The sequence below is a fragment of the Pseudomonas sp. WP18 genome (assembly GCF_036689585.1).
GTDB classification, from domain to species: Bacteria; Pseudomonadota; Gammaproteobacteria; order Pseudomonadales; family Pseudomonadaceae; genus Aquipseudomonas; species Aquipseudomonas chlororaphis_E.
Map to the genome: position 1 here is coordinate 3,475,894 of NZ_CP144758.1, position 57,671 is coordinate 3,533,564.

A 57,671-nucleotide genomic window follows, 5' to 3' on the forward strand; every position below is an offset into this window, starting at 1 on the left:
CCACCCCACAATGTTCCCAAGCCGATCACAATTGTGCACACCCGATCAAAATCCTGTTAGTCGCCACCCCCCGCCATGCATTAAAGTAACGCCCCCAGCCCCGACGTTATCCGAACGCCAGGGGCCACCCTTTCCAGGAACAGTCACCGATGGAACATCGTGAAGCGCTTTTGGCGCTGCGAACCTTTCTTTCAACGCAGATTCTCGGCCAGGAAAAACTCATCGAGCGCCTGCTCATCGCCCTGCTTGCCGACGGCCACATGCTGGTGGAAGGCGCGCCAGGGCTGGCGAAGACCAAGGCGATCAAGGAGCTGGCCGAAGGGATCGAAGCGCAGTTCCATCGCATCCAGTTCACCCCCGACCTGCTGCCTGCCGACATCACCGGCACGGAGATCTATCGCCCGGAAACCGGCAGTTTCGTCTTCCAGCAAGGACCGATCTTCCACAACCTGGTGCTGGCGGACGAGATCAACCGTGCCCCGGCCAAGGTCCAGTCCGCCTTGCTGGAAGCCATGGCCGAGCGCCAGGTAAGCGTTGGGCGCAGTACGTATGAACTGTCACCCCTGTTCCTGGTGATGGCCACGCAGAACCCCATCGAGCAGGAAGGCACCTATCCGTTGCCCGAGGCCCAACTCGACCGGTTCCTGATGCACGTCAAGATCGGTTTCCCGGATGCGACGGTGGAACGCCGGATCCTGCAACAGGCCCGGGGCGAGGCGCTCAATGGCGAGGCCAAGCCCGAGCGGCGGGTAAGCCAGCAGGCGATTTTCTCGGCGCGCAAGGAAATCCTCGGCCTGTACATGGCCGACGCCGTGGAGGAATACCTGGTGCAACTGATCATGGCTACCCGCAACCCGGCCAAGTTCGACCCGGAGATGGCCGAGTGGATCGCCTACGGTGCCAGCCCACGGGGTTCCATCGCCCTGGATCGCTGCGCCCGCGCCCACGCCTGGCTGGCCGGCCGAGACTTTGTCAGCCCGGAGGACATCCAGGCCGTGCTGTTCGACGTGCTGCGCCATCGCATCATCCTGTCGTTCGAGGCCGAGGCCGCCGGTATCGACCAGGACCGGGTCGTGCAGCGGATTCTCGACGTCGTCGCTGTCGCTTGAGCAGGCGTCATGACTAACCCACTGGCGCCCGCACCGGGCATCCGCGTCAGCCTTTCGGAGCTGATCGAGATGCGTCATCGCGTGCGCGAAGTGCAGTTGTTCTCGACCCCGGGCCAACGCAGCCCGTTGATCGGCCTGCACCACTCCAAGCTGCGCGGACGCGGCGTGGATTTCGACCAGGTGCGGGTCTACCAGGCCGGCGACGATGTGCGCACCATCGACTGGCGCGTCACCGCCCGCACACAGGAACCTCATACCAAGTTGTTCCACGAAGAGCGCGAGCGGCCGATCTTCATCATGATCGAGCAGAGCCACCGCCTGTTCTTTGGGTCGGGCCTGCTGTTCAAGTCGGTGCTCGCGGCCCAGGCCGCCAGCCTGATCGGCTGGGCCGCGCTGGGCCACAACGACCGTGTCGGCGGCCTGGTGTTCGGCAATAACACCCACTACGAGGTCAAACCCCGGCGCAGTAAACAAAGCCTGTTGCAATTGCTCAACCGCCTGGTGCGGGTCAACCAGTCGTTGCACCCCGAGGGCGAGCCGGACCGCGATTCATTCGGCATTGCCCTGCGTCGGGCCCGGGAAGTGCTGCGCCCGGGCAGCCTGGCGATCGTGATCTGCGACGAACGCGCGCTGTCCGACAGCGCCGAGCAACAACTGAGCCTGCTGTCACGTCATTGCGACCTGTTGCTGCTGCCGCTCTCGGACCCGCTGGACCACGCCCTGCCCGCCGCCGGTTTGCTGCGCTTCGCCCAGCGCGGTGCGCAACTGGAGCTCGACACCCTGAATGTCGAACTGCGCCAGGCCTATCGCGCCCAGGCCGAGGCGCGCCAGGAGCGCTGGGAGTTACTGGCGCAGAAACTGCGGATCCTGATGATGCCCCTGAGCACCCAGGGCGACATGGTCGAGCAGTTGCGCGAGTACCTGAACCCCAAGCGGGCCGGGATCAGCCGATGAACAGCCTGGACCAGTTGCAGCCACTGATGGCGCCGCCCCCCATTGGTTTCTGGCCACCCGCGCCGGGCTGGTGGTTGCTGCTGATATTGCTGCCACTGTTGGGCCTTGGGCTGTGGCAGTTGCGCCGTTTTCTACCCGCCAAGCGCGCCATCAGTCGCACCGAGCAACCCCTGGACCCGGTGCGGCTGGCCGCGCTGGCCGAACTGGCGCTATTGCCCAAGCCCTACGATGGCGCACCGGCCGGTGCCTGGTTGCAGCAGCTCAACGGCTTGCTCAAGCGCCTGTGTCGCAACCACTACCCCTACAGTCAGAGCCACACCCTGAACGGCCGCCAATGGCTGGCCTTCCTGGATAACCGCTGCCCGGCCGCCGGGCTGACCCGTTGGATGGTCCTGGTCGAAGGGGCCTACAAACCCGAATGCAAGCTGGACGACAAAGCCATTGCCGGCCTGACCCAGGCAGTCGACATCTGGATTCGCAAACATGTTTGAGTTCGCCTGGCCGTGGATCTTCGCGCTGTTGCCGCTGCCGTGGCTGATGCGCCTGCTGCTGCCCGCGGCCGACAGCGGCGAGCCGGCGCTCAAGGTCAGTTTCCTGGGGGAGCTCGAAGGCCTTGTCGGGCGTCGCGCCCGCACGCAACTGCCGAGCTGGCGCCAGCAAGCGCCTTTCATCCTGCTCTGGCTGCTGTTGTTGATCGCCGCCGCCCGTCCGCAATGGCTCGGCGAGCCGCTGCCCATCGCCGCCAGCGGCCGCGACCTGCTGGTGGCGGTGGACGTTTCCGGCTCCATGGACTTCCCTGACATGCAGTGGAAGGACGAAGAGGTCAGCCGTCTCGCGCTGGTCCAGCACATGCTCGGGGATTTTCTCGAAAGCCGCGAAGGTGACCGCGTCGGCCTGATCCTGTTCGGCAGCCAGGCTTATCTGCAAGCGCCCCTGACCTTCGACCGGCGCACCGTGCGCCGCTGGCTCGACGAAGCGCGCATCGGCATCGCCGGCAAGAACACCGCCATTGGCGATGCCATCGGCCTGGCCCTCAAGCGCCTGCGCCAGCGTCCGGCCCACAGCCGCGTGCTGATCCTGGTCACCGACGGCGCCAACAACGGTGGGGAAATCGACCCGCTGACCGCCGCCCGGCTGGCGGCCGACGAAGGAGTGAAGATTTACCCGATCGGCATCGGCGCTGACCCGGAGCAAAGCGGCACGGCGGGATTCCTCGGCGTCAACCCAAGCCTGGACCTCGACGAGGCGACGCTACGGGAAATTGCCCAGGCCACCGGCGGGCGTTATTTCCGCGCCCAGGATGGCGAACAGTTGCTGGCGATCAAGACCACCCTCGACCAGCTCGAACCGGTGACCCAGCAACCGACCCAGGCCCGCCCGGCCCAGGCGCTCTATCACTGGCCCCTGGCCGTGGCACTGCTGTTGAGCATGCTGCTGGTGGCCCGCGAGCGCTGGCCGGACAACCCCTTGCAACGCCTGTTCAACCAGCCGCTGTTCCAATCGACCCCTCATGCCGAGTGGCGCCAGCGGCTCAAGCGCCTGCGCTTGCGGAGGCGTCGATGACTGCGCTCTGGCCGCACTGGTTGCGCCCCGTCTTTATCCTGCTGCTGCCGCTATTGGGCTGGTTGCTCTGGCAACTGTGGCACCGCCAGCGTCGGGTGGGCCGCTGGCAGATGATCCTGCCGGCCGCGTTTCATTCGGTGCTGCTCAGCGGTGGCAAGGGTCGTGAAAGCCGACTGCCGTGGATTGCCCTCGGCCTGGGTTGGCTGTTGACGGTACTGGCGTTGCTGGGTCCAAGCTGGGCACGGGTCGAACAGACCAGCCAGAAGCCTGCCGACCCGCTGGTGGTGGTGCTGGAACTGACGCCGGAAATGCTCGCCACCGACGTGCCGCCCACGCGCCTGGAGCAGGCCCGACGCAAGGTGCTGGACCTGCTGCACAACCGCAGCGACGCCCAGACCGCGATCATCGTCTACGCCGGCAGCGCCCACGCGCTGGTGCCGCTGTCCGATGACCTGTCCACCAGCGCTAACCTGCTCGAGGCCCTCAAACCCTCGATCATGCCCCAGGGCGGCCATCGCGCCGACCTGGCGGTGATCAAGGCGATGGCCCTGCTGAACCAGGCCGAACTCGGCCACGGCCGGATCCTGCTGATCGCCTCGTCGCTGAACGAGCAGGAGCGCCAGGGTATCCACCAGGTCTTGGACGGTTCGCCCACGCAATGGCTGATGCTGGGCGTCGGCACCCGGGAAGGCGCGCCGGTGGCCCAGGAGGATGGCAGCTACCTCAAGGATGCCCAGGGCGCGATCCTGGTGCCACGCCTGGACAGCGCGGGGCTCAAGTCCTTCGCCAATGAACTGGACGGGCGTTATCGTCCGGCGCGCCTGGACGACAGTGACCTGCGCGGCCTGGGCCTGCTGGATGGCCCGCGTCATCTGCGCGAGGACGGCCAGATGCTGCGCCTGGACGCCTGGGCCGACCAGGGCTACTGGCTGCTCTTGCCGCTGTTGCTGCTGGCGGCCTGCGCGGGCCGGCGCGGCTGGCTGTTCTGCCTGCCGTTGCTGCTGGTGTTGCCGCAGACCGGCCAGGCCTTCGAATTCGAGGACTTGTGGCTGCGTCCCGACCAACAGGGCCAGCATTTGCTCAAGCAGAAACGCCCAGCCGAGGCCGCCGCGCATTTCGAGGACCGCCAATGGCAAGGCGTCGCCCTCTACGAAGCAGGCAACTACAGCGAAGCCGCCCGGCGCTTCGCTGAAGGCACCGACGCCCGCGCCCACTACAATCGGGGTAATGCCCTGGCCAAAAGCGGCGAGCTGGAAGCCGCGGTGGATGCCTACGAGCAGGCGCTGGAGTTGCAACCGGACCTGCGCCCCGCCCAGACCAACAAAACCCTGGTACAGAGCCTGTTGAACGAGCAGGCGGCGCCGGAGCAAACCCCGAAACCGACGCAAAACGAAGAACCGGGACCTGCCGAGCAAGCGCCGGACGCGGCGTCTTCCGCCCAGTCCTCGGAACCGGGCCAGCCCTCGACTGAAACGGCGACGCCGCAGGAGCAACCCCAGGCGCACCCGGCACCGCCCTCGGGCGCCCAGGACGTGCCCGGCAGCGAACTGCCCGACGAGCAGACCACCACACCGCCGTTGCGCCCCGCCGCCGGACAGCGCAATGAAGAAGAACAGCGCCAGGCGCTGGAGCAATGGCTGCGCCAGATCCCGGACAATCCAGGCGAACTGCTCAGGCGTAAATTCTGGTACGAACAACAAAGCCATCAGGCCCAGGGAAAAACCCCATGACCCGCTTCACCGCCTACCTTCTCGTCCTGCTGTTCTGGGTGTGCCCAACCCAGGCCGCACAGCTGACGGCCAGCGTGGACCGCAGTCGGCTGAACTCCGGCGAAACGGTGGAACTGACCCTGGAATCCAATGATGCCACGTTGTTCGGTAAGCCCGACCTGGCCCCGCTCCAGGCGCTGTTCGAGGTGCGCGGCACCCGGCAGGTCAACCAGTTGACCACCCTCGACGGAGAGAACCGCGCCACCACCCGCTGGATCGTGACCCTGCTGCCGCGCGAAAGCGGCACCGTGATCATTCCCCCGTTGCAACTGGGCGAAGTGACCAGCCAGCCCATCACCCTGCAAGTGATCGAAAGCGAGACCCGCAACGCGTCCGGCACCCTTGCCCCGGTGTTCATCGAGGCCAGCCTCGACCAGAACAAGGTGTATGTGCAGGCCCAGGCGATCCTGACCCTGCGCATCTACCATTCGGTGTCGCTGTACGACGACAGCAGCCTGACGCCGCTGCACATTCCCGACGCCCGCACCGAACAACTGGGCGAGTCGCGCACCTATGAAAAAGTCATCAACGACGTGCGCCACGGTGTCATTGAGCTGCGCTACGGCATCTACCCGCAACGCAGTGGCGAACTGACGATTCCGGCCCAGACCTTCAGCGCCACCCTGGTGGAACCGGTGGCCCAGGGCGCCGCGCCGGCGGGCCCGAAACCCGGCCAGTTGATGCACGTCAGCTCCGAGCAACTGGTGCTGACCGTCAACCCCAAGCCGGCCAGCTACCCGGCCGATGTGCCCTGGCTGCCGGCCCGCAGCCTGTCGTTGAGCGAGAGCTGGAGCCCGGAGCCGACCCACAGCCAGGTCGGCGACTCCCTGACCCGCAGCCTGACCCTCGAAGCCGAAGGCCTGGCCAGCGCCCAACTGCCACCGCTGCCGGCCACCGAGATCAACGGCCTGCGACGCTACCCCGACCAACCGGTGCTCAGCAGCCGCAGCAGCGAGCGTGGCCTGGTGGGCAGCCGCGAGGATCGCGAGGCGCTGGTGCCCAACCGCAGCGGCACCATCGAGTTGCCGCCGGTGGAAGTCGTCTGGTGGAACACCCTGGAAGACCACCTGGATCGCACCAGCCTCCCGGCGCGCACCCTGCAGGTGGCGAACAACCCGAGTCTGATGGTCGATACCCCGCCGGGAGCCCCGCAGGTGGTGACCACCGTCGACAGCGAAACGCTGTGGTACTGGCAACTGGGGACTTTTATCCTGGCCTGCACGACCCTGCTCGGTTTCGGCCTGTGGTGGCGGGCACGCTCGCAGCCGGCGGTCCTGCGCTCGGCCCAGGCCGGACCCAGCCCGCGCACGTTGCTGGACGACCTCAAGCGCACCTGCCTGGCCAACGACCCCCATGCCACCCGCCAGGCCCTGGATGCCTGGGCCCGCCAGCAACCGGAAACCCTGGCCGACATGGCCGCGCGCTTCGTGCCGCTGTCCGATGCCCTCGACGGCCTCAACGGCGCCCTCTACAGCGAAACTGGCCAACACTGGCAAGGCGACGACCTGTGGCGCGCCATCCGCACCATCCCCACCGCAGAACGCGCCCAGGACCTGCTGGGCGACAGCGGCTTGCCACCGCTTTATCCCAAATAATCCCCGACACTTGTGGCGAGGGGATTTATCCCCGCTGGGCTGCGAAGCGGCCCTAAATACTTACGCCTCGGTGTACCAGACAGATTGAGTCGCCTGTTCTGGGGCTGCTTTGCAGCCCAGCGGGGATAAATCCCCTCGCCACAGGATCGGTTCTTCCCAGTAAACTCTGCACTTTTCCAGCCGCCCTCTTCACCCGCGGCCATCACCTGTTTTTCTGGAGTTTGCCTTGCGTCTGTTCCACACCTCCGACTGGCACCTGGGGCAAAACCTGCACGGCCAAGAGCGCGATTTCGAGCACGCGTGTTTTCTTGAATGGCTGCTGCGCCAACTGGCCGCCGAGAAGCCCGATGCCCTGCTGGTCGCCGGCGACATTTTCGACACCGTCAACCCGCCGGTCAAAGCCCAGGAGCGCCTGTACGACTTCATCGTCAGCGCCCACGAACAAAACCCCAACCTGACCATCGTGATGATCGCCGGCAACCACGATTCCGGCTCGCGGATCGAACTGCCCGCGCCCCTGATGCGGCGCCTGCGCACCCATGCCTTGGGCCGGGTGCTGTGGCTGGACGACGGCCAGTTGGACGTCGAACGCCTGCTCCTGCCGCTGCCCGACGCCAAGGGCAAGGTCAAGGCGTGGTGCCTGGCCCTGCCCTTCCTGCGCCCCGCCGAAGTCACCGGCGCGCACTTGGGCGACGATTACCTGCGAGGCATCGGCCAGGTCCATGAGTGGCTGATCGCCGCCGCCAATGGCAAGCGCAAGAAAGGCCAGGCACTGATCGCCGTCAGCCATGCGCACATGGCCGGCGGCTCGGTGTCCGAGGACTCCGAGCGCAGCCTGATCATCGGCAATGCCGAAGCGCTGCCCGCCAGCCTGTTCGGCCCGAGCATCAGCTACGTTGCCCTTGGCCACCTGCACAAGCCGCAGAAGGTCAACGGTGAAGAACGCATTCGCTATAGCGGTTCGCCGATCCCGCTGTCATTCTCCGAGATCGGCTATCAGCACCAGATACTCGACATCACCCTGGACGGCGACACCCTGGCCAAGGTCGAGCCCCGGCTGATCCCCCGGGCCGTCAATCTGCAACGGCTGGGCCCGGCGCCGCTGGCCGACCTCCTGGTGCAACTCAAGGAACTGCCCGACGTCGACCTGCTGGCCGACGTCCAGCGTCAACCCTGGCTGGAGGTGCGGGTGCGCCTCGACGAGCCGCAACCGGACCTGCGCCATCAGGTGGAAACCGCGCTGCAAGGCAAGGCCGTGCGTCTGGTGCGCATCGCCGCCGAATACGCCGGCCAAGGCGACAGCGGGCGCACCGACGAGGACGCCGCGTTGATCGAACTGGATCAACTGAGCCCCGAGGAACTGTTCAGCCGCGCCTGGCAGGACACCTATGGCAACGAAGTGGACGAACAGACCCTCAAGGATTTCGCCGTGCTCTTGCAAGACGTGCAGTTGGAGGACGAGCAGCCATGAAGATCCTCGCGATCCGCCTCAAGAACCTGGCCTCCCTGGCCGGGCCTTTCGAAATCGATTTCACCGCCGAACCGCTGGCCAGCGCCGGCCTGTTCGCCATCACCGGCCCCACGGGCGCCGGCAAGAGCACCTTGCTCGACGCTTTGTGCCTGGCGCTGTTCGGCGCGGTGCCGCGCCTCAACAACACCGCACGCGATGCCAAGGTGCCGGACGCCGACGGCGAGATTGCCACGGGCGACCCGCGCACGCTGTTGCGCCGTGGCACCGGCGAGGGCTATGCCGAGGTGGACTTTCGCGGCATCGACGGTCGCCGCTATCGCGCCCGCTGGGAAGCCAATCGCGCCCGGGAAAAGGCCGGCGGCAAGTTGCAGGCCAGCCGCCAGAGCCTGCGGGACCTGGACAACGATCAATTGCTGGCCAGCCAGAAAGGCGAGTACAAGACGCGGCTCGAAGCCGTCCTGGGCCTGAACTTCGAGCAGTTCACCCGCGCCGTGTTGCTGGCCCAGAGCGAGTTCAGCGCGTTTCTCAAGGCCGATGACAACGACCGCAGCGAGCTGCTGGAAAAACTCACCGACACCGCCCTGTACACTCGCTTGGGACGTCGCGCCTTCGACAAGGCCAAGCAGGCCAAGGAAACTCACCGGCAGTTGCAAGACCAGGCCACCGGCGTCACCCCGCTGGCACCCGAGGCCCGGGCCGAGCTGGACCAGCGTTTCAACGACGCCCAGCAACAGCTCAAGGCCCAGCAGGCCCAACTCAAGCAACTGGAGTTGCAGCACACCTGGCTCAAGGACCTGCGCCAACTGCAGGATGAACACGCCCACGCCGCCGAGCAATTGCAACAGGCCCAGGCCGATGGGAATGCCCTGGCAGAGGAACGCCTGAAGCTGACGCGCCTGGAGCAACTGGCTCCCCAGCGCCATCAGTTCATCCGCCAGGCGGAATTGGCTCGGCAACTGGAGCCCCTGACGGCGCAGGTCCAGCAGCTCGGCCAGCAGCAAATCGACTTGCAGGCCCAACAGGTGGTGCTGGACAAAGGCCTGGAGGATGCACAGCAGGCCCTGGTCCTGGCCCGGCAACAAAGCAGCGACACGGCACCGTTGCTGCGCCAGGCCTTTGAAGAACAAAACACCCTGGCCCGCCTCGCAAAAGAGGCAAGCCAAGCCGCCGAGCGCCAGGAGCAGGCGCAACAGGCCTGCACCGAAGGCCAGAAAACCATCGATACGCTGCTCGACCAGCAAAAGCAGTTGGCCGAACGCCTGCAGCGCATCAGCGACGAGCTCGAACAGAGCAGCCACCTGGCGCCCCTCAGCGAGGCCTGGAATGCCTACCGCGATCGCCTCCAACAACTGATGCTGATCGGCAATCGCCTGAACCAGGGCCAGGCCGAACTCGCCACGCTGGAACAAAACGCCAGCGACGCGGCCCAGGCGCTGACGTCCCTGCGCCAGGCGCTCGACGTGCTCTACAAGGAAGCCGGCGCTGAACCGGAAGCGGTCGCCGAACAGATCCAGTTGCTTGGCAACCTGCTGCAGGACAACCGCAAGCAACTGCGCGCATTCGAAGCACTGACGCGACTGTGGGCCAGCCAACAAGACCTGGGCAAGCGCGGCGCCGACCTCGAACAGCGCCAGCAACAGGCGTTGCAGACCCGTGATCGCCTAGTGCGTGAAGGCGGCGAAGCCAAGGCCGAACTGGCGCTGGCCGAGCAGGCCCTGACCGTGACCCGCGAATTGCTGGAACGGCAGCGCCTGGCCCGCAGCGAGAGCGTCGAGCAACTGCGCGCGCAGTTGCAGGACGATCAACCGTGCCCGGTCTGCGGCAGCGTCGAGCATCCCTACCATCAACCCGAGGCCCTGCTGGAAAGCCTCGGGCGTCACGATGAAAGCGAGCAAGCCAACGCCCGCAAGGCCGTCGAAGCACTCAATGAAAAAGTCATCGACTTGCGCGCGCAGTACAGCGGCGTCATCGCCCAGCTCAAGGAACTCAAACAACAGCACGAACACCTGGCCAGTCAGCAGCAAAGCCTGGCCCCGAGCCTGGAGGCCCATCCCCTGTCGGCGCAACTGCTGGCCCAGGACCCCGACCGGCGCGACGCCTGGCTGACCCAACAAGACAGCCAGTTGAACCAACTCATCCAACAGGACGAGCAACGGCAAACCGCCCTGCTGACCTTGCAACAAGACGCCGCGCGCCTGGCGCAGCAGCTGCGCCAAGCCGAAACGGCGAACCAGCAGGCGGCCCAGCACCTGAGCAACCAGCAACAGGAACTGGCCCGTGATCGCCAGCGCCTGGACGACGAGCTGGGCCATTTCAGCGCATTGTTGCCGGCTGATACCTTGCAGGCCTTGCGCACCGAGCCCGCCGCGACGTTCCTGCAACTCGACCAGCAGATTGCCCAGCGCCTGGCGCAATTGGAGCAGCAGCGCGACGAACTCGCCGAACAGCTCAATCGCCAGCAGACCCTGGAAAAGGAACAGGACCGCCAGCAGACCCGCGTGCAGCAGTTGGAGTCGGCGCAACAGCAGTTCCAGGCCCTGGCCGAACAGCAGCAGGCCTGCCAGCAGAGGCTCGCGCAACTGCTGGGCGAACACGCCAGCGCTGAACACTGGCAGCAGCAACTTGACCAGGCCCTGGAGCAGGCGCGCACCGCCGAGGCCTCCGCCGGTCAACAGCTACAGGCACTGCGTAACGCCTTGGTGCAACGGGCAGCCGAGCTCAAGGCCCGGCAGGAACAGGTGCAAGCCTTGGAAGCCGAGCAGCAGGCATTGGTCGCCGGCATCGCCCAATGGCGCGCCTCCCATCCCGAGCTGGACGACGCGGCGCTGGAGGCCTTGCTGGCGCTGGACGAGGCAGGCGTCAGCCAGCTACGCCAGCGCTTGCTCAACAGCGAAAAGGCCATCGAACAGGCCCGCGTGCTGCTCACCGAGCGCGAGCAGCGTTTGCACAATCATCAGGCCCAGCACAATGGCAACCTGTTGCCCGAGCAGTTGGCCAACGCCCTTGCCGAGGTGCAGGGCCAATTCGCCGCCAGCGAACAACGCTGCGCCGAACTGCGCGCCGAACAGGCCGAAGACCAGCGCCGACAGAACGCCAACCAGGCCCTGGCGCAACAGATCGAGCAGGCCTATGCCGAGTATCAGCGCTGGGCGCGCCTGGATGCGCTGATCGGCTCGGCCACCGGCGACCGTTTCCGCAAGCTCGCCCAGGCCTACAACCTTGACCTTTTGGTGCACCACGCCAACGCCCAGCTCCGGCAACTGGTCCGTCGCTACCGGCTCAAGCGCGGCGGCAGCATGCTCGGGTTGCTGGTGATGGACACGGAAATGGGCGACGAACTGCGCTCGGTGCATTCGCTGTCGGGTGGCGAGACGTTCCTGGTGTCCCTGGCCCTCGCACTGGGCCTGGCCTCGATGGCGTCCAGCACGTTGCGGATCGAGTCGTTGTTCATCGACGAAGGTTTCGGCAGCCTCGACCCCGAGTCCCTGCAACTGGCGATGGACGCGCTCGACGGCTTGCAGGCCCAGGGCCGCAAGGTGGCGGTGATTTCCCATGTGCAGGAAATGCACGAACGGATCCCGGTGCAGATCCAGGTGCGTCGCCAGGGCAACGGCTTGAGCACGGTGGAGGTGAAATGAGCCACGCCACGCTTTATTCCTTCCGGCGCTGCCCTTACGCCATGCGGGCGCGCATGGCCCTGCGCTACGCCGCGGTGGAGCTGGAGATCGTCGAAGTCAGCCTGAAGGCCAAGCCGGCCGAGATGCTCGCGCTTTCCAGCAAAGGCACGGTGCCGGTGCTGTGGGCCGATGGCCGGGTAATCGATGAAAGCCTGGAGATCATGAACTGGGCCCTGGCCCAGCATGATCCGCAGGACTGGCGGTTGCTGGGCGATCCCGTTGGTCAAGCGGCGACGGCGGCGTTGATCGAGGAAAACGACCAGGGGTTCAAGCAGCACCTGAATCGCTACAAGTACCCCGAACGTCATCCGCAGCATCCGGTGGAATACTATCGAGCCGAGGGTGAGGGTTTTCTACGCACGTTAGAAGCGTTGCTTGAAACCCGGCCGTTTCTGGTCGCGCCTCACCAGAGCCTGGCCGACGTGGCCTTGATGCCCTTCATACGCCAGTTCGCCCACGTCGACCGTGAATGGTTCGCCCAGGCGCCCTACCCTCATCTGCAACGATGGCTGCAACGGTTTCTGGAGTCGGAGCTGTTCGTGGCGATCATGGCGAAGTGACTAACAGCCCGCACATCACCCCTGTGGCGAGGGGATTTATCCCCGCTCGGTTGCGCAGCGACCGCAAAAAGGACCGCTTCGCGCTCCAGCGGGGATAAATCCCCTCGCCACAACAGCGATCTCTTGCCCCTTCAGTCTTCAAGCAAACTGAGTAATCGCTCCCGCGCCACTTCCAGTTCGCCGGGAGCCGGCTGGGCTGCGGAGACGATCGGGGTGGAATAGAGGAACAGCAGCATCACTGCCAGACGCATCGCCATGGTGTCGATCCTTATCGGCAAAGGAGTCAATTTGTCAGCGTCAAATTTAAACACATGGCCAAGTGATATTACAGCAGGATTTCCGGCGAACCCCGAAAACAACGAAGCCTGCGATCTTTTCTCTTTTGGAAAGACGAAAAGATCGCAGGCTTCAGTTGCAGCAGGGTCGCTCAGTGTTGGGCCTTGTGGTCCAGCGCGGCGTAGAAATTGGCGCTTTGTTGCAAGTACTTCTGGGTGTAGCTCTGGGTGTGGTTTCTTTTCTCGCTGATTTCGACACTGGCACTGGCAGGCAGCGCGACAGTGGCCGAGATGGCGGAAGCGGCGATGACGGAGAAGAGATTGAAGTTCATGGCGGTAGTCCTCGGATTCAGTTGGCTTGTCTGCCCGGTTGGGCCGTGAAGCAAACTTACGCGCCGAGGCGTCCCGCTTTGAAATGCTTTGCGCTACTAGCGAATATCAGTCCCGTTGATACAACCACGCAGGCCCCGAAAATCGGGGCCTGCGGTCTATTGCCGCAAGATGAACTTCAGGTCGCTGGGGGCATCCATCGCCAGTTTCTGCACGGTTTTACCCAGCAGGCCGGTCTTGGGATCACGCTCGATCACGACTATCTGGTTGCTCTTCTGGTTGGCCACCAGCAAGAACTTCTCGCTCGGGTCGAGGCTGAACTCGCGAGGGTGATCGCCTTCCACGGAACGGCGTTGCAGCTCCTTGAGCGTCCCCGCCGCCGGGTCGATGGCGAACACCAGCACCTCGTTGGTGGTGCCGCGATTGCTGACGTAAAGGAACTTGCCGTCCCTGGACGCATGCAGCCCCGCCGCTGCTTTACCTGCCTGGGGCTTGCCGGCCGCCAGGTCCACCAGTTGTCGCTGGGCCAGGCGCCCGTCCTGATAGTCGAACACCGCCACTTGCGCGGTCATCTCCATGGTCAGCCAGGCGTGCTTGCCATCACCGCTGAACAACAGGTGCCGTGGCCCGCTGCCGGGTGGCAACTGCACAAACGCCGGATCCGCTGGCGTCAGTGGCAACTCAGGATTGGCCTTGGGGTCGTAGCGGTAGATGAACACCTTGTCCGCCCCCAGGTCGTTGGCGAACACATACTTGCCGTCAGGTGACGACACCGCCGAGTGAACGTGGGCCGACATCTGCCGCTCGGGGTTGACTCGACTCGGCTGATGGCTGCTCAACTGCACCACCGGCGCCAGCTTGCCATCGGCGCCGACCGGCAGCACCGCCAGGGTGCCGCCCGGATCCTCCACGACCGAATAGTTGCTCACCAGCAGATGCCGGCCATCGCCGCTGAGGCTGGAATGGGTCGGCTCATTGCCCAAGGATTGCACCTGGTTGATCAGGCTCAGCTCATGGCTCTTGGGATCGATGGCGTAGCTACTCACCTTGCCCACCGGGTCTTTCTGTCCCGGTCCGTTTTCGTTGACCGCGAACAGCCGGGTCATATCCGGCGACAGGGTCAGCCAGGAAGGGTTGTCGGTCTTGACCACTTGCAAGGGCTTGGGATCGAGCTGACCGGTGCGGCTGTCGAATTGCAGGCGATAGATGCCTTGGCTCTGGCCGGCGGTGTAGGAACCCACCAACAGCGGGTAATGCTCATCGGTTGCGGCCTGCACACCCATGGCTCCCACGCTGCCAGCCATCAACAGTGGCCAGAGACTACGCATCTTCATGTTCGTCGTCCTCATCGTCGTGGCCGCTGGTCGCTTCCACGCATTCCAAGTGGTGGTCACCCGAATCGCTGGTGATGATCCAGTGCTTGCGGGCCGGGTCGAAGGTCGCGGCCTGCATCTGCGCCGGGGTAAAGCGCCAATGTTCGAGGGTACGGCCGTTCATGCACTCGACGTGCAACTGGTCCTGCTCGTCGAGGGAGAAATCGAATGCATGCAGCCCGTCGATGATCAGCATGTCGCATTTGTGAAGGGCATCGAGCAGAGTGTCAGTTACGGCAGTCATGGGCATCAGTCATTCATTGGGGAAGTGGACATGATAGCCCAATGGGCGAGTGGGCCGTGGCCATCACTTCAGAAGCGACGTTGGCTGGGTCGGCCTCTTCGCGGGCAAGCCCGCTCCCACAGGGGATCTTTTTGAATACAGCGTTTGTGTTCGCTGGAAATCCAACTGTGGGAGCGGGCTTGCCCGCGAAGAGGCCGGCCCATTCAACATCAATGCCACGGCCCCACCGCGATCCTCAGAGCGCCTCGCGCCCCGGCACCCCGTCCACCAACCGCAGGATGCCCAGCGGGTTGGCGTTCTTCAACGGTTCCGGCAGCAGGCTGTCGGGGTAATTCTGGAAGCACACCGGCCGCAGGAAACGATCGATCGCCAGCGTGCCCACCGAAGTGCCGCGTGCATCGGACGTCGCCGGATACGGCCCGCCGTGGACCATCGAATCGCACACTTCCACCCCGGTCGGATAACCGTTGAGCAAGATGCGCCCGACCTTCTGCTCCAGCAATGGGGTCAATTCGCCGAACTGTTCGAAGTCCGTCGGCTCGCCAATGATCGTCGCGGTCAGTTGGCCGTGCAGGCCATTGAGCGCTGCGGTGAGTTGTGCCTGATCGGCCACTTCAACGAACACGGTCGTCGGGCCGAACACTTCTTCCTGCAACGCCTCGTCACCGTTGATCAGCAGGCTGGCGTCGGCCTTGAACAACTGCGGCTGGGCCTGGTTGCCCTGCTGCGCGCGCCCGGCCAAGTGCTCGATGCCTGGGTGGGCGAGCAACTTCTGCAAGCCTTTGCCATAGCTTTGCAGGGTCCCGGCGTTGAGCATGGTTTGCGGCGCCTGGTCACCGATCAGCGCCGCCACTTGCTGGGTGAACGCGGTGAATTGCTCTGAACGGATGCCGATTACCAGGCCCGGGTTGGTACAGAACTGACCGCAGCCCATCACCACCGAGGCCGTGAGGTCACGGGCCACGCTGTCGGCGCGGGTTGCCAAGGCCTGGGGCAGGACGATCACCGGGTTGATGCTCGACATTTCGGCAAACACCGGGATCGGCTGGGGCCGCGCCGCCGCCATGTCGCACAGCGCGCGTCCGCCCTTGAGAGAACCGGTGAAGCCCACTGCCTGGATGGCCGGGTGCTTGACCAGCCACTCACCGACGCCACCGCCGTAGATCATGTTGAACACACCCGCCGGCATGGCGGTTTTTTCCGCCGCGCGGATGATCGCGTCAGCCACCCATTCGGCCGTTGCCATGTGCCCGCTGTGGGCCTTGAACACCACCGGGCAACCGGCGGCCAGGGCAGCGGCGGTGTCGCCACCGGCAGTGGAAAACGCCAGGGGGAAATTGCTCGCGCCGAACACCGCCACCGGGCCGAGGCCGATGCGGTACTGACGCAGGTCCGGACGCGGCAGCGGCGTGCGCTCCGGCAACGCGCGGTCGATCCGCGCACCATAGAAATCGCCCCGGCGCAGGACCTTGGCGAACAGGCGCATCTGGCCGCTGGTGCGACCGCGTTCGCCCTGGATGCGGGCCGCGGGCAAGGCGGTTTCACGGCAGACCACGGCCACGAACTCATCGCCCAGGGCGTCCAGCTCATCGGCGATGGCGTCGAGAAATTCCGCGCGGCGCGCGGCGCTCAGGCTGCGGTACGCCGGATACGCAGCGGCCGCGGCCTTGGCGGCGGCGTCGACTTCTTCGGCCGTGGCCTGGACGAACTCACCCGGCAAGGCTTCGCCGCTGCTGGCATCGAAACTCTGCAAACGCGTCTGGCCGGCCGCGCTGCGCGCGCCACCGATGTAGTTGTGGCCAAGGATCTGGTTCATGCAAGTCTCCTTTTAGAGTGTGCCGATAGTGCCTGGGGTGAACACCGCGTCCACCGGGGCGATGCCATTGACCAGCGGCGCGCCGAATTCGGCCTGGCTGATCTCGAACACGTCCCCCGGCTGGGTGCGGATGCCATCGGCGAACGACAGGGTCGCGGTGCCGAAGAAATGAACGTGGACGTCCCCCGGACGCAGGAACTGACTGTACTTGAAATGGTGGAACTCCAGGTTTTCGAGGCTATGGCACATGTTCGCCTCGCCACTGAGGAACTCGTTCTGCCACAGCACTTCGCCATTGCGCAGGATACGACTGCTCCCGGACAGATGTTGAGGCAATTCACCAAGGCGAAGTTCCGGACCAAAACTGCAACTGCGCAATTTCGAATGGGCCAGGTACAGGTAATTCTTGCGTTCCATCACGTGGTCGGAGAATTCGTTGCCCACCGCGAAGCCCACCCGGTAAGGCTTGCCGTCGAAACCGATGACATACAGGCCGCTGATTTCCGGCTCCTCGCCGGCATCCTCGGCGAACGGTGGCAAGGGGAACGGCTGGCCCGGGCGGACCACGATGCTACCGTCGCCCTTGTAGAACCATTCCGGTTGCACGCCCGCCTGTCCCGAGGCGGGCTTACCGCCCTCCACGCCCCACTTGAAGATGCGCATGGTGTCGGTCATGGCCGCTTCGTCGCCGGCCTGCTGGTGCATCTTGTCCCGCGCCGACGCGCTGCCCAGGTGGGTCAGGCCGGTGCCGCTGACCAGCAGGTGCGCCGGGTCCGGGTGATCCAGTGGCGGCAGGATGCGCAGCTCGGCGAGCAACCGCGCGTAGTCGTGACCGGCCCCCAGGCCCAGGCCATTGACCTGTTGCTCAAGCTTCACGCCCGCCTTGATGGCCGCCAGCGCCAGCTCGCGCACGCTCGTCGCACTGGGCACTTCGCGCACCTGGTCGCCGTCGACCACACCGACGCGGCGCTCGCCGTTGGGCAATTCGAACTGAACTAAACGCATGGTTTTCTCCTGTAAACAAAAACTTTGAGTACGCCTGATCATCCTGTGGGAGCGGGCTTGCCCGCGAAGGCGGCGGTACATCCAGTATTGATGCAAGCTGATCCACCGCTTTCGCGAGCAAGCCCGCTCCCACAGGATGATCAGTGGTGAATCTCAGACTTATGTACGCGTCGCCCCCCGGGCACTGGCCGCGAACTGGTCCGCCGGCAGCACGTGCTTGCGTTCCAGCAGGCGATAGACCACGCCGGTCAGCACCAGGCCGAACACCATCACGCACGACAGGAAATACAACCCCGACGCCAGGCTGCCGGTGTACTCCTTCAGCGCACCGATCACGAACGGCCCGATGTAGCCGCCCAGGTTGCCCACCGAGTTGATCAACGCAATGCCCGCCGCCGCACTGGCGCCGGCGAAGAAGCGCCCCGGCAATGTCCAGAACACCGCCGTGCAGGAAAACAGCGCGAACGCCACCAAGCACAACGCCGCCAGTTGCAACACCGGAACCGACAGCCAGGCACTGAGGAACAGGCCCATGGCACCCAGGACATAGAGCACCGCCAGGTGACCGTAGCGATCATTCAGGCGGTCGGAGCTGCGCGGGATGATCAGCAAGCCGAGGATGCCGAAGATGTACGGCACCGACGACACGAAACCGGTCACCAGGTCACTGCCACCGAACTGCTTGATCAGCGTTGGCAGCCACAGACCCAAGCCGTAGATGCTCAGGGTCACCGGCAGGTAGAACAGCGCCAGCAGCAAGACCCGCTTGTCCTTCAGGGCGTGCAGCGGGTTGCCGTGACGGGTCTGGCCGTATGCCTGCAAATCCTTCTTCAGCTCGCCGGTCAGCCAGTCCTTCTCCGCCTGGTCCATCCACTTGACCTGTTGCGGGCCGTCGGGCAGGTAGCGCAGCACCGGCCAGGTCAACAGCACCGCCGGCAGACCGATGACGATGAACAACCACTGCCAGCCATGCAGGCCCAGGACCCCGTCCATGCCCAGCAAGCCGCCGGACACGGGGCCGGTGATCATCATGGCAATGGGTTGGGAAAGAATGAACAGGCCCAGGATCTTGCCGCGATGGCGCACCGGGAACCACTGGGTGATGTAGTACAGCACGCCGGGGAAGAAGCCAGCTTCGGCGGCCCCGAGCAGGAAGCGCATCACATAGAAGCTGTTGGGCCCCTGCACGAACGCCATGCCAATGGTGATGGCGCCCCAGGTAATCATGATCCGGGCGAACCAGCGGCGCGCGCCGAAGCGTTCGAGCATCAGGTTGCTCGGGATTTCCAGCAGGAAGTAGCCGATGAAAAACAGCCCCGCGCCCAGGCCGTAGGCGGCGTCGCCGATGCCCAGGTCGGCGCCCATGTGCAGCTTGGCAAAACCTACGGCGGAGCGGTCCACGTAGGCGATCAGGTACAGCAGGATCAGGAAGGGAATCAGTTTCAGCGTGATGCGACGAATAAGCCGCAGTTCCTGGCTCATGGGACCGTTCTCCAATTGTTGTTGTTATAGAACTCGGGGGATTTCTCTCGCGCACGACCGCCAGGACAATCCCTCCGTTGAACCGGACTATATAGTAATACTATTTACCCAACAACACTTCCAAACGGCGCAAATTGCGCTTATGTTACGCTTCAGTTCGAACAATATAGTCATACAATAAGAGAATCGATCATGTCTGATAAGAAACCCTCCCTGCGCTCGGCCCAATGGTTTGGCACCGCCGACAAAAACGGCTTCATGTACCGCAGCTGGATGAAAAATCAGGGCATCGCCGACCATCAGTTCCATGGCAAGCCGATCATCGGCATCTGCAACACCTGGTCGGAGCTGACACCGTGCAACGCGCACTTCCGGCAGATTGCCGAGCATGTCAAACGCGGCGTGATCGAGGCCGGGGGCTTCCCGGTGGAATTCCCGGTGTTCTCCAACGGCGAATCGAACCTGCGCCCCACCGCCATGCTGACCCGCAACCTGGCGAGCATGGACGTGGAAGAGGCGATCCGCGGCAACCCGATTGACGGCGTGGTGCTGCTCACCGGTTGCGACAAGACCACCCCCGCCCTGCTGATGGGCGCCGCCAGTTGCGATGTACCCGCCATCGTCGTCACCGGCGGACCGATGCTCAACGGCAAGCACAAGGGCCAGGACATCGGTTCGGGCACCGTGGTCTGGCAGTTGAGCGAACAGGTCAAGGCCGGCACCATCACCCTTGACGACTTCCTCGCGGCCGAGGGCGGCATGTCCCGCTCGGCCGGCACCTGCAACACCATGGGCACGGCTTCGACCATGGCCTGCATGGCCGAAGCCCTCGGCACCTCGCTGCCGCACAACGCCGCGATTCCGGCGGTGGACGCACGCCGCTACGTGCTGGCCCACATGTCCGGCATGCGCGCCGTGGAGATGGTCCGCGAAGATCTGCGGCTGTCGAAGATCCTGACCAAGGAAGCCTTTGAAAACGCCATCCGCGTCAACGCGGCCATCGGCGGTTCCACCAACGCGGTGATCCACCTCAAGGCCATCGCTGGGCGCATCGGCGTGCAACTGGAGCTGGACGACTGGACCCGCATCGGTCGCGGCATGCCGACTATCGTCGACCTGCAGCCATCCGGTCGCTTCCTGATGGAAGAGTTCTACTACGCCGGCGGCCTGCCCGCCGTGCTGCGCCGCCTCGGCGAAGCCAACCTGATCCCCCACCCCGACGCCCTGACGGTCAACGGCAAGAGCCTCGGCGAAAACACCAAGGACGCGCCGATCTATGGCCAGGACGAAGTCATCCGCACCCTGGACAACCCGATCCGCGCCGACGGCGGCATCTGCGTGCTACGCGGCAACCTGGCGCCACTGGGGGCGGTGCTCAAGCCTTCCGCCGCCACGCCTGAGCTGATGCAACACCGCGGCCGGGCGGTGGTGTTCGAAAACTTCGACGAATACAAAGCGCGGATCAACGACCCGGAACTGGACGTGGACGCCAGCTCGATCCTGGTGATGAAGAACTGCGGGCCCAAGGGTTATCCGGGCATGGCCGAGGTGGGCAACATGGGCTTGCCGGCCAAGCTGCTGGCCCAGGGCGTTACCGACATGGTGCGCATTTCCGATGCCCGCATGAGTGGCACCGCCTACGGCACCGTGGTGTTGCACGTGGCGCCGGAAGCGGCCGCCGGTGGCCCGCTGGCGGCGGTGAAGGAAGGTGATTTCATCGAACTGGATTGCGCCAGCGGTCGCCTGCACCTGGACATTCCCGACGCCGAACTCGCCGCCCGCCTGGCCGATCTCGCCCCGCCCCAACAATTGCTGGTGGGTGGCTATCGCCAGTTGTACATCGACCATGTGCTGCAAGCGGACCAAGGCTGCGACTTCGACTTCCTGGTCGGCTGCCGCGGGGCGGAAGTGCCACGGCACTCTCATTGATCCAACATTGACTACTCCCACAGTGATTTTGAGGCGGTCCGGAAATCCCGTCCGCCAGAAATCCTTGTGGGAGCGGGCTTGCTCGCGAAGACCGCGGCACCGTCAACATCAATATCGACTGACACGCCGCCTTCGCGAGCAAGCCCGCTCCCACAGTTCTAATCCTCAGTGGATTCAAGTTCGCACTAGCGACCCGCCTACGCCGCGCCTGCTATCATGCGCAGCACCCCTCCCGCACAGGATCGCTTCGCGTCCATGGATTACCGCAAACCTTCCGACCGCAAAAGCATGCACGCGCGCATCGTCCAGGAACTGGGCATGCAGATCGTTTCCGGGCGCTTCAAGCCAGACGACAAACTGCCGGCCGAAGCCTTGCTGTGCGAGGAATACGCCGTGAGCCGTCCGGTGCTGCGCGAGGCCACCCGGGTGCTGGTCGCCAAGGGCCTGGTGTATTCACGCCCGCGGGTGGGCACGGTGGTCAAGGCCCGGCGCGAATGGCACATGCTCGACCCGGACGTGTTGCACTGGTTGATGCAAAGCAGCCCGCAGAACGAGTTCTTCGGCCTGCTGACCAGCGTGCGCAGCATCATCGAACCCGCTGCCGCCGCCCTGGCTGCACAGTTCGCTACCGACGCCGACATCGCGGCCATCCGCGAAGCCTATGAACGCATGGACGCCGCCCCGACGCCCGAAGCCCTGCTGCAACCGGACCTGGACTTCCACAGCCGCATCGCCGACGCCACCCACAACGACCTGCTCGCCAACTTGTGCAACATGTTGTCGGTGGCCATCGCCGAAGCGCTCAAGCATTCCAACCAGCGGCCCAACCTCCACGAGCTGGCCATGCCGCGGCACAGGGCGATCCTCACCGCTATCGAGAACCGCGACGCCCTCGGCGCCCGCCACGCCACGCTGGTGCAATTGGACGACGCCCGCAGCGCATTGAACGTTGTGCTGGGAGCCGATCCCACTTGATCAGGTCAGAAAGCGCAACGCTTGGCTAACCGACATTATTCTCAACAGGCGGTACTTATGTACCGCCTGCCCATGCCATGGAAGTCGATACTTTTCTCGCCGTCATCCCGACGGCCATGTTTCGTGAAAAGGACTTCTCATGAGCACTCCTTCCACCGCTGATTCGATCCCTGCGCTGGCCCAATGTGTCAGCCTGCAATTCGCCAGTCGCCCGACCCTCGAACAGGTCGCCCGGCGTCTGCTCGAACAGGCCCTCAAGAAAGCCGATCCGTGGCTGGACATCGACCTCTTAAAGGCCCAACTGGCGACGCCGGACGTCACCACTCGCGGCTGGCACTTCCAACCCTTGATGGGCGCGGTCCTCGATTACCTGGCCAGCGGCACACTCCCGGACTTCACCTCGAAGGGAGCACTTGACTGCTTTCTTTCCGACGCCCCGCCACGGCGCCTCTGGTCAGGCGATCGACGCCTGGACATGCAGGTCATCCGGCGAGCGATCCTTGAACTGCCCTGGAGCGTACCGATCGACCTGGAAGATGCGCTGGTCGGTTACTGGAGCGCTGACATCAGCGGCGACGACCAAGCCAACGCGAGCCGCCACACCAGCCGCTGGTGCTGGCTCAGCGATGTGCTGCGCAACACCCTGAGCCTTCGTGGCCTGCAACAACCCGGGCTCACGGAGGTGGCGCGCGAGACCCTCGACCAGATCGTCCGGTGGCCGGACCACGAGCAACGTTTGTGCCTCAATCGACAAGCGCCGGTGTATGCCTACCACCTGGAAACCCAGCTCACCCAGGGTGGCAACCAGACGACACTGGTCGCCAGCGAGATCCTCCTGACCCGCGTCCATCAGGGCATGCGCGAATGGCTCTTGTGCAGCCCCAGCAGCGCAGTGTTGTCCTTTGCCTCCCTGGAGGCCTTCGAGCACCACTGGGGCAAACGCATTGCCAGCCAATACACCGTCGACACCATCACCTGCCAACGCCAAGAGATCAGTGGCAACGTCTTCGAGCACCAGGCGGCCATGCTGCTGGAGCAGCAACTGGCCGACCTGCAAGCGGTGCAGTTGCCCGCCGGGATCGACACCCAGGCGCTCACGCATCTCTACAGCGACCTGAGCGACCCGGCCCGCTCGCTGCTGGACGCCCCGCGGCTGTCACCCGACATGAAGGATCGCCTTGGCCCTCTGCTGCCCACCTGGCTGAAAGACGCCGCCATCGTCGACCAGACGACACTCCAGCACTACAGCCTGGCGCTGGCCAGCGCCAAGCGACGCCACCAGGGCCAGACCTTTCTCAGCGGCATCGACGACATCAAGGCCTTTACCACCAACGCCTTGCTCGAACACCTGGGAAAGGCCAACGACCGCAGTCCGAACCCGCTGCCAGCGAGCCCACTCCAACCCGACGACGTGGTGCTGACGTTCAGCGTTTCGGCGGGTTATCCCGGCACCATCGGCCTCAGCGAAAAGCGGCAGATGAGCCTGACCGAACTGGCCATCCACAACCTGGTCGGTCGTCCCAGCGGCACCTTCACCCTCAGCCATCGCCTGGGCCAGGCGCTGCCGACCTGGCTGACGCCGGCCTTTATCAACCCACTGATCGAACAGGTCGACATTGGCGCGACCTATCCTCGCTATCTGCGCGAGCATTTGGTCGACGACGTTCCCCGGGCGCAGGCGCGGCAACGGATCTTCGCCGAACAGCTCCCGGCGCAACTGATGCTTGAAGCCTTGAAACAGAAACTGGCCGGGGAGAACGGCATGACCGTCCAGGGCCTGCGCCTGCTGGAAGCCGTGCTCCAACCCGACGCGGCGAGCCAGCGGGTCGACGGTCGCCCGGTGGTCATTCGCCAGTTGCGGGTGTTGCGCCAACCCAAGGCCCGGCCCGACAGCGTGGCCAACATGTTCATCATCGAGGCTCAGGACATCGCCAACGGTCCGCACCTGTTGTATCGGCCGCTCTACGCGCCCTCGCTGCAGCAATTCCCGACCCGCGAGGCGCTGATGCAGGCCATTGCCACCTCCGGGGACCTGCAGGACAGCATCCTGACCTGGCTGCCCGACGCCGCACGCCCGATCTACGCCAACGGTGGGTTCCTGGAGCCTCACATCATGCGGTTCTTCAACGGTGACGAATTCAGTGTCCCGGACAAGCCTGCTCCCGCCACGCTCGCCCTCGACGACGCCCACGGCGAACTGCTGCAATCGCTGCACAAGGGCGAGCTGATGCAGTACCTCTACGGCTGCAACGCCCAGGCCCTGGTGACCCAGGCCGACCGGGATTCGGTGTCCAATCGCGAAAGTCGCTGGGCGGTGTTGCTCGAAGGCGGCGGCCTGTTGTTCAACACCTTGCTGTTCCCTTTGCTGCGCGGCCCGGCCATGACCACCGTCTGGCTCTGGAACCTGATGGCCAGCGCCCAGCAGGACATGCCGGCGCTGATCAGCGCCGACCCGGTGGCCCGCGAGTTTGCCGCGGTCGACCTGCTCGTCAACCTAGCCCTGCTGGTAAGCCAGTTGCCTGCCGGCCGTGGGCCGGTGCCGCGTGCCGCGCTGCCCGAGTCGGTGCAACAGGAGGCCATGCGCCCGCCCGCGCCGCGCGCCGTCGCCGAGCAATGGCCCGAACCGGCGGCGCCCACCCTCGTGGAGGGCACCGTGGCCGAACCTGACGCCCCCGCCGAGGCCAACAGCCGGCGCCTGGATTTCAATTTCGCCAGGGCCAGTGGCCAGCCGACGCCGCAACAACAGGCGCGATTGCAACAATTGCAGGTGCCCTCCCCCAAGACCTTGCCCGACCCCATTGAAAACGGCCCGTTCAAGGGCCTGTACGTGATCGACAACAAATGGCATGCCCAGGTCGAAGGGGCCTTCTATCGGGTCACGCCTGAATACGATGGCAGTGCAACCATCGTCGACCCCCTCGCTCCGCTCGACGCCGACAAGAACGGTCCGCCGTTACGAGTCGATGACCAGGGCCATTGGCACCTGGATTTGCGCCTGCGTCTGCTCGGCGGTTCACCCCCCAAGCGGGTGGACGCCCAGCGCCGTGTCAACCTGGAGCGGGCCAAGCAGTTGACTGATGAATCCAACCGGTTGGAAGCGCAAGATGCCGATCGGCAAAAAGCCCTGGACGTGGCTCAGCAAGTCATGACCCGGACCGAGGAAGGTGGCAACTACACCGAAGCCCAGCGGGCGGCGAAACGCAAGATTTTCTACGACCTGCTCAAGGAACAGACCGAGGCGTACCTGACGCTGGCGAACAGCGCGGCCGAACGCGCCAGCCTGGGCATCGGTTTCCCGTCCGGCTCCATGCATGTGCTCATGGAAAACGTGATCAACAATGCCCGCAAGGCGTTCGTGATCACTGAACAGGAGCTCCTGGCCCTCCAGCGAGCACATCCTCAGTTTAGAGAGTCTACCGACATCAGGGAAATGGTCATCCGTGACGTCGAGTCTTATATGAAATACCTCGACACCAAGAGCAACATCAATGACCAGGCGATCCATTGGCTGGAACTCAAGGACGACTACCTCGAGCGGCTATTGAACCTCGACGCCTCGGGCGCACGGGCGTTCGAACGGCTGACCCGCAACCGTCCCGCCAATGAGAGTAACGCCTTTGGCAGTAAAATCCGGCAACTCACCACGCTCCCCATGTTGTCGGTGAAAAACCGCCAATCCGCCCTGCCCGACCGCCTGCTGCGCATTCTCATACCACTGATGGAACACATCCGTTCCCACGATGACCTGCAAACCTACGACGTCTCCCCGTCAGACAGAATCGAAGTGCTGGAAAGCCTGACCGAGCACTACGGCAAGACCCTGGATACGTTGAAGGGGACAAAGGCCCTTTACCTGGACGACATCAACGAATCCTATTTCGACAGGTTGCTCAAACTGGTCGAGGGTCTTTACCAGGAGGTCTCCAACAAACTCGCCGCTGAAATCAAACCCGAGCCAAAACCGCGCAAGCGTATACCGAAGCGCCCCAGGACCGGCGCCGGGCTGCCGCAGAAAAAGTTGATCAGAACCCGCCACAATGGCGTCTTGATCGGCGACCTGAAACCCGCCGGCACGAGCCAACCCATCGAAGTTGTCGAAATGCACTCCAAGGGCAGCAACCAAATACTTGCCACCTATTCGCGCCACGAGGATGTCTGGGATGTGGTCGATGTACGCCGCCCGACCCCGGCGCCCCAGACCCGATCGTTCAAGGCCATCCGAACCCAGGCACGAGAACTGCTCGACGAATTGGACAAGCGCATGAGCCGCGCCGAAAGCTACAAGACACACTGTCGGCATCCTCAGGAAATAGAGGAAATCCTGAACAATGAGGCAAGTCACTTCCGCACGCTCGGCGAAGAACTCGACCGGGCGTTCAGTGCATCGCCCGCCTCGCGCACCCCGGCCAACGAGGAACTGAGCCGACAATTGTCAGACGCCGCCCACCAACTGACCACCAAGGGCAGCGACCTGCGTATCGAACTGAGCCTGAAACTGCCACCCACCGACGGCAACCTGCGGTTCCTGTTCGAGAAAAACCTGATACAGGTGGCCCGGCTCGGCGACCGCACGGCCCTGCAAGGCGCCCGCAAGGACTTCCTCCAGGAATACGCCATCAACGACCGAGACGGCTTCCCGATCTGGTACGCGCATTTTCATTACGAAGCGGCCGACACACCGAAGGACAACTTCAGCGTTGCGCACCTCAAGACCAAGGAGCAACGCAAGGAGCACTACCACTCACTGCTGGCCAAGGCCACCAGCCCCTATGCGGTGGTGAATGTACATCGAGGGCAGATCAGCAAGTCGCTGGCCCAGAGCCGGTTTCTGCCGTTGGCGCCGTGATCGCTGGAGCGATAGCGTCCGCTTTTGTGGCGAGGGGATTTATCCCCGCTGGGCCGCGAAGCGACCCCAACTCTGCCACCTCAATCAACCTGACACACTGGCGTGTCAGGTTTTTGGGACTGCTGGCGCAGTCCAGCGGGGCGGTGCGACGTTTCGCTAAATCCCCTCGCCACAGGGGTCTGCGCCAGCCTTGATCCATCAATGGGCAAACAACGAATTGCCCTTCTGCCCCGCCAGTTTTTCCGGCTTGATCAGGAATCGCGCCAGTGCCGGCAGCAGCCACAGCGCACCGAACATGTTCCACAACAGCATGAACGTCAGCATCAGGCCCATGTCGGCCTGGAACTTGATGGCCGAGAAGATCCAGGTGCACACGCCGATGGCCAGGCACAGGCCGGTGAACAGGACGGCTTTACCGGTGGACTTGAGCGTCTGGTAGTACGCTTCCTGCAACGGCAACCCGGCCCGCAGGAAGCTTTCCAGGCGGCTGTAGATGTAGATGCCGTAGTCCACGCCAATCCCCACGCCCAACGCCACCACCGGCAGGGTCGCGACCTTCACACCGATGCCCATGAACGCCATCAGCGCGTTGCCCAGCACCGAGGTCAGCACCAGCGGCAGCACGATGCACAAGGTCGCCGCCCAGGAGCGGAAGGTGATCATGCACATGGTCGCCACACAGATGTACACCAGGATCAGGATGGTCAGCTCCGACTCCTTGATCACCTCGTTGGTGGCCGCTTCGATGCCGGCGTTACCGGCGGCGAGGATGAACTCCAGGCCATCGCGGTTGTTTTCCTTGGCGAATTCCTGCACCGCCGTGACGGCGCGGTCCAGGGTCTCGGCCTTGTGGTCGTTGAGGAACACCAGCACCGGCGCCAGGGAGCAACTGTTGTTGTACAGACCATCAGCCCGGGCGATGGAGTTGTTCAGCACGTCAGGGTTGCGCGACAGGGTTTCCCACTTCAGGTTGCCCTCGTTCATGCCCTTGATCATCTGCTTGGACACGGTCACCAGGGAAATCGCCGACTGCACGCCCTCGGTGTTCTGCATCTTCCACATCAGCTCGTCGATCGGCGCCATGGCTTCGTAGCGCGAGCAGCCCTCGGCCTTGGTCTTGACCATCACCACCAGCACGTCGGAACTGGTGGAGTAGTTGCTGATGATGAAATTGTTGTCCTGGTTGTAGCGCGAGTCCGGCCGCAGTTCCGGCGCGCCCTGGTCGAGGTCGCCGATCTTCAGGTTCTGGCTGTACCACAGGCCGCCGCCGAAGGCGATCAGGGCCAGGGCAATGGACACCGGCGCGACCTTGGCGCTGGCGAAGTTCGACAGCACACGCCAGAACGGATGCTCGCGGGTCGCGTCCTTCTTGCTGCGCTCGATGGCACGCTTGCTGATGCCGACGTAGGAAATCGCCACGGGCAGCAGGATCAGGTTGGTGAACACGATCACCGCCACGCCGATGGAGGCACCGATGGCCAGCTCGCGGATCACGCCGATGTCGATGATCAGCAGGGTAATGAAGCCGACGGCGTCCGCCAGGATCGCGATCATTCCCGGCAGGAACAGCTGGCGGAACGTGCGCCGCGCGGCGGTCAGGGCGTTGTCCGCCTCGCTGGACTGCAAGGCGATGCCGTTGATCTTCTGCACGCCGTGGGAAATGCCGATGGCAAAGATCAGGAACGGCACCAGCATCGAGTAGGGATCGAGGCCGAAACCGGCGGCGTGCATCAACCCCAGTTGCCAGACCACCGCCACCAGCGTGGTGCTCAGTACCGCAATGGTGCTGCGCATGCAGTGGGTGAACCAGTACAACAGCACCAGGGTGATGACGAAGGCCACGCCGAAGAACATCACCACCATGATCAGGCCATCGATCAGGTCGCCGACCTTCTTGGCGAAACCGACGATGTGGATCTGCACGTTGTGGTTCTGCGCCTCGAACTTGTTGCGGATCTTGTCTTCAAGCTCGTGGGAGAACTTCTGGTAGTCCAGCGCCAGCAACTTGCCCTGGTCCTGCGGGTCCGGGTAGGACTCCAGCAACGGGATGTCGATGATGCTCGACTTGAAATCGTTGGCCACCAGGCGCCCGACCTGGCCGGACTTGAGAACGTTGTTGCGCAGCAGGTCGAGGCTGTCGGCCGAACCGTTGTAGCTCTGGGGAATCACCTCGCCACCGGCAAAGCCCTCCTCCGTCACCTCGGTCCAGCGCACACTCGGGCTCCACAGCGACTTGAGCCCGGAACGGTCGACGCCGGAAATGTAGAACACCTCGTCGTGGATCTGGCGCAGGGTCTCCATGTATTCCTTGGAGAAAATGTCACCGTCGGTGGCTTCCACCGAGATCCGCACGGTATTGCCCAGGTTTGCCAGGTCATTGCGGTGTTCGAGCATCTTCTCGATGAAAGGATGCTTGAGCGGAATCATTTTCTCGAAGCTGGTGGACGGCCGGATCAGCGTGGCCTGCCAGAACAGGAAAAGGCTGACCAGCAGGCAAATGACGATCACTGCCGGGCGGTTATTGAAAATCAGGCGCTCAAGGAACGTCGCCTTGTCTTGGTGATGACTGCTCATGGGGTCCGCCTTCTTGTTTTTGTGCCCGTCGTGCAGGCTCGACTCATTTGCTCAGTTCAGCACCGGTGGCCGTGGTGGCGCGCACGCCGCCTTGCCCCGCCAGGATCAGGTTGCCGTTGCCCGCCGCCGTGACCGCGGCCACGGAAATCCGGTCCGGACGGTTGTACACGCTGAAGCTCACGCCATCGTCGGTGCTACGCACCACGCTGCCGCCGTTGCCGACGATCACGATGGAGCCGTCCGCCAGCAGCGTGCCCCCCGACAGGCCGAACTCCAGGGCGCCGCGGGCGGCCTTGAGTTCGACCTGCTCCCAAGAGCCGCCGAAGTCGGTGGAGCGATAGAGGTTGCCGCGCAAGCCGTAGGCCAGCAGCGTGGAAGGCTGGGCGGTGCCGATGACGCCGAACAGCGAGCCTTCATAGGGGCCTTCGAGCTTTTCCCAGGTCTGGCCCCAATCGCTGGAGCGGAACATGCTGCCGGCCTCGCCCACGATGAACAGGCCGGCGTCTTTCACGGCCGTGATGGCGTTGAGGTGGAACTGGTCTTCGTTGTCGAGGCGGTCGCTGGCGTCTTCCCAGTGCTTGCCGCCGTCGGTGGTTTCGAACAGCGCGCCATAGGCGCCGACGGCGAAGCCATGGCTGGGGTCTTTGAACCAGACGTCCAGCAGCGGCGCTTCGCGCTTGAGTTCTTCGAATTGCTTGGTCCAGGTGCTGCCACCGTCGTCACTGGCCAGGATCTGCGCGTCGTGGCCCACGGCCCAGCCGTGCTTGTCGTCGACGAAAAACACGGCGGTGAGCATCTGGCGGGTCGGCACCTTGGCCTGGGTCCAGGTAGTGCCCTGGTCGTCCGAGTAGACAATGTGGCCCCGGTCGCCAACCGCCACCAGCCGCTGGCCGGCGTGTACCACGTCGAGCATCAGGGTCTTGCTGGCCTTGGCCGATTCGACGGAATAGATGACATCGGTGGTCGACGCCGCAACGGCCATCACCGGCGCCGACAACACGGCAGAGCCCAGCAGCGAGAGCGCCGAAGCCAGCAACGCCACTCTGCGCAGCACCGGCGGGCGACAGCGGCCCACCGCCATGACAGGCTCATTCATAGACCTTTCCCCCATTTATTATTGTTGGTCATTCAACCTTTCAGGGCGCCGTAAGCAACTTGATCGCGGCGCAAACCTGCAATCTAGAGCCACTTCGGAAGCTGACCTATCCTATCGGGCTTTCGAAAGGTCTGACAATCGACGCCACGTTATCTTTTGTTAACCATGGGGAGATCGGCCGAGGGTGAATCAGAAGGTATTCGCGAGGATGATGGATGTGGCGAGGGAGCTTGCTCCCGCTGGAGGCCGAAGGACTCCCTGCCCTGATTCATCCACTGTTTCCAGCGAGACGTGAGTCAGGATCGGGCCTGCTTCGCAGGCCAGCGGGAGCAAGCTCCCTCGCCACGACGGGTGATTTACGCCAGGCTCTTGCTCACCACCTCGAACACATCGCTGGACAGCCCGCCGGAGGCCAGGATGCGCTCCAGTTCGGCCTTCATCAGCGCCTGGCGAGCGCTGTCGTACTTGCGCCAGCGGGTCAGCGGCGCCAACTGGCGCGAGGCGATCTGCGGGTTGAAGCCGTTGAGCTGGATGACCAGGTCGGCCAGGAAGCGATAGCCCGAGCCGTCGGCGGCGTGGAAGTTGATCAGGTTCTGCCCGGCAAACGCGCCGATCAGCGCCCGCACCTTGTTCGGGTTCTTGATATTGAACGCCGGGTGTTCCATCAACGCCTTGACCCGCGCCAGGCCACCGGGCAGCGGGCTGCCGGCCTGGACGCTGAACCATTGGTCCATGACCAGCGGGTTGCCCTTGAAGTTTTCCGCGAACACTTCCAGGGCGCGGGCCTTCTCGGCCTCGAACGGCGAATTGACCAGCACCGCCAGCGCCGTCAGGCGTTCGGTCATGTTGTCGGCGGTGTCGAACTGCTCCAACGTGGCACTCAACACCTGCGGCTTGTCGGTAAGCATCAGGTACGACAGCGCAATGTTCTGCAAGGCGCGCCGGGCGAAATGCTCGGCCTCGGCCACGTACGGCGTACGCCTGGACAGGTCGCGGTTGGCTTCGTAGCGCAGCCACAAGGCCTCGAACAGGCTCTCGGCCAACTGCTGGCGGGCGAACTCGCGGGCGGCGTGGATCGCCTCGACGTCCGCCACTTCGCTGATTTCCGTCAGGTAGGCTTCGCTCGGCAGCGAAAGCATTTCCGCGACCATGGCCTGGTCCAGGGATTCGTCCGACAGCACCGTGCGCAATGCGGTGACCATGCGCGGGTCCAGCACCAGGCTCGCCCCCTTCTGGTGCTGGCCGATCAACTCCTGCAACACCTGCACCGACAGTTGCTGGCCGGCGTCCCAGCGGTTGAAACCGTCGCTGTCGTGCTGCATCAGGAACATCAACTGGTCGCGGTTGTACGGGAAGCTCAGCTTGACCGGTGCCGAGAAGCCGCGCAGCAGCGATGGCAGCGGTTGTTCGGCGATGTCGACAAAAGTGAAGGTCTGCTCGGCCTCGGTCACCGAGATGACCCGCGACGTGCCGCTCGCGGCGGCTTCACCGGCCAGGCGCAAGGGTATCTCAGCGCCCTGGCGGTCCAGCAGGCCCAGCTCGACGGGAATCACGAACGGCAGTTTTTCCTGCTTGTCCGGAGTTGGCGGGCAGCTTTGGCTGAAGGTCAGGCTGTAGGTACGAGCCGCCGCGTCGTAGGACTCGGTCACGGCCAGCCGTGGCGTACCGGCCTGGCTGTACCAGCGCTTGAACTGGGTCAGGTCGACGCCGTTGGCATCCTCCATGGCCTTGATGAAGTCATCGCAGGTCACGGCCTGGCCGTCGTGGCGCTCGAAGTAAAGGTCGCTGCCCTTGCGGAACCCTTGCGCCCCCAGCAGCGTGTGGATCATGCCGACCACTTCCGAGCCCTTTTCGTACACGGTCAAGGTGTAGAAGTTGGAGATCTCGATAAAGCTGTCCGGACGCACCGGGTGGGCCATGGGGCCGGCGTCTTCGGCGAACTGGTGGGTGCGCAGGTAGGCCACGTCCTGGATGCGCTTGACGGTGGCGGAGTTCATGTCGGCGGAGAAACCGGCGTCGCGGAACACCGTGAAGCCTTCCTTGAGCGACAGCTGGAACCAGTCGCGGCAGGTCACGCGGTTGCCCGACCAGTTGTGGAAGTACTCGTGGGCGACGATCGCCTCGACCCGCTGGTGCGCGGCGTCGGTGGCGGTTTCGGCGCGGGCCAGCACCGCGCTGGAGTTGAAGATGTTCAGGCCCTTGTTTTCCATGGCCCCCATGTTGAAGTCGTTGACCGCGACAATCATGAAGATGTCCAGGTCATACTCGCGGCCATACACCTGCTCGTCCCAGCGCATCGACTTCTTCAGGCTGGTCATGGCGTGCTGGCATTTGTCGATGTTTTCCGGCTCGACATAAATGCGCAGCGCCACGCTGCGCTCGCTCGAGGTGGTGAAGGTGTCTTCGACGCACCACAGGTCACCGGCCACCAGGGCAAACAGATAGGCCGGCTTCTTGAACGGGTCTTCCCAGGTCGCCCAGTGCCGACCGTCTTCGCCAGGACCGCTGGCGATCGGGTTGCCGTTGGACAGCAGCACCGGGTAGCTGTGCTGCTCGGCCACCACGGTGGTGGTGAACTTGCTCATCACGTCCGGGCGGTCGAGGTAATAGGTGATCTTGCGGAAACCCTCGGCCTCGCACTGGGTGCAGAACATGCCGCCGGACTTGTACAGGCCTTCCAGGGCGGTGTTGGTTTCCGGGTGGATCCGGACGGTGGTGTCGACGGTAAAGGCCTGGGCCGTGGGCTGCACGGTCAGGTGACTGTCGTCCAACTGATAGTCACCCGAAGCCAGGTCAGTGTCGTCGAGCTTGATCGAAATCAGCTCCAGGTGCTGACCATCGAGCACCAGCGGCGGCAGGCCGGCACCGCGCTCGGGGTTGCGGCGCATCACCAGTTGCGCATGGACCAGGCTGTGGTCCTCGAACAACTCGAAGGTCAGGTGCGTCTCGTCGATCAGGTACTCGGGCGCCTGATAGTCCTTCAGGTAAATCATCTTCGGTTGTTCGGTGCGCATGGGTCGAATCCTTCTACTGATGCACGGCCAGCTGGTAGGCCGTGTATTTACGAATGTTGATCACGCCAGTGTCGAAAATCAGGTACTGGCCCTTGATCCCCAGCAACGTGCCTTCGGCGATCGGGTCCTTGTCCAGGTTGAAGCTGACGATCTTGGTCGGGTATTGCTCCACCGGATAACGGATCTCGAGGGGTTCGACGTCCGCTATGGTCTGGATCGCCTGCAAGCCGAATCGTTCCTGCAACCCCTGCAATCCCGGGGCGCAGCTTTCAAACAGCGCATCGCGGATCTGCGGCAGGTCCACCGCCACGGCGTCGCCCTTGAGCAAGGCGCGCCAATTGGTCTTGTCCGCCACCTGGCTGCGGAACAGGTCTTCGACAAACCCCGACTGCTGACGGGTGGCGACCCGCAGGATAGGCAACGCCTGGCTCGCGCCCTGGTCCAGCCAGCGGGTCGGCAGTTGGGTGGCACGGGTGATGCCGACCTTCACGCCGGACGAGTTCGCCAGATACACCACATGATCGGTCATGCAAAACTGCTCACCCCATGCCGGCTCGCGGCAGGTGCCCGCCTCGAAATGGCAGCGCTCGGGGCTCATGATGCACACATCGCACTGCGCCAGCTTGGTCATGCACGGGTAGCAATACCCCTGGCTGAAGCTGGTCTTGGTCCGGCGCCCGCAATGGCTGCAATGGATCGCACCGAGGAACTCCAGGCGCACCCTGCTGCCGATCAACGGATTGACCGGCACCTCGAGATCGCCCAGACGCAAGGCATACTGAACGTTCGGCCCGTCAAGGCGCGCCGACATCTTGCTGATTGCACCGCGGCCAATCTCGATCAATGGATGGCGTCCGACTTGAACAGGATGTTCGGCACTTCGTGCGCCTTGGACTGACATTCCTGCGGCCCCATGTAACCGGTGCGCTCTTCTTCGGGCAGGTTCTGGATTTCCCAGGCGATCATCGCCTGCAACGACAACTCGCGCTGTTCGGCGGTGAGTTTGTTGCCATCGGCCCATTTGCCGATCTCCACCGCCAGCTTCAGGCTGCGATAGATGTCGGGGGTGATGTTCTGGATCATTTCGTTGAACGAGGACATGGGTTCTCCGCGCGTTCGTTAGTGACAATAAAGATAAGTGGACTATTGGTCATTCGTGGCGAGCGAGCTCCCTCGCCACAGGATCATGGTCGGGCCATTTTACGGCGAGCGAACAGCCCGCCCAACAAGCCCGTGAAGCAACCGATGAGTAGGCCGCCCACGTGGGCGCCGTTGGCGATTTCTCCGAAACCGACCAGCGAAACCAGCCCGGACATGCACAGCAGCAGCCACCCCAGCATCATCGCCAGGACGCCACGGGGCAGGCGGTAAACCGGATTCGGTGCCAGCCATTGATAAATCCAGCAATGCCCCAGCAGGCCATACAACACGCCGGACAAACCGCCGAACAGTGATGCGCCGCTGACCAGGTACTGGACGAAATTGGACACCAGGCTGAACAGCAGCGTCAGCCCCAACAGATTGATGCCGCCCTGGCGCGCCTCGATCCGCCGCCCCAAATCCCAATACCACAGGCCATTCATGGCAATGTGCAGGAAACCGAAGTGGATCAGCATCGGTGTCACCAGGCGCCACCACTGCCCCGCCGCCAGGCTGTCGGCCAGGGGGGTGAACTGGATGTAGTCACCGGCAACGCGAAATTCGAGGAAGGTCAGCCAACGCAATGCCTGGAGATTCTCGCCCAACAGGGTCACGACACCGACCACCAGGCTCAACAGCAACACCAGGGCGGTCATCGGGCTTCGCGTCAGTTGCTCGACGACGCCCGGCCTTTTCGGCGCAGGGCCGATGGCCGGCAGCTCCAGGGTCTGTTGGGGATCGCCCTGCGGAAAACGGCCATACAGGGTGCGCACATCTTCGCCCATCTCGTCCGGCACCCAGAGCACTTGCTCGCCCGCCTCCTCGCTGACCCGGTGTGGCACCTGCAGGCGTTGCAGCAACGTGACGAAACCGCTCAGGTCCGCTGTCAACGGCAAACGCAACACCGCGACCAGGTTCACGGCATCACCTCAGGCCGCTCGACATCGACCCAGACGAACTTATGCGGGTCCAGGCGGGTTTCCTGGTCGAGCCGGTAGGCCGCCAACTTGCCGTAAAGCACCGCGCTGTAGTCCAGGCACGCCAGGTTCGGACGGATCGGCGCGGGCTTGCCGCTGCGCCAATAGTGGCCGACGAACAACAGGGGTTCATCGATGCCATAGCGCAACAGGTTGTTCTTTTCGTCGGCCGACAATGGCCTGCGCGCCACCGGTTCGGGCAAGGCGTCGGGCTGGAACACGATGTCGCCGTAGGTCTTGGGATCGTCTTCCCAGAACTTGGTGCGGAAGAACGACCGGGTCAGGCCATCGCCACCGGTGAGGGTCATCCCGTGGGGCAGGCGCATGTCGGTGCCGCGCAGCAGGCGATCGAACACCGTGCAGGCGAAGCTGCCCGGTTGCGCCGACGCCTGGAGGAAGTGCTCGTCGACGCAGCCGTCAGGGAACAGGCCGCGCAACGGTTCGATCAGGCCGGCGTCCCAACAGGCGTGCACCACCCGGAACCGGCCCGCGTCGACAAACAGCGGCAATTCATAGAACCACTTGAGGAAGTCATGCCAGTCGCCGGGGTGCTGCTCGAATTGCGTCAGGGTCTCGTGCAGCAGGCGAGCGTGGCGCGGGGTGTGCTCGCGCACGTAGCGCTGGCCGCTGCCGGGCAATGCCGGGGTGCTCCAACCCAGGGCGTTGAATTCGTGGTTGCCCATGATGCACAGCGCCTGGCCGGCCTCGACCATGTCGTGGACGATGTGCAGCGCTTCGCGGATCCGCGGGCCACGGTCGATGATATCGCCCAGGAACACGGCCATGCGCGACGGATGTCGCCAGACCCCGCCCTGCTTGTGATAACCGAGTCGGTCCAGCAGGTGTTCCAGAGTCAGGGCGCATCCGTGCACGTCACCGATCAGATCGTAACTGCGCGCAGGATCGAGCATCAGTCGCCTCCACCTCCGAGCCGACTGCCCCAGCCGAGCTTGGTCCGGCAGACTTCATAGTAATTGTGATCCAGCGGGTGGATCAGGCGCAGCTTCTGCGCTTTCTTGCTGACGGTGATGGTGTCACCCGGCGCGCAGGTGAAATGGTTCTGGCCGTCACAGGACACTTGCGGGTAGATCTGCATATCCTTGGACACGACGATTTTCAGCTCACTGTTGCCATCGACCACGATGGGTCGCCCAGACAAGGTATGGGGGTACATGGGCACAATCACAATAGCGTCGAGCTTGGGGTGCATGATCGGGCCGCCGGCGGACAGCGCGTAGGCCGTGGAACCGGTGGGCGTGGCGACGATCAGGCCGTCGGCCTTCTGGCTGCAGACGAACTGGCCGTCGATGTACAGCTCGAATTCGATCATCCGCGTGGACTTGCCCGGGTGCAGCACCACGTCGTTGAGGGCGTCGCCCTGGCCGATGGCTTCGGCGTGCCGGCGCACCTCGGCTTGCAGCAGGAAACGGTTTTCCACCAGGTAGTGGCCGTCCAGCACCTCGGCGACCTTGATCTCCAGCTCGTCCGGCCGGATATCGGTCAGGAAGCCCAGGCTGCCGCGGTTGATCCCCAGCACCGGGATATTGTGCCGCGCCAGGGCCCGCGCAGCCCCCAGCAGGCTGCCATCACCGCCAACCACGATCACCATGTCACAAACCTCGCCGAGCATCTTGCGCGACGACGTTTGCAAGCCGTGGCCGGGCAACACTTCGGCGATGGTGTCTTCGAGGATCACATGCAGGTGTCGCTCCAGGAGGAAACGTTTGAGACGGCGAACGGTGTCCAACACCTGTGAACTGCCCAGGCGACCGATGATGCCGATATTGCGAAATTGCTCCATGAGGCTCCTGCGAGGGTCTGCGGCGGGCGAAAATCACGATTATGGGCGAAAGCGCTCCATAGACAAAATTCTTTAAGCCTTCGCCGCAGCAGCTATGCTCGCAAAATGATCCTGTTCCCTGAATTACTGGACCTGCCCCGTCGCCTGCGCCACCCCGAGGTGCGCGACCTGGCGTGGGCGCTGCTGGCCCCACCGATGCTCATCGACACGCCCTGGCCCCAGCGCCATCCGCTGACCCGCAGCGATTGGGTGCGAAACCCCGACCGACTGGAACACTGGCTCAGGCAGCTGGACCGCGACAGCTATTCGTTGCTGCAGTGGTTGTCACAGGGACGGACGCGACGCCTGGGGCTGTATTACGAAAGGTTGTGGCAGTTCGCCGTACAGCACGCACCGGGCATCGAACTGATCGCCGCGAACCTGCCGATCCGGCGCGAGGGCCATACGCTGGGGGAACTGGACCTGTTGTTGCGCGACGACGACGGCATTCATCACCTGGAACTGGCGATCAAGCTGTACCTGGGCCCTCAACAGGGCGATGGGCAAGACGCCGCGCAATGGCTGGGCCCGGGCAGCCATGACCGGCTCGACCGTAAACTGGCGCACCTGCGCGAACACCAGTTGCCGATCTCGGCGCGCCCGGAAAGCCGTGAGGCCCTGGCGGCGCTGGGCATCGAACCCTCAGGCGACGAGCGGCTGCACTCCGAACTCTGGCTGGGCGGCTATCTGCTCTACCCCTGGCCGAACCACGCCGAACCACCCTTGGGCGCCCACCCCCGGCATCTGCGCGGCAGTTGGTTGCATCAGCGCGATTGGCCGGCATTCGTTGCCCAACGTCCGCCAGGGCGCTGGCAACCCCTGCCCCGCGCCGCCTGGCTGGCCCCGGCGCATTATCCGGCCGAACAGACCTGGAGCAGCGCACAACTGCAAGCCTGGCGACAGGCCCTGGACCCGATGGCGCCAGCGCAATTGCTGGTGCGCCTGGGGGAAAACAGCGCGGGCGAGTGGGAAGAAGCCGAGCGAGTGTTCCTGGTGGCGGATCTCTGGCCGGCTGTGCCGGGTAATGGCTGAACGTTGCTGTGCCTGGATGGCCGCCTTCGCGGGCAAGCCCGCTCCCACAATGACCGCAGCGTCTGCAATCTTGCTGGCAACCACAAAACCCTGTGGGAGCGGGCTTGCCCGCGAAGGCGGCCACCTCGCTTTAGAAGGACAACCGCACAGCCAGCGCCGCCAACGTCACCAGCAACACCGGTGCCGTCAGCACGATCCCGACCTTGAAGTAATAGCCCCAGCCGATGCGAATGTCCTTGCGTGCCAGTACATGCAGCCAGAGCAAGGTGGCCAGGCTGCCGATCGGGGTGATTTTCGGGCCCAGGTCGCTGCCGATCACGTTGGCGTAGATCATCGCCTCCTTCACCGCCCCGGTGGCCTGGCTGGCGTCGATGGACAAGGCACCGATCAGCACCGTCGGCAGGTTGTTCATCACCGACGACAGCAGCGCCGTCAGCACGCCGGTGCCCATGGCCGCGCCCCATACGCCGTACGCGGCAAAGCTGTCGAGCCAATGGGCGAGATAGCCGGTCAGCCCGGCGTTGCGCAGGCCATAGACCACCAGGTACATGCCGAGGGAGAAGATCACGATCTGCCACGGCGCTTCCTTCATCGCCTTGCGGGTGGAAATCTTGTGTCCGCGGGCCGCCACGCCCAGCAGCAACGCGGCGCACACCGCCGAGATCGCACTGATCGGAATGCCCAGCGGCTCCAGGGCAAAGCAGCCCACCAGCAGGATCACCAGCACCGCCCAACCGGCATAGAACGTCGCCTTGTCGTGGATCGCCGTGGCCGGATCGTCCAGTTGTTGCGGGTCATAATCGCCGGGAATGTCGCGCCGGAAGAACCACAGCAGAATCCCCAGGCTGGCCGCCACGCTCACCAGGTTCACCGGCACCATGACCGCCGCGTAGCGGTTGAAGCCGATGCCGAAAAAGTCTGCCGACACGATGTTCACCAGGTTCGACACCACCAGCGGCAGGCTTGCGGTGTCGGCGATGAAGCCGGCGCCCATCACGAACGCCAGGGTCGCCGCCGGGGAAAAGCGCAGCGCCAGGAGCATCGAGATCACGATCGGCGTCAGGATCAACGCCGCCCCGTCGTTGGCAAACAGCGCCGACACCAGCGCCCCGAGCAACACCATGTAGGCAAACAGCTTGCGCCCGCTGCCCCGACCCCATCGGGCCACGTGCAGGGCCGCCCAGGCGAAGAACCCCGCCTCGTCCAGCAACAGGCTGATGATGATCAACGCGACGAACGTGCCGGTGGCGTTCCAGATGATCTGCCACACCAACGGGATGTCGGCCAGGTGCACCACCCCGCTCAACAGGGCCAACAACGCGCCGAGCGTCGCGCTCCAGCCAACGCCAAGGCCTTTGGGTTGCCAGATCACCAGCGTAATGGTCAGCAGGAAAATCAATGACGCGATGAGCATGCGTTACAGCCTTGCGCAGAGGGATAGCTGAGGGGGAAAGAGGGGCGAATATAGGTAAACCTAGACATTCGGTAAAGCCAGGATCGAGCGCGCAGAGCACTTTTGTGGCGAGGGGATTTATCCCCGATGGGCTGCAAAGCAGCCCCAAAAAGTTGAGCAACGGTGTTTCAGACAGATTGAAGGGGGCGCTTCGCGCCCCAACGGGGATAAATCCCCTCGCCACAGAAGACCGCCTGAGGCCCCGGGGTTCAGGCCTTTTTATGCTGCTCGACCCACTGGCCATAGGCCGCGATAAATTTCTGCAGGAACGGCTTCAGCGACTCCGACAACTGGCCCGCCTCGTCGAACGCCGTACCGGCGCCGCTCAGGTAGCCTTCCGGTTGCTGCATGCAGGGCACATCGAGGAACACCAGGGACTGGCGCAAATGGTGATTGGCGCCGAAGCCACCGATGGCACCTGGGGAAGCGCTGATCACCGCGCCCGGCTTGCCGCTCAGGCAACTCTGGCCGTAAGGGCGCGAGCCCACGTCGATGGCATTTTTCAAAGGGGCCGGCACCGAACGGTTGTACTCCGGGGTGACGAACAACAGCGCATCGGCCGCGCCCACCCGCTGGCGGAATGTCGCGTAGGCGGCCGGTGCCGGCGTCACGTCGATGTCTTCGTTGTAGAGGGGCAAGTCGCCAATCTCGACGATCTCCAGCTTCAAGTTGGCGGGTGCCAGGTCGGCCAGGGCCAGGGCGATCTTGCGGTTGATCGACGCCTTGCGCAGGCTGCCCACCAAAACGGCCACGGTGTAGACATTACTCATGAGAGGCTTCTCGACTGTCGGCTCAAAGGATCTGTAGTTATAGATGATCGGCGTTACATTTGGACCAGTGGAGCGACGAAATCCTGCCGGCTGGACTATTTTTTTCTTGTAGGAAAACTTACCGCGATAGACCAAGGTCTACAGAACCGCAAATCGAGTGATCTATTTCCAGAGGTTCTAAGCAATGGCAGCAGTACTTGTCGGACAATTCCATGCGCGAGACGCCGAAGGCCGCGTCTATTCGGTGCATGAGTTCCAGGAATCGACCCCGTCGCCCGAGGGATACGGCAAGGAGCCTGTCACCACTTATAAGCTGGCCATTGGTGATCGCGTCAACAAACTCGACGAAGACCGCTTCCTGCTGGTGCAGTCGGGTATCGAGCTCATCCGCGAACCTGAAACGCAAATCGCCTCGTAACCGTTGTTATGAGCAGAAGTCATGCCCGGACTTGGGTTAGGCTCTGTCTGAAAAGCCTTGATACTCGTTCATGCTGCGTTGAAAACCGGCTCGGAATGCTCACTTACTCCAGTAACCTCCGCTTCCTCGCCGGTTTTCGCCTTGCCTGACCTTCGTCTCAAGACTTTTCAAACAGAGCCTAGGATTCGGCCACCCAATGGCTTATCCGCCGAACACGGACTTCTTGCATGCGTTTACGCCACATCGAAGTGATCCAGGCGCTGCTGCAGACCGGCCATCTCGGCACAGCGGCCGAGTGGCTGCAACTGCCAGTGGCAGAGGTCGAGGCAATTCTGCGTGATGCCGAGGCCCAACTGGGGTTCATGCTGTTTGCCAGTGTGCGCGGACGCTTGCAGGCCACCCGGGAAACCCTCGAACTGCGCGACGGCATCACGCAGGTGTACGACACCCTCGAACCGGTGCAGCGGCTGGCCAGCAGCCTGAAACACTACCAGGCGCCGCCACTGCGCATCATCTGCACCCCGCCCTTGGCCCAGCAATTGTTGCCCCAGAGCATCGCCGCCTTGCGCCGGCGCTTCGCGGATGCCCCTTGCACCCTGCTCAGCCAGCCAACCCGCGGCATCGTCCAGAGCTTGCTCCTGCGCGAAAGCGACCTGGGCCTCAGCCTGCACAACCCTGAACATCCCGACATCGATTGCCAGGTGATCGCCCAGGGCAAACTGCAGTTGCTGGCTCCCCATGGCTGGCTGCAACCGCGGCAGAAGTACATTTCGCTCCAGGACCTGGCGGGACAATCATTGGTGGGGCTCGAAGGGCACGACCCGTTGAGCCCGGCGTTCGAGCACAAGTTGGCGGCGTTGCGCCCGGCGCCGGTGATCCAGATCCGCGTCCAGACCCACCAGATGATGCGGGCCATGGTCGAGGCTGGCGAAGGCCTGGCCATCGTCGACCCTTTTACCGCGTCGGGCGCCAAGAGCGCGGGCCTGGACACCTGCCCGCTGGCACCCGCCATCCTGATTGACCTTTATGCATTGAGCCTCAAAGGCCGCGAGCCCTCGCCCGCCCTTGAATCACTTCTCGAACGAGTCAAGGAACAAGCCGAGGCGCTGCTGGGCCACTGATCGCCATGCCCAGCGGATCGTCGAACAGCCGATACCAGAACAGCGCCACTTCGGCGGTGTGGCGGTCGATGCCGCGATAGCGCAGGTGATCGATCCCACCCAGTACGTAACCGCAACGCTCGTAGAGCCGGCACGCGCCCAGGTTGTTGTTCTGGGTTTCCAGCATGATGCCCGGCAGCTTTTTCTTGCGACTCCAGAACTGCGCGACGTCGAGCAAGGCCTTGGCCACCCCATGGCGACGGGCCGGGGCATGCACCGCCAGCTCGTCGATGTGGGCGAACCCGTTCCAGTTGGTACTGACCACCAGGTGCCCCACCGGCTGGTCATCCAGGTACGCCATGAAGATTTCGCTGTCCGGAGCATCGCGGAAGCTGCTGAACTCCTCGGGATCGATGCCATAGCACTTGCGATAGGGAACGATCGGCGTCACCGGCCACTGGCTCACCGGGCGACCGACCTGCGCCGTGCCGTAGTCACTGACCTCGAAGCTGAAGTCACTGCCCCAGATATAGGCAGCGAAACCGTCATCGACAATGCGCACCGACAGCCCGGGGTGCTTGGGATTCATGACCGGTTGCATACTGGGAAACGTCCTCATTCCTTGAGACAACCAACGGCGCATAGCCATCCATTGCCCTGGTCTTTCAAATCTTCACTCATCAAGCGGGATCCGTAGCCTGCCCGTAACCTGAGGTTAGAAGGTCATGGCGATTGTGGCGAATGAACAAGGTGGGTCCGCGGGAGCGAGCGGGCTCGCACCCACAGGCATTTATGCGCCAAAGCCCTCAAGCCTCAGCCAACTGCGTCCACAGTGCCGGAGCACCGGCCGACTTGGCGATGGCTTCCAGACGCGCGGCATGTTCGGCCAGGTCGCTTTCGCTGGCACGAATGATCCGGGCGGGACGGCGGTCTGCCGGCAGGCGACGGATTTCCGTGGCCTGGTTGCCCGACCCCTCGCCCGAACCGTTGCCATCGGAGGCGTTGCCCGCCAGGGACAGGCTGGTCTGCCCGCCGGTCATGGTCAGGTAGACGTCGGCCAGAATTTCCGAGTCGAGCAAGGCGCCGTGCAGCTCACGGCCGGAGTTGTCGACGTCGTAGCGCTTGCACAAGGCGTCGAGGCTGTTGCGCTGCCCCGGGTGCCGCTCCCGGGCCATCACCAGGGTATCGAGGATGGTGCAATGCTGGCTGATGTCGGCGCGGTCATGCTGGCCCATCAGCGCGAATTCGTTGTTGATGAACCCAACGTCGAACGCCGCGTTGTGGATGATCAACTGCGCGCCCTTGATGAATTCGAAGAACTCATCGGCCACTTCGGCAAACCGCGGCTTGCCCACCAGGAACTCGTTGGTGATGCCGTGGACGCCAATGGCGCCCTCGTCACTCTCGCGGTCCGGTTGCAGGTAAACGTGGAAATGGCGACCGGTCAGGCGCCGGCCGATCAGCTCGACACAACCGATTTCGATAATCCGGTGACCATCGGTCACCGGCATGCCGGTGGTTTCGGTATCCAGTACAACAGATCTGTTGGCCATCAGTGTTCAGCTCTCAACGGGCAGGCTTGCAAAAGCGCGGATGTTAGCACGCTCCCTTCGCCAAGGGATTTCCGCGACCCGGCTGGTGCAAATGAATGATGGCTCAGTGGCACTAAGCCACCCAGGTGCTAGCCTCACGCCACTGGCCTTCGCTCAACGCCAGGTCCCTAAGGAGCGTGACATGTATCACATCCCTCGACCCCATGAAAAAACACTCGGCGCTGGCGCCACGAAGTGGGCAACGTTCACCCTCGCCCTGTTATCCGGTTGCGCGTCGATCGACGATAAGCCCGACCTCGGCCGTACCGACGGCGAGCAACCCGATCCGGCACGCTACGAAGAAAGAAGCGCGGCGCTGAGGGCGGCCGAGAATTGCCTCCTGCGCTCGTATCGGCAACAGCTTCACACGCCAGCCAACGCCATCGTCGCCCCCTGTACCGGGCAGGAAATCGCCGGCTATCGTCCGGAACTCGGCCTGTCCCTGTCTGGCGGCGGGATGCGCTCGGCGACGTTTTCCATCGGGGTTCTCGCGGGCCTGCAAAAACAGGGGCTGCTCGACAAGATCGACATTGTCTCTTCGGTATCAGGCGGCAGTTATGCCAACTTATGGCTCACCCACCAGCTCTTCGGCGCCAGGCACTACGCCGCACACACTGTCACGCCTGACGAGTTGTTCAAAAGCTATTACGTGTACAAGGCCGTGCGGGATAGCCCGGACATCGAACCCATGGCGCGCCCCCACCATGCCGATCAAACAACCAGACGGTTCCAGACCTACCTTGAAAACAACAGCTACCTGATCACCAGGACGCAGGATTCGAATTACGGCGCGTTTATCAACCAGAGCAGCTACATCGGCGAAATGGTCGGGCGCGGGGCGGTCTGGGTGCCTTCCGTGCCCCTCAATATTCTCGCGAACGGCCTCTTCAGGTGGCAGGTCAACTTGAACCCTTGGGAGTCGGCCTACCAGCACGGGATCGACCGGACGTTCGCGGCCTATCCGACAGACTGGCATTCAACCTTAAAAGACGCGCCGCCCAGTTACGGCGAATTGGCGGACGCGGCAAAACGCGGTGAGATACCGTTTTTCATCGTCAACACCACCGCCGCCTACGGAGGCAGCGTCGAATGGCTGCGCACCGCCGACTTCGCGGGCTTCAACTCCGACCTGGCGAGCGTCGTTTATGAATTTTCACCGCTGGCCTACGGCAATACCGCGTTTGGCTACTGCGACTATCAGGACGACACAAAGAGGGCAACCTACGGAGTACCTTGCTACCCCGCCCGCGCGCCCAGGCTCTCCGAAGCCGTCATGATGTCGGGCGCCGCTGTCGACGACCTTAAACTGACCGACCAGCCCCTGGCCTATGTCCCCGTGGATGCGCTGGCCGACGCCCTGAATCTGTCGCTCGGCCGGTACGTGGCAAACCCCAGGGTTGAGCCGGCCACTCGCGCTTGGCACAAAGCCCTGCCGTTCCCTTTCTACTTCGCCACCAACCGGCGATATGACGAAACTCGAGACTCGGTTTACCTCAGTGACGGTGGGCACTCGGAAAACCTCGGGCTCTACGCCCTGGTGAAAAGACGGGTCAAGAACATCATCACGGTTGACGCAGAACACGAAGCCACCAGCCAGGGCGACCAGCGGATGGCCGTGTTCGACGCCTTGCAGCGCTTGCGGTGCCATCTGGGCAAGGAGGAAGGACTGAAGTTCTACAAGGTAGAAGGCTCGGCCACCGTCCCGGACAAGTTTCTCGACGCCGATGCCTGTGAAACGTTTAGCCGCAAGGATATTGGATTCAACTTCGTTAAATCCAACCCCTTCTTTCGGTTCGATATCTGCCCCGACCAAGGGTGCACGCCCGAAAACCGGATCCGGGTTCTGTACGTCAAACTGTCGACCCAGGAAGCGTCCATGCCGCCAAACCCGGACTGGAGTCGCCGGTTGTCGAACTGCGATGGCGACAATGACTTTTCCTGCGAAGCGGTCTGGCTCTACCAGCAGGGATTGTCTGCGTGCAAACACCAATGGCTTGGCGAATGTGATCACTTTCCGCAAGTGGCGACCCAGGACATCAATTACCCCAGAACGCAGGTCAACGGTCACCGAGCGCTGGGTTATGACATTGGCCGCCGGATCACGCTCTCGGAACAGGGCCCCGCTGGGGAGCCCTTCAATCCCTGGCATCCAAAACCCGACGTGTCCATCAACACCACGGGGTTCTGATGCCGTTGACCGCCAGAAGTTGAGCCACGCCGGCCCGTGAAGGCTGGCGTGGTCTGGGCAGCACAGCCGCGGTGTCAGCCCTGCTTGTAGCCCCGCACTTCATCCACTCCGCGGTTGGCCAACTGGTCGGCCCGCTCGTTACCCGCGTGACCGATGTGGCCGCGCACCCATTTCCAGGTGACGTTGTGGCGGTTGACCTGCTCATCCAGCTGTTTCCACAGGTCGGCGTTCTTCACCGGTTCCTTCGCGGCCGTCTTCCAGCCACGCTTCTTCCAGTTGGCCATCCATTCGTTGATTCCCTTCATCACGTACTGCGAGTCGGTCACCAGCAGCACGTCGCACGGCCGCTTGAGCTCTTCCAGGCCACGAATGGCGCCCATCAGTTCCATGCGATTGTTGGTGGTATTGGCTTCGCCGCCCCAGAGCTCCTTCTCCACGCCCTTGCACACCAGCAACGCGCCCCAGCCACCCGGGCCAGGGTTGCCCTTGCAGGCGCCGTCAGTAAAGAGTTCTACGCTATCGCTCATGCCAATCTATCCAGGAAAAAAATGCAAAGGCCCGCTGGTCGAAGCCAACGACGCCCGTGACCGAAATGTCGGCCGATCATCAGAAAAAGGTTTACGGCTCGATGTGGCGACGATTGACCTTGGCCATGGGCAAGGGAATCAGCTTGCCCATCGGCTCCCGGCGCACCTGGCGTACCGGGCGCAGCCCTACGGCGATCTTGCGCGCCACCAGCAGGTAGAAACCGCCGCCGGACAGTTGCCAGTCACCGGCCTTGCGCTCCCAGCCGGCCAGGCGGGCCTGCCACTTGGGCGACGCAAGCGGCGGACGATAGCACCCGAAGCGGCGTTTCTCCAGCGCGAAACCGAGCAGGTTGAGCCAGTCGCCCACCCGCGAGGCCGAGATGCAACGGGCCTGGCGCAAGGCGTCCTGGGCGAAGACGCGGCGCAGGCCCCAACTGCTCCAGGGGTTGATACCGATGATCAGCAGGTGCCCGCCGGGGCGCACGCTGCTCGCCGCTTCACGCAACAAGCCATGGGGCGACAGGCAGAAGTCCAGGCCATGCTGCATGACCACCACATCGGCGGCGTGTTCGCTGAGCGGCCAGGCCTGTTCCTCGCAGACAATTTCCACCCCGGGCAAGGGCGCGCCCAGGCGCACGTTGCGCTGGACCTGCGGCGCCGACGGCGGCGTCTGCGCCGAAGGCCCGTAGTGCACCAGGTAGCCACCAAAGAACCGGCCCAGCTCGTCTTCGAGCATGCGTCGTTCTTCATCCAGCAAAAATTGCCCGACAGGACCGGACAGCCATTCACGGGCGGCGCTGATCAACGCCAGCCAGTCGGGATCGGCCTGGGCGAACGCTTCATCAGTCATTGCATTCTCCAACGCGTCAGGAAGTTCTAAGATGCGCCTTTGTTTTCAGCTTGGCGAATTCCGCGATGATACAGATCAGTGCCCTGCCCGCGTTCACCGATAACTACATCTGGTTGTTACAGGATCACTCGACCCGGCGTTGCGCGGTGGTCGACCCGGGCGATGCCGCACCGGTCCAGGCCTGGCTCGATGCGCACCCCGGCTGGGTACTGAGCGACATCCTGATCACCCATCATCACCATGATCACGTCGGTGGCGTGCAGGCGCTGAAAAAGGCGACGGGCGCCACCGTCCACGGCCCGGCTGGCGAGAACATCCCGGCGCGCGACACCGCGCTGAACGACCACGATACGGTCAACGTGCTGGGCTGGGACTTCGAGGTCTTCGCCGTGCCCGGCCACACCCTGGGGCATATCGCCTACTACCACCACGGCTTGCTGTTCTGTGGCGACACCTTGTTTGCCGCCGGCTGCGGCCGCCTGTTCGAAGGCACCCCGGCGCAGATGCATCACTCCCTCAGCCGCCTCGCCGCGCTGCCTGAAGACACCCTGGTCTACTGCACCCACGAGTACACCCTCAGCAACCTGAAATTCGCCGCGGCCGTCGAGCCGGACAACCCTGACATCGCCGCGCGCCTGGCCAAAGTCAGCCAACAACGCAGCGACGGCGTCACCACCCTGCCCTCGACCCTGGCCTTGGAAAAACTCACCAATCCGTTCCTGCGCACCACTGAAACATCCGTTAAACAAAAAGCAGACGAACGGAGCGGCCAGCGAAACCAGACGCCGAGTGAGGTTTTTGCGGCCTTGAGGGCTTGGAAAGATACGTTCTAAGGGCGCTACCGATTGATACAAAAATTCTGAATGGTTGACCTGTTGGGGTGCGCTTTCTAGAATCGCCCGACATTTTCGCCCGGAACTTACTTCCAGCCAATGTCGTCATCTATACGCAGGTCCGCCCAGTCAGACACATTGACCCGCTTGGCCCAGGCCATCGCGGTGGCTGTGTCCGCCACGCTGGCGGGCTGCCAGAGCACGAGCCAGGTGCCGCAAACCGACGCGGCCCACACGCCGAACCTCGCTGCCCGGGCCAAGCAGAAGCCGTTGTGGCTCAGCGAAAAACCCAGCCCCCAGGTGCCCCAGGATGTCTGGGAGCGCATGCGCCAGGGCTTCCAGTTGCAGGAAACGGCCGGCGTCAATCCCCGTATCGAGCAGCAGCGGCTCTGGTTCGCCAGCAACCCGTCGTTCCTCGAAGGGGCCGGTGAACGCGGCAGCCTCTACATCCACTACATCGTCGAACGCCTCGAAGAACGCAACATGCCGCTGGAGCTGGCCCTGCTGCCAGTGATCGAAAGCGCCTACAACCCCATGGCCTACTCCCGGGCCAACGCGGTGGGGCTATGGCAATTCATCCCGTCCACGGGGCGTTATTTCAACCTGCGCCAGACCCGTTTCTATGACGGACGCCGCGACATCACCGCGTCCACCACGGCCGCCATGGACTACCTGACGCGGCTGCACGACATGTTCAACGGTGACTGGCTGCTTGCCCTGGCGGCCTACAACGCCGGCGAAGGCACGGTCAGCCGCGCCATCGAGCGCAACGAGAAGCTCGGCCTGCCCACCGACTACTGGAACCTGCCACTGCCCGCCGAGACCCAGGCCTATGTGCCCAAGCTGCTGGCATTGTCCCAGGTGGTGCTCGCCCCCGATGCCTATGGCGTGAACCTCAACCCGATCGCCAACGAACCCTACTTCCAGGTCGTCGAGATCAACCAGCGCATGGACCTGTCCAAGGTCGCGGCGGTGGCCAATATCGACGAGGACGAGCTGTTCCAGCTCAACCCGGCCTTCAAGCAGCGCACCACGATCGACGGCCCGCAACACTTGCTCGTACCCACCTCCAAGGCCCAGTTGCTGACCGCCAGCCTGTCGACCATGCGCCCGGAGGAGTTGATCAGCCCGCGCTCGCTCAAACCGGTCTTCGAAACCGCCGACGACAGCGAAGTCGAAGGCGCCCGGCGCAGCTACCGGGTCAAGCGCGGCGACAACCTGGCCCAGATCGCCAAGGCCAACAATGTCCAGACCAAGGACCTGCAACGCTGGAACAAGCTGAGCGGCAACAAACTCAAGGTTGGCCAGACCCTGGTGATGCAGGACACCAAGACTCCCAAGGCCAACGGCAAGCGCATCAACACCGTGGTGGCCGCCAACAGCAAGGACCAGAAGAAGCAGACCCAGTACAAGGTCAAGCAAGGTGACTCGCTGTACGTGGTGGCCAAACGCTTCAACGTCGAGATGCAACATCTCAAGCGCTGGAACCCGCGGATGGGCAAGGCGCTCAAGCCCGGGCAGATGCTGACGGTCTACTCCCCGCACTGACAGTCATGTAGCCGGGGCAGCTTTGTGGCGAGGGAGCTTGCTCCCGCTGGGTTGCGCAGCAACCCCAAAAGCAGCGACTCAATCATCTCTCACACCGAGGTGCCAGGTTCGGGGTCGCTTCGCACCCCAGCGGGAGCAAGGCCCCTCGCCACAGCTCAAGCAAACCCTGAAGCTTTGAGCCCCCGCCTTTTTCCTGCCGATACAAGCTGTTACTGTACCTGCCATAACGCCCAAGCCGCCTGGATCGGATCTCAGACTTGATACGTCCCCTCCTCTTGCTCCTGATCAGCCTGGCCTTGAGTCCCTGCGCCAGCGCCACCATCAGCGAAAGCCATGGCTATGCGCAGTTCGGCACGCTCAAGTACCCGGCCAGATTCACCCACTTCGACTGGGTCAATCCGCAAGCGCCCAAGGGCGGTACCTTGCGGGTCATGGCATTCGGCACTTTCGATACACTCAACCCGTATACCTTCAAGGGCAGCAGTCCGGTTTCCACGCCTAATTTCCTGCAATACGGCATCAACGAGCTGAACGAACCGTTGATGGTCGGCACCGGCCAGTACGCGCCGTCCGGCGATGAGCCGACGTCCAGCTACGGTCTGATCGCCCAGTCGGTGGAGTACAGCGAAGACCGCAGCTGGGTGGTGTTCAACCTGCGACCCGAAGCGCGGTTCCATGACGGCGTGCCGATCACCGCCTACGACGTGGCCTTCTCCTACCGCACCTTGCTCAAGGACGGTCACCCGCAATACCGCACCAACCTGCAGGAAGTGCTACGGGTCGATATCCTCAACCCACTCAAGATCCGCTTTGTCTTCAAGCGCGCCGGCAACCCCCTGTTGATCCTGCGCCTGGGCGAACTGCCCGTGCTGCCCCAACATTACTGGAAAGGCCGCGACTTCAAGGCAACGACCTTCGAGCCGCCCCTGGGCAGCGGGCCATACCGCATCACCAAGGTGCAACCGGGCCGCCAACTGGTGTTCGAGCGGGTCAAGGATTACTGGGGCAAGGACCTGCCGGTCAATCGTGGCAAGTACAACGTCGACCGCATGGAGGTGGAGTTCTACCGCGACAGCGATGTCGCCTTCGAAGCCTTCAAGGCGGGTGAGTTCGACATCTACATCGAGCACCAGGCCAAGAACTGGGCCAACGGCTACGAGTTCCCGGCAGTCAGGCGCGGCGAAGTGATCAAGGCGCAGATCCCCCACCAGATCCCGACCCAGACCCAGGGCCTGTTCATGAACACCCGGCGCGCCACGTTTGCGCAGGTCAAGGTGCGTGAAGCGCTGGGGCTGATGTTCGATTTCGAGTGGACCAACCGCACGTTGTTCAGCAGCGCCTACAAGCGCACCCTCAGTTACTACCCCAACAGCGAATTTTCCGCCAGCGGCCTCCCTGTGGGCCATGAATGGCTGCTGCTCAAGCCCTACCGCGAACAACTGCCGCCGCGCCTGTTCACCGAACCTTTCAGCCTGCCCCAGACCGACGGTCGCGGCATTCCCCGGGAAACCCTGCGCAAGGCGCTGGGGCTCTTGAAAGAAGCCGGCTGGACGCTCAACGGCCAGCGACTGCTGGACGCCGACAGCCGCCCGCTGAGCTTCGAGATCCTGCTGGTGAACCCGAACCTGGAGCGCATCCTGCAACCTTACGTCGAGAACCTCGCCAGTATCGGCATCCAGGCCCGGTTGCGCACCGTGGACCGCGCCCAGTACAAGCAGCGCCTCGACCAGTTCGACTTCGACATGATCCTGCTGACCCTGAACCAGACCCTGAGCCCGGGCCTGGAACAATGGCAGTACTTCCATTCCAGCCAGGTCGGGGTCAAGGGCAGCAAGAACTACGCCGGGATCGCCGACCCGGTGGTCGACCATCTGCTGGAAAAGCTGCTGGCCGCCCAGACCCGGGACGAACAGGTCGCCGCCGGCAAGGCCCTGGACCGCGTGCTGCTCTGGCAGCACTACTGCATTCCCAACTGGTATCTCAACTATCATCGCCTGGCGTACCGCAACCGGTTCGCCTTCGTCACCACGCCGCCCTACACTCTGGGCCTGAGCGCCTGGTGGCTGAAGTCTTCGGAGAAAGATCAATGAAGCCTATACGTGCCCTGCTCCTGCATGCAGGCGGCCTGCTGTTCGCCGGGCTGGCCTGCGCCGCGCCGCAGCACGCCTTGACCCTGTACAACGAACCGCCGAAATACCCGGCCGACTTCAAGCATTTCGACTACGTCAACCCCGACGCCCCCAAGGGCGGGATATTCCGCCAGGGCGGCTTCGGTGGCTTCGACAGCCTCAACCCGTTCATCAGCAAGGGTGTGCCGGCCGACGACATCGGCCTGATCTACGACACCCTGGCCAAACAGGGCCTGGATGAACCCTTCACCGAATACGGCTTGATCGCCGAGAAAATCGAACGGGCCCCGGACAACGCCTGGGTCCGCTTCTACCTGCGCCCCGAGGCCCGGTTCAACGACGGCCACCCGGTGCGCGCCGAAGACGTGGTGTTCAGCTTCCAGACCCTGACCAAGGACGGCGCCCCGATGTTTCGCGGCTACTACAACGACGTCGCCGAAGCCATCGCCGAAGACCCGCTCAAGGTCCTGTTCAAGTTCAAGCACACCAATAACCGTGAATTGCCGTTGATCCTCGGCCAACTGCCGGTATTGCCGAAACATTGGTGGGCCGATCGCGATTTCAACAAAGGCAACCTGGAGATTCCCCTCGGCAGCGGCCCCTACAAGGTCACCGAAGTGAAGGCCGGGCGCTCGATCCGCTATGAGCGAGTGAAGGACTACTGGGGCAAGGACCTGGCGGTCAACCGCGGTTTCTATAACTTCGACGTGCTGACCACCGACTATTACCGCGACAACACCGTGGCGGTCGAGGCCCTGAAGGCCGGGCAGTTCGACTTCTGGCTGGAGATGACCGCCAAGAACTGGGCCAACGCCTACAACATCCCGGCCGTCACCGAGGGGCGCCTGATCAAGGAACAGATTCCCAACGGCAACCCCACCGGCATGCAGGGTTTTGTCTTCAACCTGCGCCGGCCGGTGTTCCAGGATGTGCGGGTGCGCAAGGCCCTGAGCCTGTTGCTGGATTTCGAATGGACCAACAAGCAGCTGTTCAACGGCGCCTATGCCCGCACCCGCAGTTATTTCGAAAACTCGGAAATGGCCGCCACCGGCCTGCCCGATGAAGACGAACTGAAGATCCTCGAACCCCTGCGCGGCAAGATTCCCGAACAGGTCTTCACCGAAGCGTTCCAACCTTCGATGTGTGACGGCAGCGGCATGATCCGCGACCAGCAGCGCAACGCCTACCAACTGTTGCAGGAAGCCGGCTGGCGTATCGTCGACGACAAGATGGTCGATGCCCAGGGCAAACCGGTGGTGCTGGAGTTCCTGCTCGCCCAGACCGAGTTCGAACGGGTGCTGCTGCCGTTCAAGCGCAACCTGAGCGACCTGGGCATCGACCTGGTAATCCGCCGGGTGGACGTGTCCCAGTACATCAACCGCGTGCGCTCCCGGGACTTCGACCTGGTGGTGGGCAGTTTCCCGCAATCGAGCTCGCCGGGTAACGAACAGCGCGAATTCTGGATGTCGGCCGCCGCCGACAGGCCTGGCAGCCGCAATACCATGGGCCTCAAGGACCCGGCGGTCGACCAATTGGTGGAACAGTTGATCAACGCCGACTCGCGCAAGAGCCTGGTGGCCCATGCCCGGGCGCTGGACCGGGTGCTGCAATGGGGCTACTACGTGATCCCCAACTGGCACATCAAGACCTGGCGCGTGGCCTACTGGAACCACATCGGCCACCCGAAAGTGACACCGACCTATGACATCGGCACCACCACCTGGTGGGTCAAGCCCGACACCAAGCCTGCCGTGGAAGTAGAAAAACAAGTGATGGAACAACAGAACAACGCTGCTCCTGCGAGCGTGGAGTAACCCGATGCTGGCTTATACATTCAGGCGGCTGCTGCTGATCATCCCGACGCTGTTCGGCATCCTCTTGATCAACTTCGTCATCATCCAGGCCGCGCCTGGCGGGCCGGTCGAGCAGATGATCGCCAAGCTCGAAGGGTTCGAAGGCGCCACCAGTCGCATCGCCGGCGGCGGCGCCGAGGTGTCGGTGGCCGGGTCCAGCTATCGCGGCGCCCAGGGCCTGGACCCCAGCCTGGTCAAGGAAATCGAGCGGATGTACGGATTCGACAAGTCGGCTCCCGAGCGCCTGTGGATCATGATCAAGAACTACGCCCAGCTGGACTTCGGCGACAGTTTCTTCCGCGATGCCAAGGTCATCGACCTGATCAAGGAAAAGATGCCGGTGTCCATTTCCCTCGGGCTGTGGAGCACGCTGATCATGTACCTGGTGTCGATCCCGCTGGGGATCGCCAAGGCCACGCGGCACGGTAGCCATTTCGACGTCTGGACCAGCTCGGCGATCATCGTCGGCTACGCGATCCCCTCGTTCCTGTTCGCCATCCTGCTGATCGTGGTGTTTGCCGGCGGCAGTTACTTCGACTGGTTCCCGTTGCGCGGGTTGACCTCGAACAATTTCGAGACACTGACCCTGGGCGGCAAGATCCTCGACTACTTCTGGCACCTTGCCCTGCCGGTGACCGCCCTGGTGATCGGCAACTTCGCCACCATGACCCTGCTGACCAAGAACAGCTTCCTCGACGAAATCAACAAGCAATACGTCGTCACCGCCAAGGCCAAGGGCCTGACCCGCCGCCGGGTGCTCTACGGCCACGTGTTCCGCAATGCCATGCTGCTGGTGATCGCCGGCTTTCCTTCGGCCTTCATCGGGATCTTCTTCACCGGATCCTTGCTGGTGGAAGTGATCTTCTCCCTCGACGGCCTCGGCCTGATGAGCTTCGAGGCGGCCATCAACCGCGACTACCCGGTGGTCTTCGGCACCCTGTTCATCTTTACCCTGCTGGGGCTGGTGGTGAAACTGATCGGCGACCTGACCTATTCTTTTGTCGATCCGCGCATCGACTTCGAAAGTCGGGAGCATTGAGATGAACCTTTCCCCGCTCAATCGCCGCCGTTTCGAACTGTTCAAGGCCAACAAGCGTGGCTGGTGGTCGCTGTGGCTGTTCCTGGCGCTGTTCATACTTAGCCTGGGCGCCGAGCTGATCGCCAACGACAAGCCGCTGGTGGTGCATTACGACGACGGCTGGTACTTCCCGGCCCTCAAGCGCTACCCGGAAACCACCTTCGGCGGCGAGTTTCCGCTGGAAGCCAACTACAAGAGCCCGTATATCCGCGAACTGCTGGCCGCCAAGAACGCCTGGGTGCTGTGGGCACCGATTCCGTTCAGCTACCAGAGCATCAACTACGACCTGAAGGTCCCGGCACCGGCACCGCCCTCGGCCATGAACTGGCTGGGCACCGACGATCAGGGCCGCGACGTGCTGGCCCGGGTCATCTACGGCTTTCGTATCTCGGTGTTGTTCGCCCTGACCCTGACCGTGCTCAGTTCGATCATCGGCGTGATCGCCGGCGCCCTGCAGGGCTTCTACGGCGGCTGGGTCGACCTGGCTGGCCAGCGCTTCCTGGAAATCTGGTCCGGGCTGCCGGTGCTGTACCTGTTGATCATCCTGGCCAGCTTCGTGCAGCCGAATTTCTGGTGGCTGCTGGGGATCATGCTGCTGTTTTCCTGGATGAGCCTGGTGGACGTGGTGCGCGCCGAGTTCCTGCGCGGGCGCAACCTGGAATACGTGCGTGCCGCACGGGCATTGGGCATGCAGAACGGCGCGATCATGTTCCGCCACATCCTGCCCAATGCCATGGTTTCGACCATGACGTTCATGCCGTTCATCCTCACCGGCGCCATTGGCACCCTCACCGCCCTGGATTTCCTCGGTTTCGGCTTGCCCGCTGGCTCGCCGTCCCTGGGCGAACTGGTGGCCCAGGGTAAATCCAACCTCCAGGCCCCCTGGCTTGGGATCAGCGCGTTCGCCGTGCTGGCCCTGATGTTGAGCTTGCTGGTGTTCATCGGCGAATCCGCGCGCGATGCCTTCGATCCGAGGAAATGACATGAACACTGACAACCTGATCGAAGTCCGCGACCTGGCGGTGGAGTTCATTGTCGGCGAACGCCGCCAGCGCGTGGTCGAAGGCGTCAGCTTCGACATCCACCGCGGTGAAACCCTGGCGCTGGTGGGTGAAAGCGGCTCGGGCAAGTCGGTGACGGCCCACTCGATCCTGCGGTTGCTGCCCTACCCGCTGGCCCACCACCCCACCGGGACGATCCGCTACGCCGGGCAGGACCTGCTGGGCCTGAAGGAAAAGACCCTCCGCCACCTGCGCGGCAACCGCATCGCGATGATCTTCCAGGAACCGATGACCTCGCTGAACCCGCTGCACTGCATTGAAAAACAGATCAATGAAGTGCTCGGCATTCACAAGGGCCTGAGCGGCAAGGTCGCGACCCGGCGCACCCTGGAGCTGCTGGAGCTGGTCGGCATCCCCGAGCCGCACAAGCGACTCAAGGCCCTGCCCCATGAATTGTCCGGTGGCCAGCGCCAACGGGTGATGATCGCCATGGCCCTGGCCAACGAGCCGGAACTGCTGATCGCCGACGAGCCGACCACGGCCCTGGACGTCACCGTCCAGCTGAAAATCCTCGATCTGCTCAAGGATCTGCAGGCACGATTGGGCATGTCGTTGCTGCTGATCAGCCACGATTTGAACCTGGTGCGAAGAATTGCGCATCGCGTATGTGTCATGCAGCGCGGTTGCATCGTCGAACAGGCATCGTGCGAAGAATTGTTCCGCGCGCCGCAGCATCCGTACACTCGGGAACTGCTGGGTGCCGAACCCAGCGGCACCCCGGCGAACAACGTTGTCGGCCCGCCGCTGTTGGAGGTCGAGGACCTGAAAGTCTGGTTCCCGGTCAAGAAAGGCCTGTTCAAGCGCACGGTAGACTACATCAAGGCCGTGGACGGTATCCGCTTCAGCCTGCCCCAGGGCCAGACCCTGGGCATCGTCGGCGAGAGCGGTTCGGGCAAGTCCACCCTGGGGTTGGCGATCTTGCGGTTGATCGCCAGCCAGGGCGGGATCCGGTTCGAAGGCAAACAGCTCGACAGCCTGTCGCAGCAGCAGGTAAGACCGCTGCGCCGGGAGATGCAAGTGGTGTTTCAGGACCCGTTCGGCAGCCTGAGCCCGCGGATGTGTGTCAGCCAGATTGTCGGTGAAGGCCTGCGGATCCACCGGATCGGCACCGAAGCCGAGCAGGAACAAGCGATAATCGCGGCATTGAAGGAGGTAGGCCTGGATCCGGACACCCGGCACCGCTACCCCCATGAATTTTCCGGAGGGCAGCGGCAGCGTATCGCCATTGCCCGGGCCCTGGTGCTCAAGCCGGCGTTGATCCTGCTGGATGAACCCACGTCGGCCCTGGACCGTACCGTGCAACGCCAGGTGGTGGAGCTGTTGCGGTCGTTGCAAACCAAGTACAACCTGACGTACCTGTTTATCAGCCATGATCTGGCTGTCGTCAAAGCGCTGAGCCACCAACTGATGGTGGTCAAGCATGGCCAAGTGGTCGAACACGGTGATGCCCGCAGCCTATTCGCTGCGCCGCAACACCCCTATACACAGCAGTTGCTGGAGGCCGCCTTCCTGGCCCCAACAACTGCCGAATAACCTGAAAGAGGAGCAACACATGGGTTTTCTCGCCGGTAAGCGCGTACTGATCGTCGGTGTCGCCAGCAAGCTGTCCATCGCATCCGGCATCG

At 63.5% G+C, this 57,671-nt stretch carries 45 protein-coding genes (1 of these 45 running past the window's edge); 24 read left to right on the top strand and 21 right to left on the bottom strand.

The genetic code is table 11. The features are described 5' to 3' along the window. Positions 1–149 precede the first annotated feature (149 nt). From V5F23_RS15270 to V5F23_RS15310, 9 genes are all read left to right on the top strand, one after another. Entirely contained in the window at positions 150–1,109 is a 960-nt protein-coding gene (locus tag V5F23_RS15270; protein WP_042732320.1) for a MoxR family ATPase, read from the top strand. Positions 1,110–1,118: 9 nt separating this feature from the next. Then, on the top strand, positions 1,119–2,063 hold the full coding sequence (locus V5F23_RS15275; RefSeq protein ID WP_042732321.1) for a DUF58 domain-containing protein: 945 nt from the start codon (positions 1,119–1,121) through the stop codon (positions 2,061–2,063). Further along, the gene (locus V5F23_RS15280; RefSeq protein WP_042732322.1) at positions 2,060–2,554 is read left to right on the top strand and encodes a DUF4381 domain-containing protein; all 495 of its coding nucleotides are present in this window, start codon (positions 2,060–2,062) and stop codon (positions 2,552–2,554) included. The genes V5F23_RS15275 and V5F23_RS15280 overlap by 4 nt, the downstream gene beginning before the upstream one ends. Beyond that, on the top strand, positions 2,547–3,626 hold the full coding sequence (locus V5F23_RS15285; RefSeq protein WP_047738786.1) for a VWA domain-containing protein: 1,080 nt from the start codon (positions 2,547–2,549) through the stop codon (positions 3,624–3,626). The genes V5F23_RS15280 and V5F23_RS15285 overlap by 8 nt, the downstream gene beginning before the upstream one ends. Next, positions 3,623–5,356 (top strand): tetratricopeptide repeat protein, encoded by a 1,734-nt coding sequence (locus V5F23_RS15290; RefSeq protein WP_338495513.1) that lies wholly within the window; start codon positions 3,623–3,625, stop codon positions 5,354–5,356. Before V5F23_RS15285 ends, V5F23_RS15290 begins: the two co-directional genes overlap by 4 nt. Next, positions 5,353–6,990 carry a BatD family protein gene (locus V5F23_RS15295; RefSeq protein ID WP_123578982.1) on the top strand — a complete coding sequence of 546 codons (1,638 nt, stop codon included), beginning with the start codon at positions 5,353–5,355 and terminating at the stop codon, positions 6,988–6,990. The genes V5F23_RS15290 and V5F23_RS15295 overlap by 4 nt, the downstream gene beginning before the upstream one ends. A 226-nt stretch (positions 6,991–7,216) precedes the next feature. After that, complete coding sequence (locus tag V5F23_RS15300) at positions 7,217–8,461, top strand: exonuclease SbcCD subunit D C-terminal domain-containing protein (RefSeq protein ID WP_047738790.1); 1,245 nt, start codon at positions 7,217–7,219, stop codon at positions 8,459–8,461. Next, on the top strand, positions 8,458–12,099 hold the full coding sequence (locus tag V5F23_RS15305) for an AAA family ATPase (RefSeq protein ID WP_212802645.1): 3,642 nt from the start codon (positions 8,458–8,460) through the stop codon (positions 12,097–12,099). The genes V5F23_RS15300 and V5F23_RS15305 overlap by 4 nt, the downstream gene beginning before the upstream one ends. Beyond that, complete coding sequence (locus V5F23_RS15310) at positions 12,096–12,698, top strand: glutathione S-transferase (protein ID WP_212802646.1); 603 nt, start codon at positions 12,096–12,098, stop codon at positions 12,696–12,698. Before V5F23_RS15305 ends, V5F23_RS15310 begins: the two co-directional genes overlap by 4 nt. Before the next feature lie 131 nt (positions 12,699–12,829). Here the strand turns inward: V5F23_RS15310 and V5F23_RS15315 are convergent, their stop codons facing one another. The 7 genes from V5F23_RS15315 to V5F23_RS15345 all read right to left on the bottom strand — a co-directional run bounded on the left by V5F23_RS15315 (position 12,830) and on the right by V5F23_RS15345 (position 19,223). Further along, complete coding sequence (locus tag V5F23_RS15315; protein ID WP_272914003.1) at positions 12,830–12,955, bottom strand: hypothetical protein; 126 nt, start codon at positions 12,953–12,955, stop codon at positions 12,830–12,832. Between the two features lie 170 nt (positions 12,956–13,125). Beyond that, a complete protein-coding gene (locus V5F23_RS15320) occupies positions 13,126–13,305 on the bottom strand; it encodes a hypothetical protein (RefSeq protein WP_042732538.1) in 180 nt (59 codons plus the stop codon). Positions 13,306–13,461: 156 nt separating this feature from the next. Continuing rightward, positions 13,462–14,637, bottom strand: coding sequence for a lactonase family protein (locus V5F23_RS15325; protein WP_042732539.1), 1,176 nt, complete (start codon positions 14,635–14,637; stop codon positions 13,462–13,464). Then, entirely contained in the window at positions 14,624–14,920 is a 297-nt protein-coding gene (locus tag V5F23_RS15330) for a DUF5629 family protein (RefSeq protein ID WP_042732542.1), read from the bottom strand. The genes V5F23_RS15325 and V5F23_RS15330 overlap by 14 nt, the downstream gene beginning before the upstream one ends. A gap of 235 nt (positions 14,921–15,155) precedes the next feature. Beyond that, positions 15,156–16,736, bottom strand: coding sequence for an aldehyde dehydrogenase (NADP(+)) (locus V5F23_RS15335; RefSeq protein ID WP_212802647.1), 1,581 nt, complete (start codon positions 16,734–16,736; stop codon positions 15,156–15,158). A gap of 12 nt (positions 16,737–16,748) precedes the next feature. Further along, complete coding sequence (gene araD1, locus V5F23_RS15340; protein WP_338495516.1) at positions 16,749–17,741, bottom strand: AraD1 family protein; 993 nt, start codon at positions 17,739–17,741, stop codon at positions 16,749–16,751. 159 nt (positions 17,742–17,900) lie between these two features. Continuing rightward, positions 17,901–19,223 (bottom strand): MFS transporter, encoded by a 1,323-nt coding sequence (locus V5F23_RS15345; protein WP_042732818.1) that lies wholly within the window; start codon positions 19,221–19,223, stop codon positions 17,901–17,903. 192 nt (positions 19,224–19,415) lie between these two features. Here V5F23_RS15345 and V5F23_RS15350 point away from each other — a divergent pair, with 192 nt between their 5' ends. From V5F23_RS15350 to V5F23_RS15360, 3 genes are all read left to right on the top strand, one after another. Next, positions 19,416–21,152 (top strand): IlvD/Edd family dehydratase, encoded by a 1,737-nt coding sequence (locus V5F23_RS15350; RefSeq protein ID WP_042732819.1) that lies wholly within the window; start codon positions 19,416–19,418, stop codon positions 21,150–21,152. A 255-nt stretch (positions 21,153–21,407) separates the two neighbouring features. Continuing rightward, positions 21,408–22,127 (top strand): FadR/GntR family transcriptional regulator, encoded by a 720-nt coding sequence (locus V5F23_RS15355; protein WP_047738797.1) that lies wholly within the window; start codon positions 21,408–21,410, stop codon positions 22,125–22,127. A 139-nt stretch (positions 22,128–22,266) separates the two neighbouring features. Then, on the top strand, positions 22,267–26,973 hold the full coding sequence (locus V5F23_RS15360) for a DUF6543 domain-containing protein (protein ID WP_212802649.1): 4,707 nt from the start codon (positions 22,267–22,269) through the stop codon (positions 26,971–26,973). A gap of 198 nt (positions 26,974–27,171) precedes the next feature. On the opposite strand, the gene V5F23_RS15365 is transcribed toward V5F23_RS15360, so the two are convergent. The 8 genes from V5F23_RS15365 to V5F23_RS15400 all read right to left on the bottom strand — a co-directional run bounded on the left by V5F23_RS15365 (position 27,172) and on the right by V5F23_RS15400 (position 37,575). Beyond that, positions 27,172–29,547, bottom strand: a complete 2,376-nt coding sequence (locus V5F23_RS15365; RefSeq protein ID WP_047738801.1) for an RND family transporter — start codon at positions 29,545–29,547, stop codon at positions 27,172–27,174. A 43-nt stretch (positions 29,548–29,590) separates the two neighbouring features. Further along, positions 29,591–30,643 carry a YCF48-related protein gene (locus V5F23_RS15370; RefSeq protein WP_212802650.1) on the bottom strand — a complete coding sequence of 351 codons (1,053 nt, stop codon included), beginning with the start codon at positions 30,641–30,643 and terminating at the stop codon, positions 29,591–29,593. A 356-nt stretch (positions 30,644–30,999) separates the two neighbouring features. Further along, positions 31,000–33,657, bottom strand: coding sequence for an aminopeptidase N (gene pepN / locus V5F23_RS15375; RefSeq protein WP_338495520.1), 2,658 nt, complete (start codon positions 33,655–33,657; stop codon positions 31,000–31,002). Between the two features lie 13 nt (positions 33,658–33,670). Further along, positions 33,671–34,501, bottom strand: a complete 831-nt coding sequence (locus tag V5F23_RS15380; protein WP_212802652.1) for a DUF2797 domain-containing protein — start codon at positions 34,499–34,501, stop codon at positions 33,671–33,673. Further along, positions 34,498–34,758: a DUF1315 family protein gene (locus V5F23_RS15385; protein WP_042729992.1), complete on the bottom strand. Its 261-nt coding sequence runs from the start codon at positions 34,756–34,758 to the stop codon at positions 34,498–34,500. Before V5F23_RS15385 ends, V5F23_RS15380 begins: the two co-directional genes overlap by 4 nt. An 83-nt stretch (positions 34,759–34,841) precedes the next feature. Next, positions 34,842–35,717, bottom strand: coding sequence for a rhomboid family intramembrane serine protease (locus V5F23_RS15390; RefSeq protein ID WP_212802653.1), 876 nt, complete (start codon positions 35,715–35,717; stop codon positions 34,842–34,844). After that, positions 35,714–36,688, bottom strand: coding sequence for a metallophosphoesterase (locus V5F23_RS15395; RefSeq protein ID WP_185057668.1), 975 nt, complete (start codon positions 36,686–36,688; stop codon positions 35,714–35,716). The genes V5F23_RS15390 and V5F23_RS15395 overlap by 4 nt, the downstream gene beginning before the upstream one ends. Continuing rightward, positions 36,685–37,575 carry an NAD(+) kinase gene (locus tag V5F23_RS15400; protein WP_003180647.1) on the bottom strand — a complete coding sequence of 297 codons (891 nt, stop codon included), beginning with the start codon at positions 37,573–37,575 and terminating at the stop codon, positions 36,685–36,687. Before V5F23_RS15400 ends, V5F23_RS15395 begins: the two co-directional genes overlap by 4 nt. A gap of 105 nt (positions 37,576–37,680) precedes the next feature. On the opposite strand from V5F23_RS15400, the gene V5F23_RS15405 reads away from it, so the two are divergent. Then, positions 37,681–38,646, top strand: coding sequence for a DUF1853 family protein (locus V5F23_RS15405; RefSeq protein WP_212802654.1), 966 nt, complete (start codon positions 37,681–37,683; stop codon positions 38,644–38,646). Positions 38,647–38,776: 130 nt separating this feature from the next. Here V5F23_RS15405 and V5F23_RS15410 read toward each other — a convergent pair whose 3' ends face one another. Together V5F23_RS15410 and V5F23_RS15415 are read right to left on the bottom strand one after the other, a co-directional pair. After that, positions 38,777–40,060: an arsenic transporter gene (locus V5F23_RS15410; protein ID WP_042729988.1), complete on the bottom strand. Its 1,284-nt coding sequence runs from the start codon at positions 40,058–40,060 to the stop codon at positions 38,777–38,779. A gap of 248 nt (positions 40,061–40,308) precedes the next feature. Beyond that, positions 40,309–40,869, bottom strand: coding sequence for an NADPH-dependent FMN reductase (locus V5F23_RS15415; protein WP_042729987.1), 561 nt, complete (start codon positions 40,867–40,869; stop codon positions 40,309–40,311). Between the two features lie 184 nt (positions 40,870–41,053). On the opposite strand from V5F23_RS15415, the gene V5F23_RS15420 reads away from it, so the two are divergent. Both V5F23_RS15420 and V5F23_RS15425 read left to right on the top strand, forming a co-directional pair. After that, on the top strand, positions 41,054–41,287 hold the full coding sequence (locus V5F23_RS15420) for a hypothetical protein (RefSeq protein WP_042729986.1): 234 nt from the start codon (positions 41,054–41,056) through the stop codon (positions 41,285–41,287). A 227-nt stretch (positions 41,288–41,514) separates the two neighbouring features. Further along, complete coding sequence (locus V5F23_RS15425; RefSeq protein ID WP_212802655.1) at positions 41,515–42,408, top strand: LysR substrate-binding domain-containing protein; 894 nt, start codon at positions 41,515–41,517, stop codon at positions 42,406–42,408. Here the strand turns inward: V5F23_RS15425 and V5F23_RS15430 are convergent. Both V5F23_RS15430 and dnaQ read right to left on the bottom strand, forming a co-directional pair. Then, positions 42,374–42,988, bottom strand: coding sequence for a GNAT family N-acetyltransferase (locus V5F23_RS15430; RefSeq protein WP_042729984.1), 615 nt, complete (start codon positions 42,986–42,988; stop codon positions 42,374–42,376). The two genes, V5F23_RS15425 and V5F23_RS15430, sit on opposite strands and share 35 nt — an antisense overlap. 205 nt (positions 42,989–43,193) lie before the next feature. After that, positions 43,194–43,940 carry a DNA polymerase III subunit epsilon gene (gene dnaQ, locus V5F23_RS15435; protein ID WP_042729983.1) on the bottom strand — a complete coding sequence of 249 codons (747 nt, stop codon included), beginning with the start codon at positions 43,938–43,940 and terminating at the stop codon, positions 43,194–43,196. 181 nt (positions 43,941–44,121) lie between these two features. Between dnaQ and V5F23_RS15440 the strand changes: the two genes are divergently transcribed. Next, entirely contained in the window at positions 44,122–46,167 is a 2,046-nt protein-coding gene (locus V5F23_RS15440) for a patatin-like phospholipase family protein (RefSeq protein ID WP_338495526.1), read from the top strand. Between the two features lie 74 nt (positions 46,168–46,241). On the opposite strand, the gene rnhA is transcribed toward V5F23_RS15440, so the two are convergent. Continuing rightward, a complete protein-coding gene (rnhA, locus tag V5F23_RS15445) occupies positions 46,242–46,694 on the bottom strand; it encodes a ribonuclease HI (protein ID WP_042729981.1) in 453 nt (150 codons plus the stop codon). 91 nt (positions 46,695–46,785) lie between these two features. Next, the gene (locus V5F23_RS15450; RefSeq protein ID WP_042729980.1) at positions 46,786–47,544 is read right to left on the bottom strand and encodes a methyltransferase domain-containing protein; all 759 of its coding nucleotides are present in this window, start codon (positions 47,542–47,544) and stop codon (positions 46,786–46,788) included. Between the two features lie 65 nt (positions 47,545–47,609). Between V5F23_RS15450 and gloB the strand changes: the two genes are divergently transcribed. From gloB to fabI, 8 genes are all read left to right on the top strand, one after another. Then, positions 47,610–48,377 (top strand): hydroxyacylglutathione hydrolase, encoded by a 768-nt coding sequence (gene gloB, locus V5F23_RS15455; protein ID WP_212802657.1) that lies wholly within the window; start codon positions 47,610–47,612, stop codon positions 48,375–48,377. A 99-nt stretch (positions 48,378–48,476) separates the two neighbouring features. Continuing rightward, on the top strand, positions 48,477–49,925 hold the full coding sequence (locus V5F23_RS15460; protein WP_212802658.1) for a transglycosylase SLT domain-containing protein: 1,449 nt from the start codon (positions 48,477–48,479) through the stop codon (positions 49,923–49,925). A gap of 260 nt (positions 49,926–50,185) precedes the next feature. Continuing rightward, positions 50,186–52,015, top strand: a complete 1,830-nt coding sequence (locus V5F23_RS15465) for an extracellular solute-binding protein (protein ID WP_161796105.1) — start codon at positions 50,186–50,188, stop codon at positions 52,013–52,015. Beyond that, positions 52,012–53,868, top strand: coding sequence for an extracellular solute-binding protein (locus V5F23_RS15470; RefSeq protein WP_047738817.1), 1,857 nt, complete (start codon positions 52,012–52,014; stop codon positions 53,866–53,868). The genes V5F23_RS15465 and V5F23_RS15470 overlap by 4 nt, the downstream gene beginning before the upstream one ends. 4 nt (positions 53,869–53,872) lie before the next feature. Then, on the top strand, positions 53,873–54,946 hold the full coding sequence (locus V5F23_RS15475) for a microcin C ABC transporter permease YejB (protein ID WP_042729169.1): 1,074 nt from the start codon (positions 53,873–53,875) through the stop codon (positions 54,944–54,946). Position 54,947: 1 nt separating this feature from the next. Then, a complete protein-coding gene (locus tag V5F23_RS15480; protein ID WP_042729170.1) occupies positions 54,948–55,967 on the top strand; it encodes an ABC transporter permease in 1,020 nt (339 codons plus the stop codon). 1 nt (position 55,968) lies between these two features. Next, positions 55,969–57,579, top strand: a complete 1,611-nt coding sequence (locus V5F23_RS15485; RefSeq protein ID WP_042729171.1) for an ABC transporter ATP-binding protein — start codon at positions 55,969–55,971, stop codon at positions 57,577–57,579. Between the two features lie 19 nt (positions 57,580–57,598). Beyond that, on the top strand, positions 57,599–57,671 hold the 5' portion of the coding sequence (gene fabI, locus V5F23_RS15490; protein ID WP_042729172.1) for an enoyl-ACP reductase FabI. Its footprint extends 722 nt past the window's final position; the window shows 73 of its 795 coding nt (coding positions 1–73); its start codon is at positions 57,599–57,601; its stop codon lies beyond the right edge, outside the window.

Bases quoted from the DNA above. Each gene is read 5' to 3' on its own strand.
- V5F23_RS15270 (WP_042732320.1), top strand. From the start codon at position 150: ATGGAACATCGTGAAGCGCTTTTGGCGCTGCGAACCTTTCTTTCAACG.
- V5F23_RS15275 (WP_042732321.1), top strand. From the start codon at position 1,119: ATGACTAACCCACTGGCGCCCGCACCGGGCATCCGCGTCAGCCTTTCG.
- V5F23_RS15280 (WP_042732322.1), top strand. From the start codon at position 2,060: ATGAACAGCCTGGACCAGTTGCAGCCACTGATGGCGCCGCCCCCCATT.
- V5F23_RS15285 (WP_047738786.1), top strand. From the start codon at position 2,547: ATGTTTGAGTTCGCCTGGCCGTGGATCTTCGCGCTGTTGCCGCTGCCG.
- V5F23_RS15290 (WP_338495513.1), top strand. From the start codon at position 3,623: ATGACTGCGCTCTGGCCGCACTGGTTGCGCCCCGTCTTTATCCTGCTG.
- V5F23_RS15295 (WP_123578982.1), top strand. From the start codon at position 5,353: ATGACCCGCTTCACCGCCTACCTTCTCGTCCTGCTGTTCTGGGTGTGC.
- V5F23_RS15305 (WP_212802645.1), top strand. From the start codon at position 8,458: ATGAAGATCCTCGCGATCCGCCTCAAGAACCTGGCCTCCCTGGCCGGG.
- V5F23_RS15310 (WP_212802646.1), top strand. From the start codon at position 12,096: ATGAGCCACGCCACGCTTTATTCCTTCCGGCGCTGCCCTTACGCCATG.
- V5F23_RS15315 (WP_272914003.1), bottom strand. From the start codon at position 12,955: ATGGCGATGCGTCTGGCAGTGATGCTGCTGTTCCTCTATTCCACCCCG.
- V5F23_RS15320 (WP_042732538.1), bottom strand. From the start codon at position 13,305: ATGAACTTCAATCTCTTCTCCGTCATCGCCGCTTCCGCCATCTCGGCC.
- V5F23_RS15325 (WP_042732539.1), bottom strand. From the start codon at position 14,637: ATGAAGATGCGTAGTCTCTGGCCACTGTTGATGGCTGGCAGCGTGGGA.
- V5F23_RS15330 (WP_042732542.1), bottom strand. From the start codon at position 14,920: ATGACTGCCGTAACTGACACTCTGCTCGATGCCCTTCACAAATGCGAC.
- V5F23_RS15335 (WP_212802647.1), bottom strand. From the start codon at position 16,736: ATGAACCAGATCCTTGGCCACAACTACATCGGTGGCGCGCGCAGCGCG.
- araD1 (WP_338495516.1), bottom strand. From the start codon at position 17,741: ATGCGTTTAGTTCAGTTCGAATTGCCCAACGGCGAGCGCCGCGTCGGT.
- V5F23_RS15345 (WP_042732818.1), bottom strand. From the start codon at position 19,223: ATGAGCCAGGAACTGCGGCTTATTCGTCGCATCACGCTGAAACTGATT.
- V5F23_RS15350 (WP_042732819.1), top strand. From the start codon at position 19,416: ATGTCTGATAAGAAACCCTCCCTGCGCTCGGCCCAATGGTTTGGCACC.
- V5F23_RS15355 (WP_047738797.1), top strand. From the start codon at position 21,408: ATGGATTACCGCAAACCTTCCGACCGCAAAAGCATGCACGCGCGCATC.
- V5F23_RS15360 (WP_212802649.1), top strand. From the start codon at position 22,267: ATGAGCACTCCTTCCACCGCTGATTCGATCCCTGCGCTGGCCCAATGT.
- V5F23_RS15365 (WP_047738801.1), bottom strand. From the start codon at position 29,547: ATGAGCAGTCATCACCAAGACAAGGCGACGTTCCTTGAGCGCCTGATT.
- V5F23_RS15370 (WP_212802650.1), bottom strand. From the start codon at position 30,643: ATGAATGAGCCTGTCATGGCGGTGGGCCGCTGTCGCCCGCCGGTGCTG.
- pepN (WP_338495520.1), bottom strand. From the start codon at position 33,657: ATGCGCACCGAACAACCGAAGATGATTTACCTGAAGGACTATCAGGCG.
- V5F23_RS15385 (WP_042729992.1), bottom strand. From the start codon at position 34,758: ATGTCCTCGTTCAACGAAATGATCCAGAACATCACCCCCGACATCTAT.
- V5F23_RS15400 (WP_003180647.1), bottom strand. From the start codon at position 37,575: ATGGAGCAATTTCGCAATATCGGCATCATCGGTCGCCTGGGCAGTTCA.
- V5F23_RS15405 (WP_212802654.1), top strand. From the start codon at position 37,681: ATGATCCTGTTCCCTGAATTACTGGACCTGCCCCGTCGCCTGCGCCAC.
- V5F23_RS15410 (WP_042729988.1), bottom strand. From the start codon at position 40,060: ATGCTCATCGCGTCATTGATTTTCCTGCTGACCATTACGCTGGTGATC.
- V5F23_RS15415 (WP_042729987.1), bottom strand. From the start codon at position 40,869: ATGAGTAATGTCTACACCGTGGCCGTTTTGGTGGGCAGCCTGCGCAAG.
- V5F23_RS15420 (WP_042729986.1), top strand. From the start codon at position 41,054: ATGGCAGCAGTACTTGTCGGACAATTCCATGCGCGAGACGCCGAAGGC.
- V5F23_RS15425 (WP_212802655.1), top strand. From the start codon at position 41,515: ATGCGTTTACGCCACATCGAAGTGATCCAGGCGCTGCTGCAGACCGGC.
- V5F23_RS15430 (WP_042729984.1), bottom strand. From the start codon at position 42,988: ATGCAACCGGTCATGAATCCCAAGCACCCCGGGCTGTCGGTGCGCATT.
- dnaQ (WP_042729983.1), bottom strand. From the start codon at position 43,940: ATGGCCAACAGATCTGTTGTACTGGATACCGAAACCACCGGCATGCCG.
- V5F23_RS15440 (WP_338495526.1), top strand. From the start codon at position 44,122: ATGTATCACATCCCTCGACCCCATGAAAAAACACTCGGCGCTGGCGCC.
- rnhA (WP_042729981.1), bottom strand. From the start codon at position 46,694: ATGAGCGATAGCGTAGAACTCTTTACTGACGGCGCCTGCAAGGGCAAC.
- V5F23_RS15450 (WP_042729980.1), bottom strand. From the start codon at position 47,544: ATGACTGATGAAGCGTTCGCCCAGGCCGATCCCGACTGGCTGGCGTTG.
- gloB (WP_212802657.1), top strand. From the start codon at position 47,610: ATGATACAGATCAGTGCCCTGCCCGCGTTCACCGATAACTACATCTGG.
- V5F23_RS15460 (WP_212802658.1), top strand. From the start codon at position 48,477: ATGTCGTCATCTATACGCAGGTCCGCCCAGTCAGACACATTGACCCGC.
- V5F23_RS15470 (WP_047738817.1), top strand. From the start codon at position 52,012: ATGAAGCCTATACGTGCCCTGCTCCTGCATGCAGGCGGCCTGCTGTTC.
- V5F23_RS15475 (WP_042729169.1), top strand. From the start codon at position 53,873: ATGCTGGCTTATACATTCAGGCGGCTGCTGCTGATCATCCCGACGCTG.
- V5F23_RS15480 (WP_042729170.1), top strand. From the start codon at position 54,948: ATGAACCTTTCCCCGCTCAATCGCCGCCGTTTCGAACTGTTCAAGGCC.
- V5F23_RS15485 (WP_042729171.1), top strand. From the start codon at position 55,969: ATGAACACTGACAACCTGATCGAAGTCCGCGACCTGGCGGTGGAGTTC.